Annotated in this window: 15 protein-coding genes and 1 pseudogene; 9 read left to right on the forward strand and 7 right to left on the reverse strand. The window is 42.4% G+C overall.

Translation table 11 applies throughout. The features are described 5' to 3' along the window. Positions 1 to 241: 241 nt before the first annotated feature. From ORQ98_RS22540 to ORQ98_RS22560, 5 genes and pseudogenes are all read left to right on the forward strand, one after another. Positions 242 to 868, forward strand: a complete 627-nt coding sequence (locus ORQ98_RS22540; RefSeq protein WP_274691070.1) for a site-specific integrase — start codon at positions 242 to 244, stop codon at positions 866 to 868. Next, positions 865 to 2,466, forward strand: a complete 1,602-nt coding sequence (locus ORQ98_RS22545; RefSeq protein ID WP_274691071.1) for a tyrosine-type recombinase/integrase — start codon at positions 865 to 867, stop codon at positions 2,464 to 2,466. Before ORQ98_RS22540 ends, ORQ98_RS22545 begins: the two co-directional genes overlap by 4 nt. Beyond that, complete coding sequence (locus ORQ98_RS22550) at positions 2,459 to 4,468, forward strand: hypothetical protein (protein WP_274691072.1); 2,010 nt, start codon at positions 2,459 to 2,461, stop codon at positions 4,466 to 4,468. The genes ORQ98_RS22545 and ORQ98_RS22550 overlap by 8 nt, the downstream gene beginning before the upstream one ends. Beyond that, positions 4,461 to 4,937 (forward strand): protein kinase, encoded by a 477-nt coding sequence (locus ORQ98_RS22555; RefSeq protein WP_274691073.1) that lies wholly within the window; start codon positions 4,461 to 4,463, stop codon positions 4,935 to 4,937. Before ORQ98_RS22550 ends, ORQ98_RS22555 begins: the two co-directional genes overlap by 8 nt. 210 nt (positions 4,938 to 5,147) lie before the next feature. Then, a pseudogene (locus ORQ98_RS22560) lies at positions 5,148 to 5,300 on the forward strand (hypothetical protein); the annotation flags it as partial. A gap of 74 nt (positions 5,301 to 5,374) precedes the next feature. Here ORQ98_RS22560 and ORQ98_RS22565 read toward each other — a convergent pair. Further along, a complete protein-coding gene (locus ORQ98_RS22565) occupies positions 5,375 to 5,734 on the reverse strand; it encodes an aminoacyl-tRNA hydrolase (RefSeq protein ID WP_274691074.1) in 360 nt (119 codons plus the stop codon). 267 nt (positions 5,735 to 6,001) lie between these two features. On the opposite strand from ORQ98_RS22565, the gene ORQ98_RS22570 reads away from it, so the two are divergent. Together ORQ98_RS22570 and ORQ98_RS22575 are read left to right on the forward strand one after the other, a co-directional pair. Then, a complete protein-coding gene (locus tag ORQ98_RS22570) occupies positions 6,002 to 6,331 on the forward strand; it encodes a HigA family addiction module antitoxin (RefSeq protein WP_342455220.1) in 330 nt (109 codons plus the stop codon). Between the two features lie 1,140 nt (positions 6,332 to 7,471). Continuing rightward, complete coding sequence (locus tag ORQ98_RS22575) at positions 7,472 to 7,987, forward strand: riboflavin biosynthesis intermediates N-glycosidase (RefSeq protein WP_274691075.1); 516 nt, start codon at positions 7,472 to 7,474, stop codon at positions 7,985 to 7,987. Between the two features lie 19 nt (positions 7,988 to 8,006). Here the strand turns inward: ORQ98_RS22575 and ORQ98_RS22580 are convergent, their stop codons facing one another. The 6 genes from ORQ98_RS22580 to ORQ98_RS29660 form a co-directional block, all read right to left on the reverse strand. Then, a complete protein-coding gene (locus ORQ98_RS22580; RefSeq protein ID WP_274691076.1) occupies positions 8,007 to 9,095 on the reverse strand; it encodes a PfkB family carbohydrate kinase in 1,089 nt (362 codons plus the stop codon). A 24-nt stretch (positions 9,096 to 9,119) separates the two neighbouring features. Further along, positions 9,120 to 10,205 (reverse strand): hypothetical protein, encoded by a 1,086-nt coding sequence (locus tag ORQ98_RS22585; protein ID WP_274691077.1) that lies wholly within the window; start codon positions 10,203 to 10,205, stop codon positions 9,120 to 9,122. Positions 10,206 to 10,213: 8 nt separating this feature from the next. Beyond that, a complete protein-coding gene (locus ORQ98_RS22590; RefSeq protein WP_274691078.1) occupies positions 10,214 to 12,109 on the reverse strand; it encodes an ORC-CDC6 family AAA ATPase in 1,896 nt (631 codons plus the stop codon). Next, positions 12,102 to 13,220, reverse strand: a complete 1,119-nt coding sequence (locus tag ORQ98_RS22595) for a phosphoribosyltransferase-like protein (RefSeq protein ID WP_274691079.1) — start codon at positions 13,218 to 13,220, stop codon at positions 12,102 to 12,104. Before ORQ98_RS22595 ends, ORQ98_RS22590 begins: the two co-directional genes overlap by 8 nt. 32 nt (positions 13,221 to 13,252) lie before the next feature. Then, positions 13,253 to 14,959, reverse strand: a complete 1,707-nt coding sequence (locus ORQ98_RS22600; RefSeq protein WP_274691080.1) for an HAD hydrolase family protein — start codon at positions 14,957 to 14,959, stop codon at positions 13,253 to 13,255. 369 nt (positions 14,960 to 15,328) lie between these two features. Continuing rightward, on the reverse strand, positions 15,329 to 15,487 hold the full coding sequence (locus ORQ98_RS29660; RefSeq protein WP_425347704.1) for an integrase core domain-containing protein: 159 nt from the start codon (positions 15,485 to 15,487) through the stop codon (positions 15,329 to 15,331). Positions 15,488 to 17,020: 1,533 nt separating this feature from the next. Here ORQ98_RS29660 and ORQ98_RS22605 point away from each other — a divergent pair. Beyond that, positions 17,021 to 45,724: a non-ribosomal peptide synthase/polyketide synthase gene (locus tag ORQ98_RS22605; protein WP_274691081.1), complete on the forward strand. Its 28,704-nt coding sequence runs from the start codon at positions 17,021 to 17,023 to the stop codon at positions 45,722 to 45,724. A gap of 11 nt (positions 45,725 to 45,735) precedes the next feature. Then, positions 45,736 to 47,300, forward strand: a 1,565-nt coding sequence (locus ORQ98_RS22610; RefSeq protein WP_274691082.1) for a condensation domain-containing protein, incomplete at its 3' end; no start/stop codon positions are given.

A 47,300-nucleotide genomic window follows, 5' to 3' on the forward strand; every position in this document is an offset into this window, starting at 1 on the left:
ACAGCATCGCTGTGATGATATAGACAAGTTATTTATACAGCATCTTCAATATGCCACTTTATAATTTTCTAGCTATAACACTAATTATGAATATATTCGTGAAGCAAAGAAACAATTAAATCAGTGGCTTGAAGGAGCGTTTATTCAAGCGCCAAAGTCTGTTTCCGGCCTTAGGAAGTCATTAAGTGAGCAAGAGGAAGAGTTCCTGTTGGGCAGCTTAGATCCTTCTAGTCCAAGCTCAATGGGAAGTGTTGCAGCTGTTAAATATAGAAACTATATATCGGTTTGCATAATGCTTTACTGTGGCCTTAGACCAGGAGAGTTATTGAGCCTGAAGGTTGAGGATGTACAAATTGGCTCAATTTCTTCACTTAGGGTTGTAAGAAGGCCTCCAGACCCAAGTGATGCCAGGAAGCCAAGACCACAAATAAAAAGAAATGGGAGAGTTTTGCCAATAAACAGCAGAGAATTTGTTCGGTGTTTGAATGAGTATATTGTGAAGTGGAGGGATATCCTCGAATTAAACTCAAGCCAGGAAACTGACTATCTTATTCTAAGCGATGAAGGTCAGCCACTATCTTATGCTACTCTAACTCAGCTGTTTAATCGGCTGAGAGCTAAATATCCAAAAAATCTTCCTTCACATCTTACCCCTAAAGCACTTCGGCATACTTTTTCAGCGAGAATGGAACGGGCATTGAGAGTTGCAGGGCTTGATGAAGGTAGGAGAAGTCAGGCATTAGCATTACTTAGGGGAGACTCTAGTCTTGAATCCCAATCAGTATATATTGCTCAGGAAATAGAGGAAATTGCAAATAAAGCATTAGTTTCATATCAGAAAGGGCTGGTTAAGGGAGATCTGATTTGAGTGCAGCAGCTAATGTCAAAGAACTAGTTAAGCAGAAAGGGTGGACTCCATTAGCTGACACTATTGTATCTAGAGAGGGTGTGGCAATTGACACAAGTGGAGATAGGTGGGTACTACCTGTGGTTTATCGGTATAGTACTCTTAATTTTTCACGAGTAAAAAGTGTCTATCTAAAGTGGTCTATTAAAAAATGTATTATTGATCAAGTTAAGCGTGTTTCATCTCATTCAGGCTGTGTTTATTGGAGTGATATTTCTGCTGCGGTTGTAGCAAGAGAAAGAGAGTTTAAGCTCGATGAGGTGACTAGTCCTTCTGAGTTTGAAGAAAAACTAATTACTCTTTTTGAAACAATAATATCAGTTGCAAGGCTTAAGCATAGACTTTGGGCGCTATATCGGCCTATTCAATGGTACTTATGGTGCGCAGAAAATTACCCTGAATTAGGCTTTTCTTTGGTTTATGCCCAAGAGCTTGAAGGGATGGTTATTCCTGGAAATCCAAAGGGGGAAGCCGTGAGGGAGGAAGATCCGGGAAGGGGTCCTCTCCATCGATCTTTAGAGCAGCCTTTGCTAATTAAAGCATTAAAAGAAGATAAAAGTTCGGTGTATTCCCATTTGCAGCAGAAAGTAGCTGTTGCTCTTTCTATAGCTTTTGGTCGCAATCCCGCCAACTTAACTTATTTAAAGCAAAAAGATTTGTCGAATATTGCAATGGCCAGCTCCGAACCATGTTATGTGTTGAAAATGCCCAGAATTAAAAAGCGCCAGTTAGACCCTAGAGATGACATGTTAGATGAATACCTTGAGCCAGCATTTGCAGTGCATTTACTAAATCTAATTGAGGCATCTAAGTCCTTCTCACTTTCAGTGAATACTGGTGAAAAAATATTGGAAATTGAAAAACCATTATTTATAAAAAATGCTAAAAATAGCGCTGCAGTTGCTACCAAACAATGGAAAAGTGCTTTCAATATGGCCTCAAAAGAAATTAGTGGATTGCTTCAGGCATTTGTTAAGCGGCATAACATAATTTCCCCATTAACTGGTGAGCTGATGCATGTTACTCCCCGTAGATTGCGTTATACACTGGCTACAGGTCTAGTAGCGGAAGGTATCAGCAAGCGTGAGTTAGCTAGAATTTTGGATCATACAGATACCCAGCATGTTCAGGTATATTTTGAAATGGCCGGTAACATAGTTGAGCATCTTGATAAGGCTTCCGCCAAAACATTTTCTAAATATATTAATTTTTTTAAAGGAAAAGTTATTAATGATAATTTAGAGGCTATCAATGGTGACAGAGATGATAAGCATCTTATATTTGTAGATGAGGCAAACCCCAGAGAACAATCTGATATTGGTGTTTGTGGTGAAACGAAAGTTTGCCACTTAGACCCACCTTACTCATGTTATCTCTGCCCCAAGTTTCAACCTTATCGCTATGCTGATCATGAGCATGTATTAGAGTGTTTGCTGGAGGGGAGACAGGAAAGGATTAAAAAGTACGAAAGTGCTAGGCTGGGAGTCCAGCTTGATGAGGTGATAGCTGCAGTCGCCCAGGTTGCTGATATTTGTGCCAAGGAGATTGCTCATGGCTGATGGGCGCTCCAATAGGAAAGCTAAGGTTGTGCCATTTATTGATCAAATGGAACGCGACAGACAGGCTAATCTTAATGCTTTGATCAAAAAAGCTAAGCTCATGAAGCCAGATGGTTTTGAGTTTATTGATTGGCAAAGCCCACTATGGCGGATCGTTTCGGGTCGGCTAACCAAGTTAACTGGTAAAAATGCAGGGCCGGTATCAATTAACTTTTTGTATTCACAGAAGCTGGGTAGTGAGCCTTTACAGGGAGAGTGGGATGATCTTACTAAGAGTTTATTTGTACTTCGTTTTCACAGGAAGCATCAGGCTGTACCTAATCAACGTAACTTTACCACCGCAGTGGGATATGTAGCCTATGCAGCAAATCAGTTAGGCCTCAGATTATCCCAGTTAACTCCAGAAGTGTTAGACAATGCTTGTCGTTTGGTCACTCAACACTACAGTGACGGTACTGCATATAATCTGCATAAACATATCGCGGAATTTGCAGCTCATTGCGATGCAAATGGTTTATGTCGAGTATTGCTGCAATATAAATATTCAAAAATGAAGCGACCAGAAAACACGGGTGGTCTTGGTCATAAACGACTAGATGATCCTGAAACGACTAAAAACAAGTCTGATAAGCTAGTTGAACCGTTAGTATTTAAAGTAGTTGGAGAGCTATATCAAAATATACCACAAAATCATAAATACCGTTTTTATGTTCTTATACTAACGTTGCTTGCTTGTACGGGGCGACGTTTTAGTGAAATATCGCTCCTTCCAGACCAAATTCTTTCTTCTGATCTAAATGGTAAACGCTATTTGGAGTATTTCCCAAGAAAGGCAAGTCGAGGTGATGTGTTTACACCGAAGCGAAAGCTTTATTTACCCTCTGAAGTGGTTTCTATCGTTGAAAGTGTTGTCAATGAGCTTAAATTAATTACTTCAGCACCTAGGCGAACTGCTGTGGAAATGTGTCGTGTAAAAGGACCAGACTTAACCTTTATGGAGCACATTGGGAAAGAGCATAAGCTTTATAAAGCAGACCTTATCGGCTTGGGAATAAACCCGCAAGTAATTCATAGTCATGGATGGATTCGAAAAAATGGCTTTGCATGGGCTGATGAAGATGCAGTTACTTGCCAAGGAATAAAGCCTGCTAACCCCATTTATTTTACTACTAAAGAAGGGGTTGAAGCATATTGTAAAAAGAACTTTTTCGAGGCGTGCTTGCAGCCAATACATATTGATCAGCAAGGCAAGGAATACTATCTCAAAGACTTGTTATTGATAAGGTTTCAGGGACTATCTAGCGGTGCTTACTCTAAATGGACTGCCACCCAGTGCACCCATGCTATGTTCAGAACGTTCCTACGTTATTTTCCTGATCTTGCAGATGAGTATGCTTCTAGCAGCATCGAAGTCGATTTCACAAGCCACCACTTTCGCCACACTCTAAACACGTTACTTGATGAAGGGGGGCTAAGTGACCTTCTACAAACAGAATGGTTTGGAAGAACAAATCCTCGTGATACAAAAGCTTACCAGCATACATCCAGAGAAAAACGGGCTCTGATGTTAAGGGAAGATATTAAAAAAGGGCTTGTGGGTGGTCAACTGGCTGATCAGATAAAAGTCCTACCAGTCAATGTGCAAGATGCCATTTTGCAAGCTCGCATTCAGGCAGTTCATGATGTTGGTACAGGTATTTGTATTCATAACTTCTCTCAAATACCTTGTGAGCGCCATCTGCAGTGTTCAGCTGACTGTATGGATTACGTATGGGCCAAGGACGACAAGGGCCGTCTGAATGAGCAGAAACGCCAATATGCACTAACAGAAATTTCAAGAGAGGCTGCGGAGCAGCGAATGTCTTCTAATAAGCCTAAAAAAAGCAGTGACTGGTTGTTGCACAATGAAAAAAAGCTAAAAACATTGAAAACACAACTGGCTGACAATGGCGTGGTAGAATTTAATGCGAAGGAATTTTTAAAAGAGGTAGATCATGGTTAAGCGGTTCAGACGTATGGCTGAAAGTGACATTTCCATTATTGTTAGAGATCTGGATCGATGGGCCATGGGGCAGTTAGGCTCAAAACTCACCTGGGCTATTTTAGAGGAGCGCTTTGGTTTTAGCCGACAGTCGTTACAGGCAAAACCTGAAATTAAGGCAGGTTATGATAATGCTAAGAGGGCTTTATCAGGTGGACTGGTTAAAACTAAAGAACAGGCGACTAAAGAAAATGAAGAGCTGGTTGTTGAAATTGAGCGGTTGAAGACTGAAATTGAAGCTTTCAAGCGAAAGGAAGTGCTCTGGATGCAGCGCTGGCAGAGAATAGCATTTCATATTAGGCAAAAAGGCATTCAAGTTTCTAGCGTAGATAAGCCAACACTGCCTAGTGCTGACCTGCCTTCTAATACAGAGTCAGCTCAGATTCTTAGGCCTTTTGATAAGGATATTCCAGCATCAGGGAGAGTATAAAGAGTGCAGGTAGAATCAGGTCCTGTGAAAATATTTACGCTGGACTGTTGTTGCATCATAGATTTTGACGACAAGAGTGGCAATCTCAGAGCAAGAATATATTAAAATGCCTAGGACGCCGAAAGGGTTGGATATGGCGAGACTGGGAGGGCGTGATGGTTACTCCTGACCAGTTAAACATATTGACACTGCACTACAGTACAAGGAGAAGAACTTAAGGAGAGTCGTCGCTTATTTTACGTTGGACTTACTCGTGCTGAGAATGAAGTATTTATGTTGTATTCAGGCTGGAATGAAAACAAACAAAAGGGTCGCCGCTACTATTCTGGGCGGTTACGTTTTCTTGATGAGCTGAGTATTTAAAGAGCAGTTACACAATTAAAATTACAGACTCACACTCAACTGAATTACACACTCTTAAAAAATTAGACTGTCTATTATTTATAAACTCTCAGTCGTTTAATTGTATTAGTATTAGCAGCAGTTGGGAAAATTACTATGCCCGTATGGGTGTTAGCTTCTACAAAGTTATACCCTGAATCAACAATGTCATAGCAGTAGAAGCCGTTGTTTACTAACTTTTCCTTTAAGCTGGTCAATTTCTCGAGTGATTTAACTTCTAACACAATTTTTCGTCTATCACCCTGCTTGGAATCAAGCCATGCATTGAATGAAGCTTGATCAATAATTTGGTGTTGCCATATCATGTCTGTACCATGACCTATCTGCACAGCAAGCTTGGCTGGATTAAGTTCTAAATCACTTCGTATAACAAAATAAGCTTTTGGGGTATCCATAAAAATGCTCAAGGAGTTTGGCCATCAGACTATTTTTAAGCTCTGTTAAATCTATTATAAACTGAGCAGTTGACAGAGAGAACTTACAGAACCAAAAATATGATAGGGGGTCATATACCGACTGAGGATAGGAAGTCAGTTAGGACAAGAATTCTATTCCCAACGGACATCTGTCATTAGGAATTTAGGTGCATAGCTGCCTCACACTATGGTGATATTCGTGCTGATCTAGAACGCAAAGGTACACCGACCGATTGGTGTTAAAATATGGCTATTCAACAACATAATCCTATCCACCCTGGTGAATTTATTAAAAGGGTGTATCTAGACGAATTTGATATTGGTTCTAATGAATTAGCCAGACATCTTCATGTCAGCTCAAGCATCATCAGTCGTCTACTAAATGGAAAGTCTGATGTTTCCCCTGCAATGGCTCTGAAACTATCTAAAGTGCTTGGCCGGTCACCTGAAAGCTGGCTGCAAATGCAAGATAATTACAACTTATGGCAAGCCAGGAAATTAGTTAATCTAGACGAATTTACACCTTTTGACTTCTCTTCAAAAGCGGTGGGCAATGACGCCATTAATCATGTGTAAAGAATAAGTATTGACTGTTAATAAAATATCTTTTGTCTTGTCATATTTTTAAACAGATCGCGCCTAATACAGATTAGCCAGAAGACCCTATACTGCCGTTTATGGCGGTCCAGAAAGTGTAGTTTTACAACTAAAGTATCTAACTGAGTCTAACGCTAGCCGTTGATTTTTGGTTGGTGTTAGCGACATACCTGAAAATAATGTAGTTAACAACTTTATGCTGATGTTTAAATCATAGCCTAAAGCTGGAGAATAAAGTTGTTGTCGTTAAACAAATAAGTTTGTATCCCTAGGCTAATCCGTTAGCCCAAGGATACAAACTTTAATACTCTCTCACACCTTTATGTTCTATCGATTCCCCGCCGGGACAGGACTCGACATCTCAACTGCTTGGTTCGCTCCCCGGACTTTCTCTACGAGCAGGGACCGATCGCCTCCTATCTCGAAGCGGTCACTTAGGCTGGCTATCTGTGGAAGACGACCGACAACGAGTTCGATTGCGCAACGTTGCCATCACCGGCTGAGCTAGGTTCGGGCCCGCAGTTCACCGATCTCGCTGGGGACGGTCAGCTCTATCTGGTGAAGTACTTGCCACCGCTGCCGGGGTACTTCACACGGACTCAAGAAGGAGACTGTAATTTAATCGACATTCCTGCTGGCCACTGTCAATCCGTGGTTCCAGGACAAATACTCCTGTTATTGGCCTGCAAGCTCCTCTCCAACAACGCCTCTTTGCAATTCAGCACCGTAATCTGAACGCACTTAGAATACAAAAAAGTTCTCTGAATATACATTATAGTGTATATAGTATGTAGAATATTGAACTATACATACATTTTATACAGTAATTTATGCATCAGAAAGAAGAGAGTCTTCAGAATACGTTAATGAAGCTCAAACTTCACCTTTCTGTTCACGCAGGAAAGCAGCTTACATACGATGAGCTGGCGTCTATAGCAGGTGTTGGATCTCGATCATTTGGCGAATGGATGAGAGGGACTACAGTGCCTCCAGGGATGTTGGCTCTTTTGAGGTTGATGTCTTTGCTTCCTCAAGACGAGCTTTCGTCGATTCTGAGTAACTGGAAGCAAGAAGAAGTTAAAACCTTAGTCAGTACAACTCCACCGAGGAAAAAACGTAATGGCAAAACGAGCAGAAGAAGCAACAGTAAATGAGATACGATTTTACCGAGCGAACGAGAAGCCGTACGGTGTTTTCAGCAACCTATACAAGCGGGAAATTGAGTTTGAAGGTAGGGTTTACCCAACTTCTGAACATGCATATCAAGCAGGAAAACCTCGTAAGGACTCTGTCAGGGATTGGGTATTAAGTGCACCGTCGCCTTCCTTAGTAGCGATGGCTGCTCATGGGTTGTACTGGTGGGATGTTCGCCCTGGTTGGTCAAAAATTAAATTTGATCGCATGAAAGCTATATTACTGGCCAAATTCACACAGCACATCGACCTCCTAGATATCCTCCTATCAACCGGTGACGCCAGATTGGTTGAATCGGCCACTGTAGACAACGACGTCAATCGAACTTGGGGCGAGGTCAATGGTAAAGGCCGAAATATGCTTGGAGTATTACTAATGGAAGTAAGAGAGGAGCTACGAGCCAAAGAGACCACAAGTAAGAAAAGCGTCCGCAGGGCTTGAAAGGTGAAAGGCATACGTGTCACGATCCGCAACACTCGAAGGACTGCAGTACCGATAAATCGGGAGAAGGCCTGTACTTTCGAGACCTTTTAGTATAGAGATAATCGTACAGGCCCTCTTGATACACTACACCTGAAAGATAATCTTGAAGTTCAGACATCTCCGAGAATCGCGATTTGGTAAGTCTGGTAGCGGCTGTAGTGATGTTCTTCGTTGAGTACTCCGATAAAAGGCCTCTAGCCCCTACTGTCATACAGTTAAATGTCGATAGTACCTGCCCATATGCCAAAGCATGGGCAATACAGGTATAAGTTATGCCTTTCTGCAATGACGTTCTGTGAAGTAAGGAATGTATAAAACCTGCCGTACACCAATCACCCGCACCTGAGGTATCTTTGATAGTCGGGAGTTTATATGCCCCCATAGAAACCCAATCTTTAGTTAGGGAAGACGCTCTAAATTTGAGTCCATCAGCCCCTTTGGTTTGAATTTCTATATCCACTTTACTTAGGTCAAAAACGTCTAGATCCGGTATACGATCATCTGCATACTTCAACACATTGGTATATTTTAGGATACGTTCAAATAGCTCAGGATCATCTCCCACTGCAGACGGCTCAAATACTATAAAAACGCCTTTCTGAGAATACCTTTCAGCAAGCTTATATCCTAGCCTGGTAGGACGATCCAGGAAAAACACATCCGCGTCAGGTGCAGAGCGAACTTTACCATCGATTACACGTTCGTCGATGCAGAAATTTGGCTTGTGCTTTGTTCCGCATTGAGGACATGTAAAGCTAAATCTATGAGTGGGGCCGTCATTTCCAGACAACTGGTGCTGATATACTACTGGAGTGCGAAAATGCTTAGACTGCTTTAGGTAAGACGTATTAGCGTTAACCAAACGAAACTCTTGAAGAAGCCTTTCTCCTGCATGGTCTTTTCCAATGACAGAAATAGGTGTTGCGCCCCAGCCCAGGGAAGCAAGAATGGATAACACATTGCCTGCAGAGCCACCAAGGGCTGAAGAAACAGCTTCCCCTCTCTGATCGATTAAGATGTCGAGGGCAATTAACCCTGTTCCAACTACTCTTCTATTACTGCGCATGATTAGTTACTCTGAGGCAAAGGATTACGCATTAGGCTTTTCAACCAGCCAATTGTGCCACATTTTTATTGGCTCGCTTATAGGTATATCTGGCACATCTTGTGCCGTACATTGATAACCCATTGTTTCCGTATACATCACTGGAAGATCAAGATCTATAGCCGCAAATAGCATCCCCAGACTTCCGATTTTTCGTCCGGTGGGAGACAAAATCATCCTCGTTGGATGCTCTGGATACGATTTCAAGGCCTCTGTGCGCCCTTTTTCTATTCGTTTTATAGATTCAAAAACGTCTGTTGGATCCGATTCATGAGCATAAATAAAGTCTAGTAGATTCGTGTCCCATTCCTTAACTATCGGTTCATGAAACTTGATTAGAAGATCATCTGCCCGACGAGGATTGCTCGAGGGAAATGGTAAAATTGGTGCTACTTCTTCCGCATGAATTTTTGAATGGATTTTTCTGAGAGAAGAAAGGTTGTCTTCAGACAACTGAGGTAACCAAAGCTTTATAGACTGAGTTGCTCCGTCAGTTTCCATATCTTTCTGGAATCCGTGCATATACTCCGCGGAATCACTCGACATAGAGCTAACGTTCAAGGGGAAGCCCTGATCTTCAGCAATAACTACATGAACATCCATACTAGAAACTTTCTTCTTTTGTTCAAAAACATATTTCACCACTGGGAAGCAGACACCTCTCGACATAGTTGTGGCATCAACAATTACATCCGTATAGCTACTCCCATTCATTAAGTTCCCAAGTATTCGGATAGCATTTCGGCCAGCCACGTTTGCTGTATCATCAGCTACGATCTGAAGCTCAGGAAACGAAAGTGCACCGTGATTTATCAATTCTTCCAGGCGTGCCTTATTACGAGAAGCAGTTTGATTTAATACAGGAGAGACTTCTGGTCTGATTTCATTCAAAAATATGTATTTAGGAGGAAGAAACTTGTTTATGGATGAAATCAACTTAGGGAAGTGCAAACATGCGCTATTAAATCCTAGTGTACCGATAAATAGGACATTCTTATTTTTATTGCAAAAATACGACTCAAAGAAAGTCTGACACTCTTCTCGATTTTGATGGCTTATTATTTCTAGCATTGCGGATCCTATTCTGACACTGCGGACTGAAGACCAGATAAGGTATCTTCAATGAAGCCACCTCTACCTAGCGTTAGGCCATGTGCAATACATGGAACACCACCAAGTTCTAATAGACACCATTCTTCTTTTTTACATTTGTAGTTGGGAATAAATATTATGGCTTTATACGCAAAAGCAAAATGCAATATTCGCGTTAACCTTTCTGACCTGTCTAATACTGCATTAAACTCCCTCTGTGGAATTCCTATTGCGTTAGGGCCATCATCCAACGGAGCGTTAGGTGCCATGGTTCTCTCGACACAACGACTTGCGATAAATTGCACCAGATTCCGCACAGCTGCATGATACGGAAAATCCCATTCGCTAATTATTTTTCTGGCCCTATTCACCAAAGCTTTATGCTGGGTTAAAGGCGAAAGCTGTGGCTTCTTCCCTCTAATTAGCTGAGCCAAAAGTTCATCTATTAATGCGCCAGAAAGATTTATAAATTGTTCAATATTGGAGTTGCTTGCATCAGCTAACTTTTCCATACCAAAATAATACGGACGTCCAAAATCATGGAGGAGCTGTATTCTTGCGCCATCAATAACTGCTGTCCGAGCTTTACGATCTTCTGTAATTGGCTCTTCCCTAAAAACATCTTCACCAAGCAGCGAGAGCTGAGGGGTTTTATTCTTTTCTCGGTTAAGCAAAATCTTTAAAGCTGCTAAGCTCTCATCCTCAGGAAGGTCCCTGGGGACCCGTTTCTTTATAGCTTCCACTAACGAATCTGAAAATTGCGCTTCGCCTTGAATTTTATTAACAATTTTTCGCAACTTATCGATATCTGTTTTACGTAGTGCAGAAGCCTTTGTATCCAGCAACAGCCTCAGATCGTCTATAGATCGCCGTGAAAACTCAGGAATCCTGGGGATATATCGCTTACATATGTCTCGAGCAATCTTCCTAAATTCTTTTTTCTGATTACTCGAAAGCTGAACTAACTTTAGGAAATAGTCGCGGCCAGATGAGGTACCAAACTTAGATTCCACTACGGCATCTGAGGCTAAAACATCTCTGTAGTCTTCAGGGGATACTACATCAGGTCTACACATTACCCAACGGGATATCTGAATATTCCGTTTCTTCAGCCATTCCCTTAACGATACATACTGACTAGGATGGAGTTCATGAGCATCGTCTACGATGATCATCGGCTTAAGGGTCACACTACCTTTTCCGTTCCACGATTCTTTATTTGAAACTCGAAAACCTACAATATTTTCGAAGACATCGTATTTTTCGTTAATAAAATCAGATGCTAAGGTATTTTCGTCAGGCGCAATTAAAGAAGTCACGGTGCGAAATATTGCAAGCTCTACCTCACGAGCGTGTTCCCTAAATTCAATTGGAGAACGAGCTCCCATTGAAATGTGCGCAGACTCTGAATCTTCACTAAATAGAACTTCAATATCCTCAATTGGAATCTCAGCCTTTTCTAATTGCCGAAACCAACCAAGTACCGCTTTTGACTGTACAAATCCTCTTAATAAACTGGATCGGAGTTGCTCCGAGTAGGGTAGTTCCCAGATGCTCCGAAAATTGGAACTCATTGGCAGCCGGTAAGCCAACAATACTGGTACAAGGTCTGACAGAAGCTTTAAATCACTTAAAACACCAGCTAACTCGCCGTTAATTTGCTTTGGATTCCGTGAAATCTCATCCAAAGCATCAAATTCTAATATTCTAGCAATAGTGGTCTTACCGCAACCAGGTGTTCCAACCACAATTGTTAATTTTTCTAGCAATGCTCCTTGCTCGCTTAGAAAAAACTCGCGTATAGGAGTAGGGCTGACTAAGGGAAGTAGCGCGCTGGCTTCCGGAACATATTCAGTAGCACGTTTAATGAAAGGATTATCCATCACTAGAATGCCTTTCTCTTCTGACAAACAAAGGTTTCATCACGTGCCCTTTTTTAGTTCCAATGCCAGATTGAGCCCACAAAATTGCAACCGTGTTATTTGGCGTATTGTGATCCAGTACTAGCGGCAAACCGCACTGTTTATAACCGTACCAAATTCCTGCCTTCTTATGATTATCTTCAATACCGGGGTCGTAGCAGTTTGCCAGCATATCTTTTAATTCATCGTCATCTATCTCATCACTAATTACTATGTGATCCGGCAACACATAAGAAAATGAGGAAATATACTCGAACTCAGACTGCTCTTCCTTGTACTTTCTTAGACTCTCGTCGATTGTCTGTTGTGCTTGACTTGAGGCGAGGTGATGATGAATGAATATCGTACAGTTTTTTTTCAGCTGGTTTCCAATTCGCTCCATATTTGTTTTATAAAAGCGTGGAATTTTACCCTTCCAAACATTCTTTTGTTCATCATCAGGTCGAATTAACGACGACCCCGACCCTGAAAAATCGTCAACTAAACAGACAGCTTCAAATTGCGCTGGTTCATTAGTATAACCTTTCTTTTCTAGCCATTTTTGTAGCTCAGACTTAAGGTCATTCCATTTATCTTCTGAAATTTCACTATAGGGAACGACTTGTTCATTTGAAACAGTTCCCTCATTGTATCGTCTAAAAACATCGATTCTCGCACCATCACTCAATCCAACAAATAGAGTTTTTCTTCTTGATATCTTTAAACGCTCAGTTGCTTCAGAATTAAACCAAGTCTCATAGAATTTAATTCCCAAAGCTTCTGCTATGCGTGTCCTCATTATCCGTTCTAGAGCTGGCATCATCAAACTTACCAAATGATACATTTCTCGTTGGCTGACAAAAACCAACCTTTCCTTCACAAATGCATAGGCTTTTCGCTTTCTTCCAAGGGTATCAAATTGGCTAAGCCAATTAAGAAAGGCTATGTGAAATTTAGTCGCGGGCTGAAAGCCCTGATAGCGATCATACTTAAGGTTAATTAAAAGTTGTAACGCCGGAAATTCTTGGCTAAGTTCCGCATCAGTCCATTCCAGTTGACTCGCAATAAGCCTCCAAGCGGTCTCTTTCTTCATCGGCCCTGATTTCCCTATAAGCTATTCAAAGGCTATATCAATTGGCTAATTCGATGCCCATCTTTGAATTTAGTAAGATGTTTTAAATATGACAAGGTGGCTCGAGCCTGTCTATTACCAGGCGGAGCGTAATTCCAGCAGGAAAGCAGAGATGAAGTGACCTTGTCCGCACTTAGCGAAAGACCACCAGAAAGGAGTTCAAAGTCGTTCCCCTCTTCGTGTCCACTGTCTCCTAATCGTAGGATTTCACTTTTTGGGCACAAGTTAAAATTTTCAGCAACAAACTCGATAACGTTTCTTTTTGATGTATTACTATCTAATACATCTACAGAATGACCAGAGCTGAAGACTCGCCATCCAATTTTATCAGTATCAATAAACCAGGAACGGATTGCCATGAGAAGCTTTTGTGCTTGAGCGTTACTTTCCAGCCTTATAGTAAACTGGCCCCCCTTCGCCATATCTTCTAAGGGCCTTTTGGAATGGTATATTGCTATTGAATTAAGCCATTCATATATTTCCTGAAAACCTATATTTGCGGGAGGGGGTTGAACATCTACATTTAACTTCTCTATTACAGACCCCCCATAGTAACCAACCCAAATAGAATCATGGTATTTTGTATCAATGGCTTGTCGTAGACATCTTTGAAGAGAGTCTCCTCTCCCAGATGCAACGACCAATGTAATCCCTTCTCGCAATAACCTAGAGAGCTCCTCTCTTATTTCTGGGCACATCCCGTCATACCTACCTTCGGTATTGCATAGAGTTCCATCAAAATCACTTACAATTGCCTTGATACTAGCGCTACACAACTTCGAATAATAGCGGTGGGATGCATCGACAACTTTAGAGAATTGCTCAGAGTTCGAAGTCGTTCTACCAATCTTTCGATAAGCAGCTAAACCGTGAGCATCTTCGATGCAAATATCACTATGTAAGTCTTTACTTGGATCCAATTTGTGTATGTCCCGGCCAAATTGGGGAATAGTAGGCTGGCCAGGATCTACATCAGATGCCTTTGCAATCGATTCTGTGGCAAATGATGCCATTAACAAACTGGTTATCAATATCTCTTGCGGTGTTTGTCCTGAAACTCTAAAGACTGCGACAGGGACACCCGCCGGCACTAGTTTCAAAGTCTCCGTAGCGATATTTTCACCAGTGTAACTATTTACTGAAATAATCAAGGGGGCCTTACTAATATTCACTAATCTCAGGTGTCTGCCATGAGCAAATTGTCTATAGTCTGCAATCTCCACATTTGCCAATGCAGATTCTGCGAGCTTGGACTCCAGATCGATTGCAAATGGCTTTGTCAGAGTGTCATGGAGTACTAATATCGGTCGAGTTGGGTATTCTAAAATAGCTCTGCAGGTTAACCACTGATTACGATATTTGCGTAACGAACCAGCATTAAACTCTCGACTTATAAGCTGGTCTGTTTCTTCCGGCCCAAACAATGCTTTATAGAAGAGAATGACCGTCGCTATCAGGCTATTAGTAGCAAGATAGCCGTCCTTCTCCCATGGCATGTCATAAGAATAAGTTCTAACAGATCCAGTTTGCTCACTGTATTCCACAAGAGGGCTATTTTTTTTTAGAGTAACGGCCGCGCACGAGATATCTGCCATAGCCGCCGTTTTAGCCGACGCTAATATGTCAGTATTCTTTCCTTCAGCAGATAAAAGCATGATTTTAGTGGATTCAAATCTTGCCCCTTTTGTGGCAAACTCCATCGGAGTCATTGCTATAGTGGGAACCCTTTGAGCATATTCTCTTAGTTCCGCAACGGTATATGCTGCGGAATACGACCCTCCAGACCCCACAACGGCTATATAGTCCTCCACCCAAGAGGCCATGAGCCGTTCTAGTAAACTAACATTCTGATTGAATGCCCATTTAACTGAGTCTTGGAAAGAATCTAATTCGCTGGAATATGGTTTCCCCAAGGTTTTCACTCCCTTCTAAAATCAAGTTTAGGCATTAACCACATTACTTTTCCGCTTCAACTGTCTGCCGACAATCAATGTAGTGGTCCAGTAAAACCCAACAATTTTTTAAGAGGCTTTTTTCAATTGATGAGCTCTCTCAAATTCCATCGGTGTTTAATAGTTTAAAGCTGAATGTTTTCGTTCGCTGTTATAGTATGTAATGTAGTCCCAGATCGCTTGGCGTGCTTCATGCTTGGTTTGAAAGCGAATGCGGTGTAACCACTCTGAATTAAGTTTTCGAAATACTCTTTCTGTAGGGGGGGATCCCAGAATTGCCTTTTCTGCTCATACTTTGGATCATATTATAGCACTTAAGTTGGTTACTGTCGGTAAGCTCTTATACTGCCGTTTATAGCGGCTCCGGCTACAAAATAAGTTTGTAACTAGGTTAGTCTGCAAGGCTGATTCTATCGTTAGGAGCGCTTAGAAAAGAGCCTCAACCCCAACAAATAAAGCTCTTGGTTACAAACTTATTTGTTTACCTACACCAACATCTTTACAATTAAGGTGAAGTAATCATCTATATTCAATTATAATTCTTGATGAAATTGAGATTAACTTGACAGTTTTTGAATGTTATGTTTTAGAAATCAATATTTATAGGGTGTTTGGCAGTGCTTTTGTGTATTTATACGAACTACCGTTTTAAATTCCACTATAGAGCAGTTATGTAAAGAATGTTAGTTAAACCTCTGATTATTCAGAGGTTTTTTTATTGTGCTGCAAGAGGTAATTGTAAAAAATATCTTTGGAAAAGTAAGGTATATTACACCTTACCAGCTGGTAAAAAATTAGAGTCGGCTAGTTGATAGTTTTCTGTTGAATCCAGTTGTGTCTAGGGATAGTAGATTTTTAAGTTATCATATTAATTATTTTTAAAATTACAGCATAATTAAAATAAAAAAATTATAAATGCATCAGTGTCTAAATTTTTTTGCTAAAGGCAATGCTTTGCCCGTTTAAATTAAACCCAAAAAATACAGAGATCAAAAGTAGCATGGTTGTCTGTATTGTCTTTGGTGCTATATGTTTTTGGTATAGTTTTCACTATTATTTTTTTATCAAAATTATAGGTTAATCATAAATAATTCTCTTTTCTGGTAAAGCAGTAATTATCCGCAGTGTCAGTCAGTACATCAATTATTGGGTTCTACATAAAGGTTGTAAGTTTGTGTTTCTGTAACTAAGTATTTTTCGTATAAAAAGCAAAAGCTTGATTATTTGTGTATTGAAGAAAAGGATATTAATAAGTCATGCTTGCTTGCATATATCCAATACGTTAGGTACGGCCTTTGAGTGATTAGATCTCATGAGCCTAGAAATTATTCGAAAGGGTTTAAAAAGATTAAAAAATAGATTTTTTGTATGGTTTTACTGATTTTTACACTGGTCTTATAGTGGTGTTGGTGTGCTGACTATATCTGACTAATTTAAAATTATTAATTTTGTTGTGGATGATAGTTATTGCAAACTAACAAAAATAATAACACAAACTCTATGTAATAAAATTTACAGGAACTTTGGCGAGTGTTTTTTTTCTAACCATTGAGCGAGAAATTGTATCAATAGATTTGTAAGTAAAAATTTACTCTGGCAAGAAAGGACTGGTTTTGTGTTTGTAAATATTTACTGTAATTCGTTTTGCCTACTTAGAAAGTCTGCTTGTAAAAAAATATAGCTTTCTTGTTTGAATTTGTATTATAAGAGTTATAATGTATATATTATTCATTACTAGATTTCATTTAAATGGTTTGTTAGCGCTTGCTATTTAAATTAATTCTGTTAAGAGCTTTTTAAGGAATAATAATGAAATTAATATGGGATTACTTATTGTCTCAGGGATACGGCTGTTTTGCTGAAATAGAAAGTAAATTACAGGAAGGTGTTTTTATAAGAAATAGCCTGTTTGAAATAAGTAATGAAATTGATAGGAATTTGCTGTTAAAAGCTGCTAAGTTGTGTTTTGATCAGGTAAGTTGTTTCTTTTTTAATAAAAATAAACAGAAAATTGCTTGTGATTTGATGCCATTAAACCTTTGGTTTGACGATTTTTCAAATGATGAAAACCCTCAAGGAAAATTGAAGAAACGAGCTGGCGAAGATGTAAGCCAGCTTTCGAATGTTTCAGAAGCGACATATTCTATTAATTTTCAATTGATTAAGCTTAATGCCGATAGCTATCAGATTACACTTCAGACTAATGCAGCGCTATTTTCAGAAAATTTTTGTGCTCATTATATAAGCAATGTGTTTACAATATATGAGAAGCTACTTATAAATGAAAAGTATAACTTGCATAAATGTATAATTGAAATCAACTTGAATGACAGCCTTAATAACTGGCTGGATAAAGTGAGCCCTATAAATAAAACTGAGCTAGATGCTGATCAGTATAATTATTTGAATAACAAAGCGCTTCAATATAAGTCGTTTTCAGAAAATCAGGAGCTCAATGTATTACATTATTCACTGGTTGATAACGTGAATGATAAGTTGCATAAAGCAGCCTTTCAGTTGGGATTAACTATTCAGCAGCTAACAGCTGTAGCGTTAGCTGTTTATTTGTATAAGATCAATAATCAGCAAGAGTTTTCTATAGGTGTCCAAAAAAACTGCAAAAAAGACAGTTCAGTATTGGGTAGTGTGTATGAAAACAATTCAGAAATAGCTACTTATACTCCAAAAATAGATATAAACTCGACCAATTTGCAAACGCTTGTTGATCAAGTATTGAACAGCAAAAAAGATGCATTTCGTTTACGAGATGAACAATATGAAACAGTTATTTTTGAAACAGCAGAATTAGCTTCTCATCAGTATCAAAGTATTTGTGTAAAAGAAATTAGTCGAAGTATTTTTAGTAATAAAGTACCACTTCAACTGCAATGGAATATAGATCAAAGCTCATCCAATTCTACATTAATGGTTTGTTTTAGATCAGATGTGTTTAACACATTTGAAGCAGAGTTATTTGCAGAGAGAATAGTAAGCTTTATTAGCCTTATTCAAAATAATATCGATCAACAGCTGGATATGATCAATATTGTTACAAATACAGAGATAGACTTATTTAAAAAGTGGAATGATACAACGTCACCTTATCCTAAAGAGCTAGCTATTCATCACCTCTTTGAAAAGCAAGCAGCTCTTACTCCAAATTCAATCGCTGTTGTTGCAGGTAATGAGGAGCTTAGTTATCAACAGCTGAATGAACAAGCGAATCAGCTAGCAAAATACCTAGTTTCTCAAGGAGTCTCTTCAAGAAAGCTGGTTGGACTTTGTTTAGATCGGTCAGTTGATTTTGTCGTATCAATGTTGGCTATTCTAAAAGCGGGTTGTGCTTATGTACCCCTGGATTCTGGCTATCCTGAGGATAGGCTGAACTATTTGATTAAAGATTGTCAACTGCAATGGGTATTAACTAAAGAGTCATTGCAATGCTGCTTGCCCGAATCAGGGCAAAAGAATATTTGTGTTGATTCTATTGAAATTCAAAAGGCCTTGACTAATAGCAGTAAATTTAAAGATATAGAGTTACCTGTAGTTGCTGGCTCTGAAAGAGTTTATGTTATCTATACATCAGGTTCTACAGGTAAGCCGAAAGGGGTATCCGTTCCTCATCATGGCGTGAGCCGGTTAGTTATCAATAACGAACAGGTTCCTGTTAGCTCTGATACAGTCATTCTTCAGGTATGTTCCATTAATTTTGACGTAGCAACGTTTGAGCTATGGGGTCCATTATTAAATGGTGGTCGTCTTGTTCTATATCCTCATGCGTTAATTGAGCCGGCACTAATTGCTGAGAGTGTTAATAGTTATAATGTTAATACATTATGGCTGACGTCCGGATTATTTGATCAATGGTCAGCGACTGTTTTACCAAAGATGCCAACACTTAAGTATTTATTAGTTGGCGGTGATGTTGTGTCACCAAAATCAGTGAGATCGCAGTATGAGAATAATCCAAATTTAACCTTGATAAATGGCTATGGCCCTACAGAAAATACGGTATTTTCGAGTTGTTTTGTTATACCAAAAAATTGGCCTGTAAATCAGTCAGTACCGATAGGTAAGCCGCTAGCTAATTCTCAAGTATATGTACTTGATAAAACTCAATCCTATGTGCCATTAGGGATTGTTGGTGAGTTATACACTGGTGGAGATGGCGTTGCATTAGGCTATGTTAATAAGCCAGAGTTGACTGCTGAGCGATTTATTAAAAACCCTTTTAATGATGACCCGAATGATCTGCTTTACCGAACAGGTGACCTTGTTTACTGGCAGCCTGATGGAACATTAGCTTTTATCGGGCGAGCAGACAATCAAATAAAGCTCAGAGGCTTTCGTATTGAACTGGGTGAGATTGAGATAGCCTTACAAAATCATGCTTCTGTGGCTGAAGGGGTAGTCACCGTTTTTGAGCCAACCCCTGGAAATAAGTTATTAGTTGCTTATGTGGCACTGCATTCAGGGTTAACCACATCCTCTCAAGAAATTCGTGAAGTACTGAAAACACAACTGCCAGAGTATATGGTGCCAAGTGCAGTTGTTATGCTTGATAACTTACCGTTAAATGCAAGTGGTAAAGTTGATCGGAAAGCGCTACCAACACCTGCCTATCAACAACTTGTGGGTTATGATGTTGATTATGTTGCTACAACAACGGATACTGAAAAAGTTATAGAAAGTGCTTGGCAGCAATTATTAGGTATTAATGATCCCATAAGTCTAGAGGCAAACTTCTTTCAATTGGGTGGTCACTCACTAACGGCTATGAGACTGCTTGCCCAATTAAAGCAAAAATTTTCAATTGACTTATCAATTCACGATGTATTTTTAGCAAAAAACTTACATGATCTAGCTAAATTGGTTGATGCTAGTGAAAAGCAAAAAACATCAACGCTTATTAAGAGGTTAGAAACAAGAGACAGGCTCCCGCTTTCTTTCTCTCAACAGCAAATGTGGACATTAGATCAGGTTGATGGCAGTAGTAGCCATTACAACATTCCTCTGATCTTGAGCTTAAATGGTAAATTAAATAAAGCGGCATTAACTAACGCACTTGTTGAAATAGCAAATCGTCACGAAAGCTTGCGAACTGTTTATCAAGATGATGGTAGGGGTGCCTATCAAAGTATTTTGCCAAAACTAAGTTCATTTACTTTAAATGAAACTGACCTCTCTTCAATTAATAAAGCTGAGCAACAACAAGCAACAATTGATATTCAGGATCAGGAAATCACAGCAGATTATGATTTGCAATCTGATCTAATGCTTCGGGGTAGATTGATTAAATTTAGTCCAGTTTCATTTCAATTAATTTTGACAATTCATCATATTGCAGCAGATGGATGGTCACTGACAATATTCATAAAAGAGTTAAACCATTTATATAACTGCTTAGTCGAAGCAAAAAAAACATCTTTGCAAGAATTATCAGTTCAATACGCTGACTATGCCTATTGGCAAAGATCTACGTTCACTGAAGCAGTGTTAGCTCAGCAGATAAATTATTGGAAAGAGCAACTTAATGGAATTCCTGAACTACATGGCTTACCCATCGATAAAGTTAGACCTAACAAACAATCGTTTGCTGGTGGCCATTATTGTGTTGATGTTGATCAGTCTGATATAGATAAATTCAAGGCACTGTGTCAAGAACAGGGTGCAACTTTATTTATGGGGCTATTTGCTGTTTTATCAGCTCTTGTTAGCCGATACAGTAACGAAAGAGATGTTGTTATAGGTACGGTAACAGCTAATAGAGACACAACTGACATCTCTGAATTAATCGGTTTCTTTGTTAATACTTTGGTGCTCCGTACCAATCTATCTGATTCTCCGTCATTTATTTCTTTGTTAAGCCAATGTAAAGAAAACACTTTAAATGCATTTTCAAATCATCAGCTTCCTTTTGAAAAGTTAGTAGAAGAAATCCAACCTGTTAGAAGCCTAAGCCATCATCCTCTTTTTCAAATTATGTTGGTATTGCAAAATACTGATCAGGAAAAGTATCAATTAACTGATTTGGAAATAGCGCAAGAGCAACCTCAAATAACCAAGGCTAAGTTTGATTTAGTTTTAAATGCAATTGAAAGTGAAGGGAAACTAAGGCTTAGTTGGGAATACAGTGCAGACCTGTTTGAATATGAAACTATAGAAAGGTTTGCCAGCCACTTTATACAGTTAATGAAGGTATGTGTAGACAACCCTCAGACGGATATTTTGCAGTGCTCCTTGCTAACAGATGCAGAAAAGCAGCTGCTGGTTAATGAGTGGTCTAATGCAAATGAAAAAAAATACACACAAAGAAACCACCTTATTCATCAAATTTTTGAACAACAGGTAGAAGCGCGTCCTACAGCTAAAGCTATTAGCTTTAGGGACCATTCACTGTCGTATAGCAAGTTAAATAAACAAGCTAATCAACTAGCGCATTTTTTAAAAGAGCATGGTGTCATGCCAGGTGACCTAGTAGGGGTATTTATAGATCGTTCTATCGATTTATTTACTTCTATATTAGGTATATTGAAAGCCGGTGGGGCTTATTTACCTTTGGATATTGCTTATCCAAAGGAGCGGCTTCAACATATGGTTGAGGATAGTCGTTTATCATTAGTAATAACCAAAAATACGTTCAAAGAGTGTTTTCCTAAAACCAAGGCTGAATTACTATGTTTGGATAACAAGCAAACAGCAAGTGGTATAGCTCAGTCAGCTGACACTAACATTGACGTTTCGCAAAATAACTTAACTGCAAAAAGCTTAGCGTACACTATATACACATCTGGATCGACAGGTAAGCCAAAGGGTGTGTTATTAAACCATGAAGGGTTGGTAAACTTGGCTTTTGCTCAAAGAGAGCTGTTAAGTGTTAATCCAAGTAGTCGTGTTTTACAGTTTGCTTCGATTAGTTTTGATGCGGCAACTTGGGAGTGGGTGATGACGCTATCATCTGGCGCTCAGTTGTTTGTATATGATGAGGACGTAATAAAATCTGGAGAGTTACTATCTACAGCCATAAAACAAGATAAAATTTCTCATGCAACACTTCCTCCCGCATTATTGCCAGCGCTTAATGTTGATGATTGGAGTAACGTAAAAACATTGGTTGTTGCAGGTGAGAGCTGCTCTTCCGATATGGTCGCGTTATGGAGTAAAAATAGAGACTTCATCAACGCCTATGGGCCTACCGAAAGTACCGTATGTGCTTCATTAGGAAAAATTGACTCAAATTACCCTTTGATTCATATTGGAAAACCCTTGCCAGGTGTTCAAACCTATGTGCTTGACGAGTTTAAACAGCCTGTACCTATTGGTGTTTTAGGTGAGCTATATATTGGCGGTGTAGGTGTAGCCAATGGTTATTTAAACCAACCTGAATTGACTGCTGAAAAATTTGTCGTTAGTCCATTTGGTAAAAATAATTATGATAAATTGTATCGTACAGGAGACTTAGTACGGTGGCTGCCTGATGGTAACTTAGAATTTGCTGGTCGTATTGATCATCAAATAAAAATACGAGGCTTTCGTATTGAGCTAGGTGAAATTGAAGCCTGCTTATTAAATATAGAAGCAATCAAAGAGTGTTATATTCTTGTAAGAGAGGACAAAACCAACCATAAAAAACTAGTTGCTTATGTTGCCTTAAACGAAAATGGACAGATAACAGAAACACAAATAAGTGAGATACTAAAGCAGCAATTACCAAGCTATATGGTGCCGAGCGCCATTGTTATTTTATCTGCCTTACCGTTAACATCAAATGGTAAAGTCAATCGTAAGGCTTTACCAACGCCCAATTATCAAGCGAATGAAAACTATGTAGCACCTAAGCATCTAGTTGAAAAGTTATTATGTGAAGTTTGGCAAGCGGTATTAAAACAAGAAAAAGTTGGAATTCATGATAACTTCTTTGCTATTGGCGGTGACTCGATATTAGCAATACAGGTTGCATCACGAGTACTTCGAAAAGGTTATCAGCTAAGTACCAGGAAAATATTTGAATATCAAACAATAGCCGAGTTATCCAGGCATATTAAACAAATCAATAATAAGCAAGAAGATAATAAAGCAATAACAGGTACACAAGATCTACTGCCAATTCAGTATGCATTTCTTCACGAAGATAACGTTGATCAGCATTACTTTAATCAGGCAATGCGAATTCAATTGCTAGCTGCGGTGACTGAGCATCAATTACTACAGGCGTTAACGGCAGTATATAAACGCCATGCGGTATTCAGACTCAGTTTTCTCAAACAAAATGACAAATGGGTTGCCGAATATAAAGATGATATAACGGTAGAGGCAATCAACAACAGTATAATTAGTCAGCAACATTCGGATGATTTTGAGGATTTAGTTAAGCAAGCACATAATAGTTTTGATCTAGCACATCCTCTATTGAGTAACGTTATATTGGGGAGTGTAGGTACAAACAGTCGTGAGATGCTATGGGTCATCCATCACTTAATTGTTGATGGCGTTTCCTGGCGTATATTACTACAGGACCTGTCAACTGCTCTGGACCAAATTCAAAATAATCAAGAAATTGATTTAGGGAAAAATACCAGTAGTTATCAAGCATGGGGTAATTGGCTACAAAGCTTTAGCCAGTCAGAGCAGTTACAAGCCGAATATCAGTATTGGCTTAACACAGCGAATACAAATATCCCCCGTTTACCGGTTGATAAAGTAATCACTACTCCTGATGAAGATACATGTCATAACAGTCGTGTTATTTCAGTTAAACTTGGGGCAGCCGCTAGCCGTGTATTAATTCAACAAGCTAACCAGTGCTACCATACACAAATCAACGACCTATTGTTAACCGCTTTGCTACTAACTATTGCTGAGTGGCAAGAGAGTGATGCAATTCGATTAGCACTTGAAGGGCATGGCAGAGAGGAACTCAACAGCCAGCTTGATTTAAGTGAAACAATTGGTTGGTTTACGACAACTTTTCCTGTGGTGTTAACCAGTGTTGATGGTGGCATTGGCCAACAAATTAAGTCAGTCAAAGAACAGTTAAGAGCAGTGCCTAATAAAGGACTGGGCTACGATGTGCTACGTTATCTCAATAAAGATGCAGATTTAAATTCAACTTCACCATTGGAGCTCATATTTAACTATTTAGGCCAATTTGAAAATAAACAGCTGGAAAATAAAGAGCTAAACTCTGATAAAACAGATTCAGCCTTGATATTGGAGGGAAGTTTTGAGAATACGGGTGATTGGGTAAGCAATAATCGCCAGCGGAGTCATCGACTAAGTATTGTTGGGATCATGACCAACGGTCAGTTGCAATTGGATTGGGACTATAATCGTTGTGAATATCATGATGCAACTATTGAAACAATTGCTAACCGTTATATAGAACACTTGAATTCAATTATTGAGCACTGCTTTAATTCACCTGCTCAAAGTACACCGAGTGATTTTCCTTTAGTCAATATTAATCAAGATCGACTTGATAGCCTACAAGCTAAGTATCAGATTCAAGATTTATATCCTTGCACGCCAATGCAGCAAGGAATGCTATTTCATAATCAATTAAATACAGCGTCAGGCATGTATATGACGCAAATGATTCTGAGGTTGGGGCAGGTTAACGCTTCAGCCTTAAAGCAAGCTTGGTGTCAGTTAATTGATCGACATGCTGTATTAAGAACTGCGTTTGTTCACTTAGAGCAAGGACAACCGCTACAACTGGTTGAACATCATATAGAAGAGCTGCCTTGGCAAGAAATAGATTGGTCAGCATTGTCCGCTGCTGATTATCAACAGCAGTGGGATAATTTATTGCTTGTTGAAAAACAGCAACAAATTAATGTGAGTCAAGCACCTTTGATGCGTTTTGTCTTGGTGAAGCAAGCAGATGAAATGTTTCATCTGGTATGGACGCATTTTCATGCTTTACTTGATGGCTGGTGTATTCCTTTATTATTAAAAGATTTGTCTGCGTTGTATGAAGCAAATCAACTAAATAAAACGGCTGAACTTGCTCCTGTTGTTCCTTATCGACATTATATCAGCTGGCTCAACCAGCAAAATAAACATGAAGCGAAAAGCTACTGGCAAGCGTATTTAGCTGGATTTGCTGAGCCAACTTTGCTCAATATGCCCAGCTATTATCCATACGAACAGCCATACGAACAGCCATACGAACAGCCATACGAACAGTCATGCGAGCAAAATAAAGCTGCTGATGATTCGGGTCAGCAAATTAGCTTATTAAATGGTTCATTATCTGCGAGATTACAAGATGCTGCCAAACAAGCACAAGTCACATTAAGTAGTGTGTTTCAAAGTGCATGGGGAGCGTTATTAGCTCGTTATTGTAATACTGCTGATGTTGTGTATGGTACAACCCGTTCTGGGCGTACAGACCAAATTTCAGATGTAGAAAGCATTGTTGGGCTATTTATAAATAGCTTACCCACTCGTATTACGATTCCAGAGGAGGAGTCAGCCGTAGAAAGCTGGTTGCAGAGTGTTCATGCCTCACAGATAAACCACGACCAATTCAGTCATTCATCGTTAACAGATATTCATAAGTGGAGTGAGATTGAAAATGAACAAAAACTATTTAACTCAATTTTAGTTTTTGAAAACTACCCATTTGATGATTATCGCCAGTGGAGTGAAGGCGAGTCATATCAGCTTCCATTAAAGGATATTAATGCAATAGAGCAAACGAATTACCCTATTGCAATAGTGATAATACCGGGTAAGCAAATCCAGGTAAAAGCACTATATGACACAGACCAATTAAGTGCTGGATTTGTTAGGCAGTTACTTGATCACTTGGTACAGCTTTTAAATGCTATTGCAAAAGATGTTAGTCAGCCTGTACAGCAGCTGTCGTTACTATCAGATGAACAAGTGGATCAGCAGGTTAAACAGTGGAATAATACATCAACGACTTATCCTGCTCATAAATCCATTAATACTTTATTTGAAGATCAACTTAAATACAGTAAACAAAAAACAGCCGTTGTATTTGGCGAAACACAACTGACTTATGCTGAGTTAAATTGCAAGGCAAATCAGCTTGCCAACTATTTAATTGAGCAAGGAGTTCATGCTGAAACACTAGTAGGCATTTATCTTGATAGGTCTGTTGATTTAATTATTGCAATGCTGGCAATTATCAAAGCCGGTGGCGCTTATGTGCCATTAGACCCTGAACAGGGAAGTGATCGTCTTGCCGATATAATTGCAGACTGTGGTACAAACATTATTTTAACCAGCTCGAATTTAGCAAAGCAGATTGTTAATAATCAATCTGAACATTTAACGATATGTTTAGATGATGACTTAATAATTACTGAGTTAGAACAGCAGATATCAGATGAAGTAGTCAATCAACCTATTATAACAAGCCAAAACTTGGCTTATGTTATTTATACCTCGGGCTCAACAGGTAAGCCAAAAGGTGTAGCGGTTGAACAGCAGAGCATCTTACGACTGGTTTTAAACAGTGACTACGTGCCATTTAAATCAACAGATGTTGTCGCTCAAGCCTCAAACCATTCATTCGATGCAGCTACATTTGAAGTATGGGGAGCGTTGTTAAATGGTGCTCGATTAGTTTACGTTCCAAAAGCAACACTATTGTCGCCAGCAAAATTACAGCAACAGCTTATCAATGATCGAATCACAACGCTGTTTATCACCACCGCTTTATTCAATGTGATGGCTGAACAGAACCCTTGTGGTTTTAAATCGTTAAAATACTTGTTATTTGGTGGTGAAGCAGTTTCTGTTGCTCATGTCAATAAAGTGCTTGTAGCAGAGGGTAAGCCCAAACACTTGTTACATGTGTATGGCCCTACAGAAAATACAACGTTTAGTACCTATTATGAGGTTACACAAGCTCAAGATATCTATCCAATTGGTTCGCCAATTGCGAACTCTACAGCTTATGTGTTGGATAGGTGGTTAAATATACTGCCTTCAGGTGTAGTGGGCGAGCTGTATTTAGGTGGTGATGGTGTTGCTAGGGCTTATTTAAATCGGCCAGAACTAACAGCAGAGCGTTTTATTGATAGTCCATTTTCTGTCAGTAAAACTCATGAAAAGCTTTATAAAACTGGTGACTTAGTTTACTGGAATGATGAAGGTCAACTGATTTATGTTAATAGAATTGATAATCAGATAAAGCTTAGAGGCTTTCGAATAGAGCTTGATGACATTGCAACGGTATTAAGCCATATTTCGGGTATTGCTGATAATTATGTGATGCTGCGGGAAGATACCGTGGGTGATAAAAAACTTGTGGCTTATGTTGTATTGGATAATCAGAGTGAATTTTATAAGAGCACGTTAAATGAGAGTGCACTTGATAAAGACACGTTAAATATAAACGATGCTGTAGATGCTCAAGATGAATCCGTACGTAACAAAGTTCATGAAATAAAAGCAATACTTGCTGAAAAACTGCCTAGCTATATGCAGCCTTCTGCTATAGAAGTATTATCAGCACTGCCACTTAATGCTAATGGCAAAGTAGATTATCGTGCTTTACCTCAACCCAACTATTATGAGGACCAAACGAACTTTTCAGCCTTGACCACATTAACAGAGGCTACATTAAGTACTATCTGGAGCAATTTGCTAAAAACAACCGTTAATAATGGTTCTGCAAGCTTCTTTAGTTTAGGTGGGCACTCATTACTAGCGATGCAGTTAGTGGCTGCTATTCGTAAGCAGTTTGCTATTGAAATAGCGATTAACCAGATTTTTGAGCATGCTATTCTTTGTGATCAAGCCAAATTAATTGATCAATTAATTGCACAGCAGCAAACCTGCTTACCTGAAATTCAGTCAAATGCCAGTCAGGATTTGTGCCAACTATCTTATGCGCAACAACGGCTTTGGTTTATTGATCAAATGGAGGGTGGTAGTGCTCATTATAATATGCCGCTTGCTTTCCGGCTTAAAGGGGATGTGAACCTTAGTGTATTAAACAAGGCATTAGCGACCATTATTGAGCGGCATGAGGTATTGCGAACCTGTTTTATTAATAAATCAGGGGACGTTTATCAGCAGGTACAGGCTATGCCTGAAAAATGGCAACTGCTATTGGTCGATTTACAAACTGTTGATAAATATAAACAGGAAAAGACAATACTTGATTTGCAACAAGAGGAAGCAGATAAACCTTTTAATTTATCGACGGATTTATTACTAAGAGGGCTTTTGATAAAGCTTGATACTACAGACGTTGTATTATTGCTTACCATGCATCACATCGCGTCTGATGGCTGGTCGCTGGGTTTATTAATGGATGAGATCAGTCAGTTATATCTAGCGTATAACAACAATAACGAAGCTGCACTGGCTAATTTGTCAATTCAATACCGAGATTATGCCTTATGGCAGCGTAGTTCTCAGGTCAGCCAATTGCTGGATACTCAACTCAGCTTCTGGAAAAAGCAATTAGCGAATTTACCCGCTGTACATAATTTACCGCTAGATAAACCACGTCCTGTTACGCAGAGTTATCAAGGTCAGTGGCATTATTGTCAGTTAACTAACCAAGTAACGGACCAGTTTAAAGGGCTATGTCAACAACAAGGCGTTACCTTATTTATGGGCTTGCATGCCGCTTTTTCAGTGCTGCTTGCCCGCTATAGCGGTGATAACGATATAGTTGTAGGCACCCCAATTGCCAACCGCGATCAGCAAAGCCTTGCTGAACTGATTGGTTTTTTTGTTAATACCTTGGTGTTGCGTTTGGATTTAGTCGATAACCCAAGTTATTTGCAGTTACTTGAACAAACAAAAAATACGGCACTTAATGCCTATGCGAATCAGCAGGTGCCATTTGAGCAGTTGGTTGAAGTATTACAACCTGCTCGGGATTTAAGTTATCACCCGCTTTTCCAAGTCATGCTGGTACTTAATAGCCGTCAGCAGGCGATGCAACTAGAAAACATAAGTTGTACACCTATGCCGCTTACTGCCAGTCGAGCACAGTTTGATCTGATGTTGACGGTTGAAGAGCTGGAAGATGGCTTGGCGCTTGCCTGGGAATATAATACTGATCTGTTTCATGCTAATACGATTGAACAAATGGCGGTACAGTTTAATCGGTTGCTTGAAAGCATTATTCAGACACCTGAGCAACCGGTTTTATCACTTTCCCTATTAACGGAAGTCGCTGCGTGCCAAGTGTTAACGGAATGGAATAATACCGCCGTGGATTTCCCCGACCATAGTTGTATTCACCAGCTATTTGAAAAGCAGGTTGAGCAATCTCCTGATGCAGTGGCCATTCGATTTGAGCGACAGGCACTTACTTACCAAGCACTTAATGAGCGCGCTAATCAACTGGCAAATTATTTGGTGCAGCTTGAGGTTAAGCCGGATCAGTTAGTGGGCATTTGTCTCGAACGCTCTATTGATATGGTCGTTGCCATTTTAGCGGTGTTAAAAGCGGGTGGAGCCTATGTACCGCTAGACCCAAGCTACCCCACAGACCGCTTGGCTTATATGCTAGAAGATAGCCAGGCAAGTGTGCTGATATCGCACTCAGGCCTGGTAAGCAAGTTGACCCTATCTGCAAATCAGCTTCTTTGTCTTGATGATGATCAGGTTCAGCAGCAGCTGACTTGTCAGCCTGTTGCAAACCCTGATATCCAGCGTATTGGCTTAACCGCGACACATTTGGCCTATGTGATTTATACCTCTGGTTCAACGGGTAAACCGAAAGGAGTGATGAATCAGCATCGCGGTCTAGTTAATCGAATTCACTGGATGCAAAAGCAGTTTGGTTTAAAGGCCACTGATAACGTCTTGCAGAAAACCCCATTTGGTTTCGATGTGTCCATTTGGGAGTACTGCTGGCCTCTGGTGACAGGTGCATCGGTGGTGATGGCAAAACCAGAAGGGCACAAAGACGTTGATTACTTGCTGGATACCATTGAGCAGGCAGGTATCACAGTCATGCACTTTGTGCCCCCGATGCTGGCGACTTTTATCGCTGATGGGCGCTATCAGCACCGAACTCCTAGCTTACGACTGGTGGTCTGTAGTGGTGAAGCGCTAGCGGTGGATGTGCAAAACCGTTTTCTGGCGAACCATCATGCTGAGCTTTACAACTTATATGGGCCCACAGAAGCAGCGATTGATGTGAGCTGCTGGCAGTGTCAGCCGAATTTTGTCGGGCGTTCAGTGCCCATCGGTAAGCCAATTGATAACACGCAACTGTATGTGTTGGATGCTCAGTTAAAACCGGTGCCCATCGGTGTTGTTGGTGAGCTGTTTATTGGTGGGACTGGCCTGGCTAGAGGCTACTTTAACCGTGATGAGCTTACGGCTGAGCGGTTCTTGCCAAACCCCTTTGCCAAAGCAAACTCTGGCCAGGAGCCAAGAATATACCGGACAGGCGATCTTGCCCGCTGGTTGCCAGATGGCACGATTGAATACTTAGGTCGGATTGATCACCAGGTTAAATTGCGTGGCTTCCGGATTGAGCTGGGTGAAATTGAAACCCTATTGGGTAGTATCTCTGGTGTCAGCAATTGTGTGGTGATTGCCCGAGAAGATCAGCCAGGTGATAAGCGGCTGGTGGCTTATGTAGTGCCCACAGCTAAAACGAAGGTGCCTACAGCCAAAATGAAGGTGCCCACAGCTCAATCACAGCACGAGCTTGCTGAAGGCGCTGCTGATGAAGCCGTTCTTGGTGAATCAGCTCTTAATGAAACAAAGTGGATTGCTTCACTGCAACAAACCCTGTCTGAACAGCTGCCAGATTATATGGTGCCAGTAGGCTGGGTTGTGCTAGATGCATTACCACTGACTCCCAATGGCAAGGTTGATCGAAAAGCGCTTCCTGCACCTAAGCTGCAAACAGCAACGCACTATGAAGCGCCACAAACAACTACAGAAAAAGTGCTCGCCGCGCTGTGGCAACAGCTGCTTAACACTGAAGAACCAGTAGGGTGCCACGCTAATTTCTTTGCGTTGGGTGGTCACTCTTTGCTCGCTATTCGCCTGATTGCTGAGCTGCGAGATCAATTCAAAAAAGAAGTTAATGTTCGGTGCATCTTTACTCATCCTACTCTCGCTTCACTCGCCCAGTTCATTGATAGCGCGCATCTGGATGAAGGTCAGGTACCTGCTATCACCAAAGTGGATCGCCAATCGCTGCTACCGCTGTCCTATGCGCAGCAACGGCTCTGGTTTTTAACCCAACTGGAGGAAGACAGCAGCTTATACAATATGCCCATTGCTGTGCAGTTGTTGGGTGTGCTGAATATTGATGCACTAAATCAGGCATTGAATCAGTTGATCAGTAGGCATGAGAGTTTAAGAACCTGTTTCGCTGTTGAGGAGGGAGAGGCTTACCAGGTTATCCAGGCAGAGCTTGAAGCCTTTACCCTAAATCAGGTTGATCTTCAGCTGGCTGGGTGTGTAGACAAAGAGGGGACTGGCAAAGGTGGAGAGCAGCAGGCTCAACAGCTAGCCCAACTACGATTGGCAGAGGCAGAGAAGCCGTTTGACTTACAACAAGGGCTAATGATTAGAGGGCAGTTAGTAGCCCTAGAACCTGAAAAACATGTGCTGCTGTTGACACTGCACCATATCGCAGGCGATGCCGTTTCACTGGATATTTTGATGGGTGAGCTTGAAAGCCTTTATCAAGCTTACTGCCTGGGAGAGGAAGCTCCATTGCCTGCTTTACCCATTCAATATGCAGACTATGCGGTTTGGCAGCGGAACTGGCTACAAGGTGACGTGCTACAGCAACAGCTAGATTACTGGGCAGCACAGCTCGTCGATCTTCCTGATGTGCACAGCCTGCCATTGGATATGCCTCGCCCGAAAGAACAAAGCTATGCGGGTGATATATATCAGCAAGCTGTACCTACGGAATTAGCCGCATCTTTTAGAGATTTCTGCCAGGCTCAGAGCGTGACCCTATTTATGGGCTTACAAGCGGCTTTTGCCTTGCTACTCAGTCGCTACAGTGGTGAAACCGATATTGTAATGGGTACACCCGTTGCCAATCGTGAGCAGCTGGAGATTGAAGCGCTGGTTGGCTTCTTTGTGAATACCCTGGTGCTGCGCACTGACCTGTCAGGTAATCCACAGTTCACTGAACTACTGGCCCGCTGCCGAGAAACGGCGTTGGATGCCTATGCCCATCAACAGGTGCCATTTGAACAGCTGGTTGAGGTGCTACAACCCAACCGTCACTTAAGTCACCATCCATTGTTCCAGGTGATGTTAGCGGTGCAAACCCAAGGTGCTGCCAAGCAACAGCTGGGTGACTTGGTGCTAGAAGAGCTAGAGGAAACCAGCCCGACTGCTAAGTTTGATCTGACCTTGAATGTGCTGGATAGCCAGGCTGATGGGCAACTGACATTCTACTGGGAATACTGCACGGAGCTGTTTGCGGCAGACACCATTACCCGAATGTCTCAGCACTTAATCAACTTGTTGCAAAGCATCGTGAGTCAGCCAGCGCAAGCGATTCAGCAGTTGTCGATACTGACCCAAACAGAGCAGCAGGCACTGCTTGTCCAAGGACAAGCCGCTAAGCACTGGCCAATTAATCAGTGTATTCATGAGCAGGTAGAACAGCAGGCAGCGACAACTCCTGAAGCCATTGCCTTAGTGCTTGAAGGTGACACCCTGAGCTACGCTGAGCTCAACCAGCAGGCCAATCAGTTAGCCCATTGGCTGGTCCAGCAAGGAGTTGGCCCAGATGTATTGGTGGGCATGTGCTTAGAACGCTCCATGGCGATGATCGTCACTATCCTGGCGGTGCATAAAGCGGGTGGAGCTTATGTGCCACTGGATGTCAGCTACCCAGTTGATCGTTTGAACTACATGGTTAGCGACAGCGGCTGTCAGCTGGTCATTACCGAACGGGCTCAGCAAAGCAAACTGGAATCGGTAGAAGCTGACTCTGTGTACTGGGATGACTCTGCATTCCATAGCCAGCTGGCTGCACAGCCAGTCTCAAACTTGTCAGTGGCCCAAACGGGTGTCACGCCTAGCAACCTGGCTTATGTCATTTATACCTCAGGCTCTACGGGCAAGCCCAAAGGGGTAATGATTGAGCACCAGGCGTTGGTCAGCCATGTTCAAAGCATTGTGCAAGCCTATGGTATTACCGCCGAAGACCGGGTGCTGCAGTTCTCCAACATTGGCTTTGATGCGGCAGTGGAGCAGGTGTTTGAGGCACTCACAACAGGTGCCAGCCTTTATATTCGTCCTGCTGAGCTATGGACTTCGGCGGAGTTTGTCAGCTGGCTGCAAACTAACCCCATCACCATTACTGAATTCCCACCGATGTATGCCAAGGCACTGTTAGAGCCTGTGCTAACGGATACCGCTTTTTGGCAGGGAACCTCGCTGAGCCGATTAGTGGTCAGTGGTGATGTATTACCACCAGACTTTGCCGAAGGTTGGCTAACGGGCCCTGCCCAACAGCAATGCCAGTTAATCAATAACTACGGGCCGACGGAAACCACCATTTCATCGACGCTTTACTGGCTGAACGCAGGAAATGCGGATCAACCAGCAGGTGGTGGGGTGAGCGTGCCGATTGGTCGAGCCACTCTGGATACTGAAGTGTATGTAGTGGATAGCCAGCAACAGCTAGTACCTGTTGGTGTACCCGGTGAGTTACTGATAGGCGGGGTTGGCCTGGCAAGGGGCTATTTGAATCGCCCTGAGCTGACGGCCGAGAAGTTTATGACGCATCCATTCAGTTCTGAGCCTGAAGCGCGTGTTTATCGCACGGGTGATCTGGTGCGCTGGCTAGCCAATGGTGAACTGGAGTTCTTTGGCCGACTGGATACCCAGGTCAAACTACGGGGCTTCCGGATTGAGCTGGGTGAGATTGAAACCGCGCTACGTCACCAGGACGCGGTGCATGATGCGGTGGTGTTGGTGCGTGAAGATGAGCCAGGCGATAAGCAGCTAGTAGCCTATGTGGTCCCAGCTGATGCAGCAACGATTACCGCTGAACACTCGGCTTTTATCGACTTGTTGCGCCAGCAGCTCCAGGATCAGTTACCGGACTTTATGATTCCTGCCGCTTGGGTGGTATTGGCAGAGTTTCCGGTCAATGCAAACGGTAAATTGGATCGCAAAGCGTTACCGGCACCTGAGTATATGGCAGGTGATGATTATGTGGTACCAGCGACTGAAACGGAAGCGCAGCTGGCCGTGATCTGGCAGGAGGTATTGGAGCTCAATAATCCAGTCAGTGCTCAAGCCAACTTCTTTAAGTTAGGCGGGCACTCGTTGCTGGCTGTCAGGCTGGTGGCGAAGATAAGGGAGCTGTTTGGAGCCGAGTTATCCATTAAGCAGGTCTTTATCAGTGCCACGTTAGCCAATATGGCGAAAGAAATTGCCAGCCTAACGACTAGCTGTGCACCTGCGATTAAGCCTGTTGATCGCTCAGCGCCGCTACCCCTGTCCTTTGCTCAACAACGTCTCTGGTTTATTCAACAGCTGGAGGGTGGTGCTTTTTACAACATGCCTGGGGTGTATAAGCTGACTGGTCGTCTAAACAAACAGGCGCTATCAGATGCTTTAGCCACCATTGTTACTCGACATGAAGTGCTGCGTACTTGTTTTATCGAGGAAAAAGGCCAAGCCCTCCAGCTGATTCAGGCAGCTCCTCAACAGCTGAACTTAAAGACGGTTGACTTAACCACCCTGACGGCCAATCAGCGTGAATTGCAACTGAAGCGGCTGATTCAAATGGAAGCAGATAGACCTTTTGACCTTAGCCATGATCTGTTACTGCGTTGTCAGCTCATTAACCTGACTCAGAATGAGGCCGTTCTGTTGCTAACCATGCACCATATTGCCTCGGATGGCTGGTCTACCGATGTGCTATTGGCTGAGCTAACCGCCTTATATCAAGCTTACTGTCAAGGTGAGTTAAGCCCATTACCTGCTTTACCCATTCAATACGCAGACTATGCGGTTTGGCAGCGAAACTGGCTACAAGGTGAAGTGCTACAGCAGCAGCTGGATTACTGGGCAGCACAGCTCGTTGGTCTTCCCGATGTGCACAGCCTGCCATTGGATAAACCTCGCCCTAAAGAACAAAGCTATGTAGGTGCTTTGTGTCAGCAAGCCATCCCTGTGGAGTTGGCTTCTGCATTTAGAGAGTTTTGTCAGGCTCAGGGCGTGACCCTGTTTATGGGCTTACAAGCGGCTTTTGCCTTGCTACTCAGTCGCTACAGTGGTGAAACTGACATTGTGATGGGTACACCGGTAGCTAACCGTGAGCAGCTGGAGACTGAAGCGCTCATTGGCTTCTTTGTGAATACCCTGGTGCTGCGCACCGACCTGTCAGGCAACCCACAGTTCACTGAACTGTTGGCCCGCTGCCGAGAAACCGCTTTGGATGCCTATGCCCATCAGCAATTGCCATTTGAACAGCTGGTTGAGGTGCTACAACCCAGCCGTGAGTTAAGTCACCACCCTCTGTTTCAGGTTATGTTGCTGGTACAGGAGCAAGTAGTTGTAAAACAGCAGGTGGGAGAATTATTGGTAGAAGAGCTTGCTGAAGCAGCTCCTGTTGCAAAGTTTGATCTGAGCTTAAATATACTGGGTGATCAGGCCGGTGGGCTGGTTTGCTACTGGGAATATTGCATGGATTTATTTGAAGCGTCGACCATCGAGCGAATGGCAGCCAGCTTTAATCAATTATTAATAAGCCTGTTAGCCAGCCCAGAACAAAATGTTTTTAGTTTACCGATGCTCAGTGCAGCGGAACAGCGGCGGTTATTAATGGATTATAATAAGACAGCTGCTGAGTATCCAAAAGCAGTTAGTTTACCAGGGTTATTTGAAGCTCAAGTAGCCCGTACACCGGATGCCATTGCGGTGACCTTTAATAATAAATCACTGACGTATGCCGCATTAAATCAACAGGCCAATCAATTAGCGGTTATTTTACAAGCTCAAGGGGTTGGGCCTGATCAGCTGGTTGGGGTGTATTTAGAGCGTTCTATCGACATGGTAGTGGCACTGTTAGCTACTGTGAAAGCGGGTGGGGCGTATGTGCCATTAGACCCCAACTATCCGCAGGATCGTATTCAATACATGTTGGCAGATAGTGAGCCGGTGGTGGTGCTGACCAGTACAGCACTGCAAGCGACATTATCTGCAATGTCAGTCGCGGCCAACACCCTTTGCTTAGATGTCCCGACGATAAAGCAACAGCTCGGCAGCCAAGGATTTATCGAAAATCCAGTTGTGGCCGGTTTTACTGCACAACATTTGGCGTATGTGATTTATACGTCAGGTTCTACTGGTAAACCAAAAGGGATTGCGATTGAGCACCAGTCACTGGTGAATTTTTTATTGTCCATGCAGCAACAACCAGGTTTAACCGTAGGCGATAGACTATTAGCGGTGACATCTATTTGTTTTGATATTCACACGTTAGAACTGTATTTACCGTTAATTACCGGTGGAGAATTAGTTGTCGCTGGCTCAGCCGATACGCTCAACCCTGATGCATTAACGAATTTATTAGAGCGTCATCAGGTCAATGTCATGCAAGCCACGCCAGCGACTTGGCAAATGCTAATTAGTAACGGCTGGCAACCCAGTGTTAATTTAAAAATGATCTGTGGTGGTGAGGCATTAAATAGTGCGTTAAAAACCGCGCTACAGCCGGAAGATTCGATTGAATTATGGAATGTATACGGTCCTACTGAAACGACAGTTTGGTCGTCGGTTCAGCGGTTAACAGCGAAACAAACGGCAATTACGATTGGCCATCCGATTGCTAATACCCAGTTTTATATCGTCAATTCGCAAATGCAGCCGGTACCTGAAGGAGTAACCGGTGAATTATATATTGGCGGGGATGGGCTAGCCCGTGGCTATTTAAATCGACCGAAATTAACCGAAGAACGGTTTGTGCTAAATCCTTTTAATGATGACCCCAATAGTCGGTTATACCGCACCGGTGATGTGGCCCGTTGGCTGGCCAATGGTGAAGTAGACTATATCGGTCGTATTGATCACCAAGTAAAAATCCGCGGTTTTCGAATCGAACTGGGTGAGATTGAAGCGGCACTGTTATCCCATGAAGCGGTCAGTGAAGCAGTCACCTGCGATGTACTGAATGAGGAACAAACAGATCGACAACTGGTGAGTTATCTTGTATTGGCCAGTACTGCTGATGGTGATAAACAAGTAGTTGAAGCCTCTATATACGACCACGTAAAAGCACAGTTACCGGCCTATATGGTGCCATCAGCGTTGGTGGTATTGGATAAACTGCCATTAACGCCCAATGGTAAAGTGGATCGCAAGGCATTACCAAAACCAACGTTGCAGCAGGTTCAACAAGTCTATATTGCACCGGAAACAGCTACGGAAGAAAAACTGGCAGGGCTTTGGGCTGATGTTTTAGGGATAAAAGAACCCATCAGTCGTGAAGCCAATTTCTTTGAGCTAGGCGGACACTCTCTAGTTGCGATACGTCTGCTGGCAGTTATTAGAGACGCTTTTGATCTCTCTTTAACCGTCAAATCTATATTTACTACACCAGTGTTACGTGATTTTGCAGCGCAGCTTGAAAAAGCCCAACCTGAAGCATTAGAAGTCCATAAGCTACCAACACTACAAGAGCAGGTTAGACCTTCCCAAATACCGTTGTCTTATGCCCAGCAGCGTTTATGGTTTGTCCATCAAATGGAAGGTGGCAGTCAGCAATATCACATGCCAGCGTCTTTGCAGCTTAAAGGTGTCACTCGCTCAGATATCTTAAGAACAGCGCTGACGTTGCTGGTTGATCGTCATGAGGTACTCAGAACCACATACCATAACAATGACAATGGTATCGCTTATCAAAAGGTTAACTCAGCACCTGAAGTATTCCCGCTTGTTGAAGTGGATTTATCAGGGCTTTCTGATACAGAGCAAGCACAAGAAGTGGCTTGCTATCAGCAGACATTTACAGAGAAGGGCTTTAACTTAAGTGAAGACCTGATGTTCCGTGTGGCCTGGCTGAAGCTCAGTGAGAGTGAGTCCGTGTTACTGTTTGTCATGCACCATATTGCCTCTGATGGGTGGTCTGCGGATGTATTTATTACTGAGCTTAGCCAGTGCTATAACGCCCTTTGTTTAGGCAGTCAGCCTCAGTTAGCACCACTACCCCTCCAATATGCTGATTATGCAATCTGGCAGCGAGCGTGGTTGCAGGGGGATTACCTTGATGATCATCTGACTTATTGGCGACAACAGCTGTCAGGTGCACCCGATATTCATAGTTTGCCATTAGATAAACCACGGCCAGCGGTGCAGGTGTATACCGGTGATGTAGTTGAGACACAGCTAACCAGTCAATTGACTAGCCGCTTTGTTGAGTTGTGCCAGAAGCAGGGTGCTACCTTGTTTATGGGCTTGAATACAGTGCTTTCACTGTTGCTCAGTCGCTACAGTGGTGATCAGGATATTCTGATTGGTACACCCGTTGCCAACCGTGACCAATTAGAGCTCTCGTCGCTGGTTGGTTTCTTCGTCAATAACTTGGTTATTCGTACCCAAGTCGATCTTAATCACTCATTTATCGAGTTATTAACGCAAACCCGGACAACGGCACTAGAAGCTTATGAGCATCAGCAAGTGTCGTTTGAGCATTTGGTTGAAGCGATTCAGCCGAATCGGCACCTCAGTCATCATCCGTTGTTCCAAGTCATGTTGGCGGTGCAAAACACCCCAGCAGGTAAACTGGAGCTGAATGAGGTTGATTGGGAAAATATACCTGCCAAAACCACAGTAACCGCATTTGATCTGACTCTGAATGTTGAGGAAACCGCCCAAGGTTTAGGATTGAGCTGGGAGTACAACACCAGCCTGTTTGAAAGATCAACCATTGCCAGAATGGCAGAGCACTTCGCGGTGTTGCTGGAAAATATTGTGGTAGCCCCATCTGCACCAGCCCACCAGCTTCAATGTATCAATGTAGAGGAGCAGCAACAACTGCTAGCCCTCGGTCATACTGAATTGACACCAGAGCATACTGGTGTCAGTGGGCTATGTATTCAGCAGTTATTTGAGCAGCAGGTTAAAGTCAGACCTGATAGCACGGCCCTGCGCTTTGATACGCAAACGGTTAGTTATGCTGAGCTGAATCGTCGGGCTAACCAATTAGCGCATTACCTGGTTGAGCAGGGCATTAAACCTGACAGTTTAGTGGGTATCTGCTGTGAGCGTTCGATTGAGCTTATCGTTTCACTGCTAGGTGTGTTGAAGGCAGGAGGTGCTTATGTGCCGCTTGATCCAACCTATCCAGAAGAGCGCCTGTCGTACATGATCAGTAATAGCGGACTATCACTGGTGATTACGCAGCAGCATCTCATTAAGCAGTTACCTGTGGAGCCATCGCTTAACCTGTTGGTAATTGATCAATCTGATACGACTCAGCAACTGGAAAACTATCCACAAACCAATACTGCACCTGCCACCCTTGGTCTTGAGCCAAGTCATCTGGCCTATGTAATTTATACCTCTGGCTCAACTGGTAAGCCGAAGGGGGTGATGCTGCAGCATGCAGGGCTAGTCAACTTAGCTATTAGCCAGCAGCAGTTCTTTCAAATTAAAAACAGTAGCCGTGTATTGCAGTTTGCTTCCTTTAGTTTTGATGCTGCGACATTTGAGTGGGCAGGTGCTCTGAATGCTGGCGCTGAGTTGGTTCTAGTGAGCCAGGAAGTGGTTCAATCGGCAGAGTTATTAACCGAAGTTGTTAATCAACAGCAAGTCACTCATACCACACTCCCTCCCAGCCTATTGTCGGTATTGGATATTAATGAGTGGCAAGGGGTCGATCATTTATTGGTGGCCGGAGAACATTGCCCATTACCACTCGTACAGCAGTGGTCAGTTGGTCGTCACATGGTTAATGGCTATGGTCCATCTGAGTCAACAGTATGTACAACAGCTGCGGCACTGGCTCCGGAAAACATACAGGTTGCCATTGGCAGGCCTCTTCCTGGAATAAATGTCTATGTACTGGACTCACATCGTCAGCTAGTACCTCAGGGTGTGATTGGAGAGCTTTATATCAGTGGTACAGGCCTTGCCCGAGGCTATCTCAATAGATCAGATTTGACGGCAGAGCGCTTTATTCAAAGCCCGCTTGACCCTGATGTCACACTTTATCGGACTGGGGATTTAGTCCGCTGGCTACCGAGTGGCGAGCTAGAATTCCAGGGACGTGTTGACCATCAAGTGAAGTTGCGAGGCTTCCGGATTGAACTGGAAGAGGTAACGTCAGCGTTACTGAAGCAGCCTCTGGTGAAGGAAGCGTATGTGATGGTTAGAGAGGATCAGGCTGGGGATAAACGGCTTGTTGCTTACTGGACCAGCGCTGACGATGCAGCTGAAGAGAATGCAACAGCCACCTTACGACAATTACTTAAGCAACAGTTACCAGGGTATATGATTCCCTCGGCATTTGTTCCGCTGGATAAGCTGCCACTGAACCCCAATGGTAAGGTTGAGCGAAAACAGTTACCTATTCCTGATTACAGCCTCATGAGTGATAACTATCAGGCCGCGCAAACCGCTGCTGAGATGGCGCTTTGTGAGGTTTGGCAAAATGTTTTAGGCATTAGCCAGGTTGGCGTTAACGATAATTTCTTTGCCTTAGGCGGTGATTCTATTTTAGCCATTCAGGTGGCCTCACAAGCTAAACAGGCAGGTTATCAGCTAGCAACGCGACAGTTATTTGAGCACCAAACAATTGCCGAGCTGGCACTGTATGTTGAAGAAGTCACCAATACCGCTTCACAGCAATCAGTTAAAGGTGAGCAGCTGCTGTTACCGATTCAGCAGCACTTTTTTACGGGTGATCAGGCTGACCTATATCACTTCAACCAAGCTCAGTGGTTGACAGTACCCAGTGGTGTTAATGAGCCAGCACTGCTTCAGCTCTTAGCTGCTTTATACCAGCGTCATGATGTGCTGCGCCTGGCTTTTGTTCAGCAGGAGGGGCAATGGCAAGGTCATTATTTGGAAGACTATCAACACCGTATAACGGAGTCCCTATGGATAGAAGACTGCCGTGACTTAGCAGAAAGTGTGCTGCCAGACCATATAGCTGCTTTGGCAGAAAAAGCCCAAGCGAGCTTAAGCCTGGGGCAAGAAGGCACACTGTGTCGTTGGGTTTGGTGTCAGTTGCCGGAAGGGCTGCCAGATCAGCTGCTTTGGGTGATGCACCACTTGATTGTGGACGGAGTATCCTGGCGAATTCTGATTCAAGACTGGGAGCAAGGGCTGGAAAGGTGGCTTCAACAGCAACCCATTCAGCTGCTAGATAAAACCCATAGTTATCAACAGTGGGGACAGTTGCTTCATGACTACAGTGAGTCAGGAGTATTGGCTGATGAGCGGGATTATTGGCTGAAAGTGCTTAATACACCAGTTAAGCCATTGCCTCTGCATCAACACCTTCCTGAAGAATCGTTGGAGCAAAACCGCCAGACTGTAATGGTTAAACTGGATAGCTCCCTTACTAAACAACTGTTAGGTGAAGCTAACCAGTGCTATCACACCCAGATTAATGACTTGCTGCTGACGGCATTGCTGGAGGCATTGACCATTTGGGATGGCGATAAGTCGATTCGTATTGATCTGGAAGGGCATGGCAGGGAAGTTGATCTACCTGGTTTAACTAAGAATATTGATCTTAGTCAGACCGTGGGTTGGTTTACCAGCCTCTATCCAGTGGTATTAACCAAGGAGCCTTCTGTCAAAGACTTAAACCATAGTTGGGGCATGCTGATTCAGGGTGTTAAAGAGCAGCTAAGGGCAGTACCAAATAAAGGCATTGGTTTTGGTTTGTTGCGTTACCTTGCACACGACCCTGAAATTGTTAAAGCACATGTTTCATCTGAAATCGTGTTTAACTACCTGGGTCAATTCACTGCTGACACTGACGAGCAGGCAGATGCCAGCCCGTTTAATCACCTGGGACGAGAGGTGAGTGCTCGCCGGGTCAGGGAGCATCGCTTAGAAATAACAGGCATCGTCGTTAACGATGAACTTGAGTTTAGCTTTGGCTTTGACCCGCGAGAATTGCCAGCTGACTTACCACAAAGCCTGGCCAACTATTATCTGGTTTGCTTAACCAAACTCATCAGCCACTGTCTTAACCGCAAGGGTGGGCATACGCCATCAGACTTTGCCCTGGTTAATTTGAGTGCTGAACAAATAGGTTTGCTTGACAGTACTTACCCTGAGTTTGTTGATATCTATCCCAGTACGCCAATGCAGCAAGGGCTACTGATGCACAGCAGTCTGGAGTCTGCATCTGGGATGTATATGTGCCAACAGCAGCTAGTGTTTGAAGGCCTCAATAAACAACGGTTTAAACAGGCTTGGGAACGGTTGGTAGCACGCCATGATATCTTGCGTACAGGGTTTACCGAGATAAACGATGGCGAGCTGTTACAAGTGGTGCATCAGCAGGTTGATTTACCCTGGCAAGTGCTTGATTGGCGGCAAGCAACGGCAGAGCAACAAGCACAGCAACTGGGCGAACTACTTAAACTGGAGCGGACTACACCCTTTACCGTTGATCACCCACCATTAATGCGCTTTGTCTTGGTGCAGGAGTCTGATAATCGTTGTCGGTTTATCTGGACTAACCATCATGCGCTCCTTGATGGCTGGTGTTTACCGATGGTGTTTGAGGAGGTGCTTAGCCATTACTTAGCACTAACTGCTGGTGAAGATGCTGTACTTCCGGCGGCTGTTCCATATCGGCACTATATAAGCTGGTTATCCAGTCAGACTCAAGATGAGGCAAAGGCCTACTGGCAGGATTATTTAGCTGAGTTTGCGGCACCCACTCAGCTTGATCTGATAACTGAACAGCCTGCAGGCAGTGTCACAGCTGAAGGTGCTGAGCTCAGTTGCCTGTTGAGTCAGCAGTTAAGTGAGCAACTGGTACAATTAGCCAAACAGGCACAAGTGACATTGAGCACTGTTGTTCAAGGTGCTTGGGCGTTGCTGATGAGCTGGTATAGCGGTGATCAGGATGTGGTATTTGGCTGCACCCGTTCTGGGCGTAACATCCAGTTGCCTGGTGTTGAACGAATGATGGGGCTGTTCATTAATAGTCTGCCAGTCAGAGTTGTTGTCGATGATCTCTCTCAGCCTGTCAAAGTATGGCTGCAAGCTATTCACCTGTCACAAAAGGATCACGATCGTTTTTGTCATAGTGCACTAACCGATATTCAGCAGTGGAGTGACCTCAGTTCTGGAGAGGCTTTATTCAACACTTTGGTGGTTGTGGAAAACTACCCTGTCGAAAAAGCACTTGCACAAGATGAGCAAACGCCGCATCAACCAAAGCTGATTGAGTCGATTGGCGAAGAGCAAACCAGTTACCCCATTACGCTAACGGTAATGCCTGATGAAATTATTGAGGTTAAATGGCTTTATCAGCCTCAGCAGGTAGCAACGTCCAGCATTAAGCAGGTAGCTGAACACTTTGAACAGCTGTTGAAAGCGATGGTAGAAAATATTAACCAGCCTTTGGCAGCGCTTTCATTGCTGACTCAACAGGAGCAACAGCAATTACATGACTGGAATCAAACCCGTAGGGAATACCCAAGGCAGCTTAATTTAGCTGAGCTGTTTGCTTTGGCGGTAAGCCAGTCACCAAGCCGTATTGCGCTGGTGTATAGAGAGCAGCAGCTTAGCTATCAAGTGCTTGATCAACAGGCTAACCAGCTGGCTAACTATCTGGTTAGCCAAGGTGTTCAGCTTGGGCAGTTAATCGGGTTATGTGTAGAACGATCTGTAGAATCTGTGGTTGCGCTACTGGCTATTGTAAAAGCCGGTGCAGCCTATGTGCCGCTGGACCCTGATTATCCAGCAGAGCGAATTGCTCATATGCTAAGTGATACCCAGCTGTCATTAGTACTTACCCAGCAACACCTGACGGCACAGCTACCAACTTATGAAGGGCAAGTTATTTGCCTTGATAACCCTCATATTATGGCAGCGGTTGCAGGACAAGCTACCACTACGCCTGTGCTTGAACTTGAGCAATCCCCGGCAGATCAGCTGGCTTATGTCATGTATACCTCTGGCTCCACTGGATTACCTAAAGGTGTTCAGGTTACCCAGCAAGGTGTGGCACGACTGGTGATGAATAATCAAAGTCTGCCCTTATCAGCGGAAACAGTGATGTTGCAGTGTGCATCCGTGACATTTGATGCAGCCACGTTGGAAATGTGGGGACCACTGCTTAACGGTGGTCAATTAGTGCTTTATCCCGAAGCAATGGTTGATGCACTACAGTTGGCGGATGTGATTAACCAGTATCAGGTGAATATTTTATGGCTGACTTCTGGGCTATTTGATCAGTTTGTTGCCGCTAATGATGTGCCTTTGCCTGGCTTAAAATATCTCTTTACAGGGGGGGATGTGGTTAACCCCCGCTCGGTTTCGCAGTTTTATCAACAACAGCCTGGTGTGACAGTAGTTAATGGCTATGGGCCAACTGAAAATGTCACCTTTACCTGCTGTTTTGAAATTCCAAGAAACTGGCCTGCCACTCAACCAATTCCAATTGGGCGGCCGATTTCAAATACTCAGGTATATGTTTTGGACTCACAGCAAAGACCGGTTCCTGTTGGTGTTGTAGGTGAGTTGTACGCAGGGGGTGATGGTGTTGCTAAAGGGTATTTCAATCGACCTGAGCTGACGGAAGAGCGCTTTATTGATAATCCATTTAACTTATTTAGCAATGAACCGAATCAACAGCTATATAAGACAGGTGATTTAGTTCGTTGGCAATCTGATGGCACTTTGGTGTTTGTAGGTCGTGTGGATAATCAGGTGAAAATTCGGGGTTATCGTATCGAACTAGGTGAAATAGAAAATTGCCTGCTAAGTCATGAGCAAGTGATTAATGCCTTGGTAGTGATTAAAAACCTTGAAATAGATGGTGCTAGTAATAAACAAATCATTGCTTATTTGGTGACTCAAGATCAAAACGATGCGACCAATGCTCAGCTGGAAACTTATATAAAAGCTCATTTACCTCGCTATATGAAACCTGATGCGTTGGTGTTGCTAGCATCTTTCCCACTAACAGCCAATGGCAAAATAGATCGTAAAGCACTGCCTGATCCTGTTTATATACACCAAGAAAAGTATGTTGCACCTGCTAATGAAACGGAGGAAATAATAGCCGAACTGTGGCAACAGTTGTTGGGTATTAATGAGCCAATAAGTACCACAACTAACTTCTTTGATGTTGGAGGCAATTCGCTACTTATTATGCGGCTCAATGCAGTGGTTAAATCGACTTTCAGTGTTGACTTAGCCATTAGCTCTGTTTTTGAGCAACCCACCATCAGTCACTTAAGTGCCCTCGTTGACCAGCAACTTAAAACTGAAGATGACGAACTGCTAAATGAGATTTTGGATCAGGTTGAAGACCTGGAAATCGATGAGTTAGCACAACTACTTGAAGACAAAGAACTATAAGGGGTACACGGATGGACAAGGGTAGTAAAAGTGTATCAGTTGATGCTCAATTACAGCGTAAGTTAGAAGGCTTATCACCTGAAAAGCGAGCTTTAGTTGAGAAACTACTAGCACAGAAAAAACAGCAGCGTAAAGCGCATACTCAAATATTGCCGACGACAAAAAGTGAGAATGAAATCCCTGTTTCATTCTCTCAGCAACGGTTGTGGTTGCTGGATCAGCTAGAAGGTAGTAGCAGCCATTACAATATTCCTGTGGCACTCAAGTTAATAGGTGATGTCAATGAAAAGGCATTAGAAAAAGCATTAAAGACAATTATTGACCGTCATCAGTCATTGCGTACTGTTTTTTATGGTACGACTGAACAAGCTTTTCAGAAAATAAAAAAATCATGTGACAACTTTTCTTTAGAGGTAAATCATTTACCTAATGAAAAAATAAATAACAAAAACGTAAAAGCACTTGTTGAAGAAGCAGCTGCTGCTTCATTTGATCTGTCAGCAGATACGTTATTGCGTGCACATTTATGGACATTAGCTGAAAATACGTCTGTTTTACTATTAGTTGTTCATCATATTGCTGCTGATGGCTGGTCAATAGGCGTATTAGTTAATGAATTAAACTTGCTTTATCAGGCATTTATTAAAAATCAACTTAGCCCTTTACCAGAGTTACCCATCCAGTATTCGGATTATGCTATTTGGCAGCGTAAGTATTTATCCGGTGTTAACCTAGATGGTCAGCTGAATTACTGGAAACGTCAGCTATTAGATATTCCAAATTTACATAGTTTGCCACTTGATAAGCCAAGACCATCTGAGCAGTCTTACGCAGGTGCTGTTTATCAGACAAAAATTGATAAATACACCACCGATCAATTTAAACGTTTATGCCGTCAGCAAGATGCAACACTTTTTATGGGCATATATACGGTTTTAACCGTATTAATTGCTCGCTATAGTGGCGAAACAGATGTTGTGATTGGTACAACAACGGCAAACCGTGATCAACAAGAAGTCGCTGAGCTAATAGGCTTTTTTGTTAATATGCTGGTATTGCGTATTAATATTGATGAGCAGGCTTCATTTATTCAGTTGCTGGAAGGTTGTAAAAGCGTTGCATTAGGCGCCTTTCGGCATCAACAAACACCCTTTGAAAAGGTAGTTGAAGCGTTAAATCCCAGTCGTGATTTAAGTTATCAGCCATTATTTCAAATAATGTTGGCTGTACAAAATAATCAAGAGGCACAACTTGATTTATCTGGTTTAACATTTTCTGAAATGCCAATAACGGCTCATACGGCAAAGTTTGACTTATCCTTAAATGTTGATGAAGAGGAAGGCCAACTTGTTATTGACTGGGAATATTGCACGGATTTATTTGAAGCGTCGACCATTGAGCGAATGGCAGCCAGCTTTAATCAATTATTAATAAGTCTATTAGCCAACCCAGAACAAAATGTTTTTAGTTTACCGATGCTCAGTGCAGCGGAGCAGCAACGGTTATTAATGGATTATAATAAGACAGCTGCTGAGTATCCAAAAGCAGTTAGTTTACCAGGGTTATTTGAAGCTCA

It is taken from the genome of Spartinivicinus poritis (assembly GCF_028858535.1).
Taxonomy (GTDB): Bacteria; Pseudomonadota; Gammaproteobacteria; order Pseudomonadales; family Zooshikellaceae; genus Spartinivicinus; species Spartinivicinus poritis.

What these genes read in the sequence shown, in the direction of transcription:
- ORQ98_RS22605 (WP_274691081.1), top strand. Translation starts at nt 17,021, where the DNA reads ATGAAATTAATATGGGATTACTTATTGTCTCAGGGATACGGCTGTTTT.
- ORQ98_RS22580 (WP_274691076.1), bottom strand. Translation starts at nt 9,095, where the DNA reads ATGCGCAGTAATAGAAGAGTAGTTGGAACAGGGTTAATTGCCCTCGAC.
- ORQ98_RS22555 (WP_274691073.1), top strand. Translation starts at nt 4,461, where the DNA reads ATGGTTAAGCGGTTCAGACGTATGGCTGAAAGTGACATTTCCATTATT.
- ORQ98_RS22570 (WP_342455220.1), top strand. Translation starts at nt 6,002, where the DNA reads ATGGCTATTCAACAACATAATCCTATCCACCCTGGTGAATTTATTAAA.
- ORQ98_RS22585 (WP_274691077.1), bottom strand. Translation starts at nt 10,205, where the DNA reads ATGCTAGAAATAATAAGCCATCAAAATCGAGAAGAGTGTCAGACTTTC.
- ORQ98_RS22575 (WP_274691075.1), top strand. Translation starts at nt 7,472, where the DNA reads ATGGCAAAACGAGCAGAAGAAGCAACAGTAAATGAGATACGATTTTAC.
- ORQ98_RS22540 (WP_274691070.1), top strand. Translation starts at nt 242, where the DNA reads ATGGGAAGTGTTGCAGCTGTTAAATATAGAAACTATATATCGGTTTGC.
- ORQ98_RS22550 (WP_274691072.1), top strand. Translation starts at nt 2,459, where the DNA reads ATGGCTGATGGGCGCTCCAATAGGAAAGCTAAGGTTGTGCCATTTATT.
- ORQ98_RS22600 (WP_274691080.1), bottom strand. Translation starts at nt 14,959, where the DNA reads ATGGAGTTTGCCACAAAAGGGGCAAGATTTGAATCCACTAAAATCATG.
- ORQ98_RS22595 (WP_274691079.1), bottom strand. Translation starts at nt 13,220, where the DNA reads ATGAAGAAAGAGACCGCTTGGAGGCTTATTGCGAGTCAACTGGAATGG.
- ORQ98_RS22590 (WP_274691078.1), bottom strand. Translation starts at nt 12,109, where the DNA reads ATGGATAATCCTTTCATTAAACGTGCTACTGAATATGTTCCGGAAGCC.
- ORQ98_RS22565 (WP_274691074.1), bottom strand. Translation starts at nt 5,734, where the DNA reads ATGGATACCCCAAAAGCTTATTTTGTTATACGAAGTGATTTAGAACTT.